Annotated in this window: 43 protein-coding genes and 1 pseudogene (2 of these 44 only partly in view); 25 read left to right on the top strand and 19 right to left on the bottom strand. The window is 66.3% G+C overall.

What is annotated here, in order from left to right; genetic code table 11:
* Both ABIC50_RS14910 and ABIC50_RS14905 read right to left on the bottom strand, forming a co-directional pair.
* A protein-coding gene (locus ABIC50_RS14910; RefSeq protein WP_354164991.1) for a pirin family protein crosses the window boundary here: on the bottom strand, positions 1–360 show its 5' portion. The gene continues 348 nt to the left of window position 1, outside the view; 360 of the gene's 708 nt are visible here — the first part of the coding sequence; it begins with the start codon at positions 358–360; its stop codon lies off the left edge, out of view.
* Positions 361–434: 74 nt separating this feature from the next.
* Positions 435–1,199, bottom strand: coding sequence for an SDR family NAD(P)-dependent oxidoreductase (locus ABIC50_RS14905; protein ID WP_165754070.1), 765 nt, complete (start codon positions 1,197–1,199; stop codon positions 435–437).
* Positions 1,200–1,337: 138 nt separating this feature from the next.
* Here ABIC50_RS14905 and ABIC50_RS14900 point away from each other — a divergent pair, with 138 nt between their 5' ends.
* From ABIC50_RS14900 to ABIC50_RS14880, 5 genes are all read left to right on the top strand, one after another.
* Entirely contained in the window at positions 1,338–2,255 is a 918-nt protein-coding gene (locus tag ABIC50_RS14900) for a LysR family transcriptional regulator (protein WP_354164988.1), read from the top strand.
* A gap of 483 nt (positions 2,256–2,738) precedes the next feature.
* The gene (locus tag ABIC50_RS14895) at positions 2,739–4,529 is read left to right on the top strand and encodes an acyl-CoA dehydrogenase (RefSeq protein ID WP_354164985.1); all 1,791 of its coding nucleotides are present in this window, start codon (positions 2,739–2,741) and stop codon (positions 4,527–4,529) included.
* Positions 4,530–4,608: 79 nt separating this feature from the next.
* Positions 4,609–6,237, top strand: a complete 1,629-nt coding sequence (locus ABIC50_RS14890; protein WP_494178972.1) for a 4Fe-4S dicluster domain-containing protein — start codon at positions 4,609–4,611, stop codon at positions 6,235–6,237.
* A 48-nt stretch (positions 6,238–6,285) separates the two neighbouring features.
* On the top strand, positions 6,286–7,479 hold the full coding sequence (bktB, locus tag ABIC50_RS14885) for a beta-ketothiolase BktB (protein ID WP_175669588.1): 1,194 nt from the start codon (positions 6,286–6,288) through the stop codon (positions 7,477–7,479).
* 38 nt (positions 7,480–7,517) lie between these two features.
* On the top strand, positions 7,518–8,372 hold the full coding sequence (locus ABIC50_RS14880; RefSeq protein WP_354164980.1) for a 3-hydroxybutyryl-CoA dehydrogenase: 855 nt from the start codon (positions 7,518–7,520) through the stop codon (positions 8,370–8,372).
* Between the two features lie 179 nt (positions 8,373–8,551).
* On the opposite strand, the gene ABIC50_RS14875 is transcribed toward ABIC50_RS14880, so the two are convergent.
* The 7 genes from ABIC50_RS14875 to ABIC50_RS14845 form a co-directional block, all read right to left on the bottom strand.
* Positions 8,552–10,699: a class I SAM-dependent methyltransferase gene (locus ABIC50_RS14875; RefSeq protein WP_354164978.1), complete on the bottom strand. Its 2,148-nt coding sequence runs from the start codon at positions 10,697–10,699 to the stop codon at positions 8,552–8,554.
* Positions 10,700–10,710: 11 nt separating this feature from the next.
* Positions 10,711–14,529: an AMP-binding protein gene (locus tag ABIC50_RS14870; RefSeq protein WP_354165274.1), complete on the bottom strand. Its 3,819-nt coding sequence runs from the start codon at positions 14,527–14,529 to the stop codon at positions 10,711–10,713.
* Between the two features lie 89 nt (positions 14,530–14,618).
* Complete coding sequence (locus ABIC50_RS14865) at positions 14,619–15,515, bottom strand: MBL fold metallo-hydrolase (protein ID WP_175730856.1); 897 nt, start codon at positions 15,513–15,515, stop codon at positions 14,619–14,621.
* A 5-nt stretch (positions 15,516–15,520) separates the two neighbouring features.
* Positions 15,521–16,519, bottom strand: a complete 999-nt coding sequence (locus ABIC50_RS14860; protein ID WP_354164976.1) for a ketoacyl-ACP synthase III — start codon at positions 16,517–16,519, stop codon at positions 15,521–15,523.
* Positions 16,516–17,622 (bottom strand): 3-oxoacyl-ACP synthase III family protein, encoded by a 1,107-nt coding sequence (locus ABIC50_RS14855; protein WP_175679641.1) that lies wholly within the window; start codon positions 17,620–17,622, stop codon positions 16,516–16,518. Before ABIC50_RS14855 ends, ABIC50_RS14860 begins: the two co-directional genes overlap by 4 nt.
* Positions 17,622–18,509, bottom strand: coding sequence for a beta-ketoacyl-[acyl-carrier-protein] synthase family protein (locus ABIC50_RS14850; protein WP_354164974.1), 888 nt, complete (start codon positions 18,507–18,509; stop codon positions 17,622–17,624). Before ABIC50_RS14850 ends, ABIC50_RS14855 begins: the two co-directional genes overlap by 1 nt.
* Positions 18,506–20,161, bottom strand: a complete 1,656-nt coding sequence (locus ABIC50_RS14845; RefSeq protein WP_354165271.1) for an AMP-binding protein — start codon at positions 20,159–20,161, stop codon at positions 18,506–18,508. The genes ABIC50_RS14850 and ABIC50_RS14845 overlap by 4 nt, the downstream gene beginning before the upstream one ends.
* Before the next feature lie 694 nt (positions 20,162–20,855).
* On the opposite strand from ABIC50_RS14845, the pseudogene ABIC50_RS14840 reads away from it, so the two are divergent.
* From ABIC50_RS14840 to ABIC50_RS14830, 3 genes and pseudogenes are all read left to right on the top strand, one after another.
* Positions 20,856–21,506: pseudogene (locus tag ABIC50_RS14840) on the top strand (LysR substrate-binding domain-containing protein); the annotation flags it as partial.
* Positions 21,507–21,842: 336 nt separating this feature from the next.
* A complete protein-coding gene (locus ABIC50_RS14835; protein WP_354164969.1) occupies positions 21,843–25,364 on the top strand; it encodes a pyruvate carboxylase in 3,522 nt (1,173 codons plus the stop codon).
* A 146-nt stretch (positions 25,365–25,510) separates the two neighbouring features.
* On the top strand, positions 25,511–26,290 hold the full coding sequence (locus ABIC50_RS14830) for a GNAT family N-acetyltransferase (protein ID WP_354164966.1): 780 nt from the start codon (positions 25,511–25,513) through the stop codon (positions 26,288–26,290).
* Between the two features lie 98 nt (positions 26,291–26,388).
* On the opposite strand, the gene ABIC50_RS14825 is transcribed toward ABIC50_RS14830, so the two are convergent.
* From ABIC50_RS14825 to ABIC50_RS14810, 4 genes are read right to left on the bottom strand one after another with little or no spacing between them, the layout of a single operon-like run.
* Complete coding sequence (locus tag ABIC50_RS14825) at positions 26,389–27,666, bottom strand: MFS transporter (protein WP_354164963.1); 1,278 nt, start codon at positions 27,664–27,666, stop codon at positions 26,389–26,391.
* A 28-nt stretch (positions 27,667–27,694) separates the two neighbouring features.
* A complete protein-coding gene (locus tag ABIC50_RS14820; protein WP_354164960.1) occupies positions 27,695–30,517 on the bottom strand; it encodes a molybdopterin-dependent oxidoreductase in 2,823 nt (940 codons plus the stop codon).
* The gene (locus tag ABIC50_RS14815; protein ID WP_354164957.1) at positions 30,498–31,352 is read right to left on the bottom strand and encodes an FAD binding domain-containing protein; all 855 of its coding nucleotides are present in this window, start codon (positions 31,350–31,352) and stop codon (positions 30,498–30,500) included. Before ABIC50_RS14815 ends, ABIC50_RS14820 begins: the two co-directional genes overlap by 20 nt.
* 57 nt (positions 31,353–31,409) lie before the next feature.
* Positions 31,410–32,087, bottom strand: coding sequence for a TetR/AcrR family transcriptional regulator (locus ABIC50_RS14810; protein ID WP_006751159.1), 678 nt, complete (start codon positions 32,085–32,087; stop codon positions 31,410–31,412).
* A 332-nt stretch (positions 32,088–32,419) separates the two neighbouring features.
* Here ABIC50_RS14810 and ABIC50_RS14805 point away from each other — a divergent pair, with 332 nt between their 5' ends.
* From ABIC50_RS14805 to ABIC50_RS14795, 3 genes are all read left to right on the top strand, one after another.
* On the top strand, positions 32,420–33,832 hold the full coding sequence (locus ABIC50_RS14805; protein ID WP_354164954.1) for a GAF domain-containing sensor histidine kinase: 1,413 nt from the start codon (positions 32,420–32,422) through the stop codon (positions 33,830–33,832).
* A gap of 238 nt (positions 33,833–34,070) precedes the next feature.
* Positions 34,071–34,460, top strand: a complete 390-nt coding sequence (locus ABIC50_RS14800; RefSeq protein WP_011660645.1) for a BON domain-containing protein — start codon at positions 34,071–34,073, stop codon at positions 34,458–34,460.
* A 96-nt stretch (positions 34,461–34,556) separates the two neighbouring features.
* Positions 34,557–34,997 carry a DUF3331 domain-containing protein gene (locus tag ABIC50_RS14795; RefSeq protein WP_124663095.1) on the top strand — a complete coding sequence of 147 codons (441 nt, stop codon included), beginning with the start codon at positions 34,557–34,559 and terminating at the stop codon, positions 34,995–34,997.
* 65 nt (positions 34,998–35,062) lie between these two features.
* Here ABIC50_RS14795 and ABIC50_RS14790 read toward each other — a convergent pair whose 3' ends face one another.
* The gene (locus ABIC50_RS14790; RefSeq protein WP_229083238.1) at positions 35,063–35,494 is read right to left on the bottom strand and encodes a universal stress protein; all 432 of its coding nucleotides are present in this window, start codon (positions 35,492–35,494) and stop codon (positions 35,063–35,065) included.
* Between the two features lie 406 nt (positions 35,495–35,900).
* On the bottom strand, positions 35,901–36,137 hold the full coding sequence (locus tag ABIC50_RS14785) for a DUF4148 domain-containing protein (RefSeq protein ID WP_354164951.1): 237 nt from the start codon (positions 36,135–36,137) through the stop codon (positions 35,901–35,903).
* A 546-nt stretch (positions 36,138–36,683) separates the two neighbouring features.
* On the opposite strand from ABIC50_RS14785, the gene ABIC50_RS14780 reads away from it, so the two are divergent.
* The 7 genes from ABIC50_RS14780 to ABIC50_RS14750 all read left to right on the top strand — a co-directional run bounded on the left by ABIC50_RS14780 (position 36,684) and on the right by ABIC50_RS14750 (position 47,431).
* On the top strand, positions 36,684–41,741 hold the full coding sequence (locus ABIC50_RS14780) for a trifunctional serine/threonine-protein kinase/ATP-binding protein/sensor histidine kinase (protein ID WP_354164948.1): 5,058 nt from the start codon (positions 36,684–36,686) through the stop codon (positions 41,739–41,741).
* Positions 41,742–41,854: 113 nt separating this feature from the next.
* A complete protein-coding gene (locus tag ABIC50_RS14775; protein WP_012372787.1) occupies positions 41,855–42,499 on the top strand; it encodes a response regulator transcription factor in 645 nt (214 codons plus the stop codon).
* A gap of 227 nt (positions 42,500–42,726) precedes the next feature.
* Positions 42,727–43,110: a response regulator transcription factor gene (locus ABIC50_RS14770; RefSeq protein WP_175672982.1), complete on the top strand. Its 384-nt coding sequence runs from the start codon at positions 42,727–42,729 to the stop codon at positions 43,108–43,110.
* Between the two features lie 135 nt (positions 43,111–43,245).
* Positions 43,246–44,376 carry a sensor histidine kinase gene (locus tag ABIC50_RS14765; protein ID WP_354164945.1) on the top strand — a complete coding sequence of 377 codons (1,131 nt, stop codon included), beginning with the start codon at positions 43,246–43,248 and terminating at the stop codon, positions 44,374–44,376.
* Between the two features lie 382 nt (positions 44,377–44,758).
* The gene (locus ABIC50_RS14760; protein ID WP_354165268.1) at positions 44,759–45,607 is read left to right on the top strand and encodes an SDR family NAD(P)-dependent oxidoreductase; all 849 of its coding nucleotides are present in this window, start codon (positions 44,759–44,761) and stop codon (positions 45,605–45,607) included.
* A 22-nt stretch (positions 45,608–45,629) separates the two neighbouring features.
* Entirely contained in the window at positions 45,630–46,052 is a 423-nt protein-coding gene (locus tag ABIC50_RS14755) for a DUF3331 domain-containing protein (protein WP_192719659.1), read from the top strand.
* A 185-nt stretch (positions 46,053–46,237) separates the two neighbouring features.
* Positions 46,238–47,431, top strand: coding sequence for an MFS transporter (locus tag ABIC50_RS14750; protein WP_354164944.1), 1,194 nt, complete (start codon positions 46,238–46,240; stop codon positions 47,429–47,431).
* A 92-nt stretch (positions 47,432–47,523) separates the two neighbouring features.
* Here ABIC50_RS14750 and ABIC50_RS14745 read toward each other — a convergent pair whose 3' ends face one another.
* Positions 47,524–48,777: a phthiocerol/phthiodiolone dimycocerosyl transferase family protein gene (locus tag ABIC50_RS14745; protein ID WP_354164942.1), complete on the bottom strand. Its 1,254-nt coding sequence runs from the start codon at positions 48,775–48,777 to the stop codon at positions 47,524–47,526.
* 92 nt (positions 48,778–48,869) lie between these two features.
* A complete protein-coding gene (locus tag ABIC50_RS14740; protein WP_175679625.1) occupies positions 48,870–49,316 on the bottom strand; it encodes a cupin domain-containing protein in 447 nt (148 codons plus the stop codon).
* 325 nt (positions 49,317–49,641) lie between these two features.
* Here ABIC50_RS14740 and ABIC50_RS14735 point away from each other — a divergent pair, with 325 nt between their 5' ends.
* The 5 genes from ABIC50_RS14735 to ABIC50_RS14715 all read left to right on the top strand — a co-directional run bounded on the left by ABIC50_RS14735 (position 49,642) and on the right by ABIC50_RS14715 (position 52,915).
* Positions 49,642–49,887: a DUF4148 domain-containing protein gene (locus ABIC50_RS14735; protein ID WP_354164939.1), complete on the top strand. Its 246-nt coding sequence runs from the start codon at positions 49,642–49,644 to the stop codon at positions 49,885–49,887.
* Positions 49,888–49,936: 49 nt separating this feature from the next.
* The gene (locus ABIC50_RS14730; protein ID WP_012372778.1) at positions 49,937–50,353 is read left to right on the top strand and encodes an organic hydroperoxide resistance protein; all 417 of its coding nucleotides are present in this window, start codon (positions 49,937–49,939) and stop codon (positions 50,351–50,353) included.
* A gap of 57 nt (positions 50,354–50,410) precedes the next feature.
* Complete coding sequence (locus ABIC50_RS14725; RefSeq protein ID WP_354164936.1) at positions 50,411–51,256, top strand: CPBP family intramembrane glutamic endopeptidase; 846 nt, start codon at positions 50,411–50,413, stop codon at positions 51,254–51,256.
* Positions 51,257–51,458: 202 nt separating this feature from the next.
* A complete protein-coding gene (locus tag ABIC50_RS14720; protein WP_011660629.1) occupies positions 51,459–52,007 on the top strand; it encodes an RNA polymerase sigma factor in 549 nt (182 codons plus the stop codon).
* A complete protein-coding gene (locus ABIC50_RS14715; RefSeq protein ID WP_354164933.1) occupies positions 52,004–52,915 on the top strand; it encodes an anti-sigma factor family protein in 912 nt (303 codons plus the stop codon). Before ABIC50_RS14720 ends, ABIC50_RS14715 begins: the two co-directional genes overlap by 4 nt.
* Before the next feature lie 259 nt (positions 52,916–53,174).
* Here the strand turns inward: ABIC50_RS14715 and ABIC50_RS14710 are convergent, their stop codons facing one another.
* Positions 53,175–54,080, bottom strand: coding sequence for a ketopantoate reductase family protein (locus tag ABIC50_RS14710; protein WP_354164930.1), 906 nt, complete (start codon positions 54,078–54,080; stop codon positions 53,175–53,177).
* Positions 54,081–54,320: 240 nt separating this feature from the next.
* On the opposite strand from ABIC50_RS14710, the gene ABIC50_RS14705 reads away from it, so the two are divergent.
* Both ABIC50_RS14705 and ABIC50_RS14700 read left to right on the top strand, forming a co-directional pair.
* Positions 54,321–55,649, top strand: a complete 1,329-nt coding sequence (locus ABIC50_RS14705; RefSeq protein ID WP_354164927.1) for an MFS transporter — start codon at positions 54,321–54,323, stop codon at positions 55,647–55,649.
* A gap of 178 nt (positions 55,650–55,827) precedes the next feature.
* Positions 55,828–57,000 carry an aldose epimerase family protein gene (locus tag ABIC50_RS14700; RefSeq protein WP_354164924.1) on the top strand — a complete coding sequence of 391 codons (1,173 nt, stop codon included), beginning with the start codon at positions 55,828–55,830 and terminating at the stop codon, positions 56,998–57,000.
* Between the two features lie 30 nt (positions 57,001–57,030).
* Here ABIC50_RS14700 and ABIC50_RS14695 read toward each other — a convergent pair whose 3' ends face one another.
* A protein-coding gene (locus ABIC50_RS14695) for an AraC family transcriptional regulator (RefSeq protein ID WP_354164921.1) crosses the window boundary here: on the bottom strand, positions 57,031–57,671 show its 3' portion. Its footprint extends 331 nt past the window's final position; 641 of the gene's 972 nt are visible here — the last part of the coding sequence; its start codon lies beyond the right edge, outside the window; the stop codon is at positions 57,031–57,033.

Below are 57,671 nucleotides of genomic sequence, written 5' to 3'. Positions count from 1 at the left end.
CGGACGTAGCCGTATCTGGAATTGCCGCGCGGGTACATTTTCGTCGTTGCGCTCTGCGCAATGGAGCGCCGCGCCGGCACTCATCACATGGACGGAATTGGCGACCAGGCGCGCGCGATTGCCCGCGTCGTCTTCGTGCGTGATTGCGCCCGAACGTACCCACGTGACGATCTCGACGTCGCGATGAGCACGCAGGCCGAAGCCCGAGTGCGGCGCGAACTCGACGTCGTTCCACACGAGGAGCGGACCGAGCGGCGCTTCTCCTGCGTGCCCGGATTCGCTCACGCGGAAATGCTGGCGGACGTCGACACCGTCGCGCCGGATCGCGGCAAGCGCAAGAAAAGCGCGTCGTTCAATCATGACGGGACTCGGTACGCGTATGCCGGGCGCGGCGTGCGATCGTCGAAGACGCGTCCGCCGCACCCAAGCCACGCTCAGATCTGTTGCTGGCCGCCATCGACAAACAATTCGATGCCGTTCACGAAGCTCGCGTCGTCCGAGGCCAGGAACAGCGCCGCGCTCGCGATCTCGCCCGGCTCGCCAAGGCGCCCCATCGGGATCTGGGCAGCCAGGTAATCGGCGAGCCCCTGACGCTGAGTCGCATCGTCACCGGCGAGATCGAGCAGGCCGGGCGTGCGCGTCGCGCCCGGGCTGATCGTGTTCACGCGGACATGGCGCTCCTTGAGGTCGAGAATCCAGCTGCGTGCAAAGGCACGCACTGCCGCCTTCGAAGCCGAATACACGCTGAACGCAGCGGTACCCGCGCTGCCCGCGGTCGAGCCGGTCAGAATCACCGACGCGCCATCGGCGAGCAGCGGCAGTGCCTTCTGCACCGTGAACAGCACGGCCTTCACGTTGCGGTCGAAGGTTTCGTCGTAGTGCGCCTCGGTAATGCTGCCAAGCGGCAGCATTGAACCGCCGCCGGCGTTCACGAACAGCACGTCCAGGCGGCCGTGCTCCTTCTTGATTTGCTCATACAGCGCGTCGAGTTCATCGAGCCGGGTGGAATCCGAACGTACGCCGGTCGCCTTTCCGCCGGCTTCGACAATGCCCGTCACGGCGGCATCGAGTTCGGCCGGGCGTCGGCCCGTGAGATAAACGTGCGCCCCTTCGGCCGCGAAACGTTGGGCGGTGGCAAGACCGATGCCGCTGGTTGCGCCGGTGACGAGTGCGATTTTGTTGTCGAGTTTGCGTGCCATGGTATTGCTCCTTTCGTTAGGTCAGTGGGTTCGCGACGCGGTTGCGTGCTGCGATGTGAGGAGAATATCGACGGCTCCATCATTTCGAAATAGAATTAATCGCAATCAAACGTTGCAGATATGCAAAGATGAGGAGCAATGGCGCAACTGCCGGATTTCGAGGGGCTCGCGATGTTCGCGAAGGTGGCCGAGCACGGGTCGTTTGCGGCTGCCGCGCGCGCGACCGGGGTGTCCGTCGCCACCGTTTCGCGCGGTGTGGCCCGTCTGGAGAGCCGGCTGGGCGCGCGGCTTTTCAATCGCACGTCGCGCCAGCTGTCTCTCACGGAGTTCGGTCGGACGATCAGCGAGCAAGCCGGCGAGATCTATCGCCGGGCCGAGGAGGCGGAAAGCTCGGCGCGCGAGATGTCGGTGCAGCCCCGTGGGCTGGTGCGTCTGGCTGTGCCGATGTCGTTCGGGCTGCGCTGGGTCGCGCCGTTGCTGCCGGGCTTCTTTCGCGCCTATCCGGAGGTGTCGATCGACCTGCATTTATCGGATGCGTCGGTCGATCTGATCGCCGAGGGATTCGACGCCGCGTTGCGGATCGCCGCGCTGCCGGATTCGTCGCTGGTCGCGCGGCGGCTGTGCGCCGTCACGCAATTCGTGGTGGCGTCGCCGGACTATTTGCGGCGCGAAGGGCGACCCACGCATCCGCGCGAGCTGGCGGATCGTCCTTGCCTGTCGTACGCGTATCGCGCGCGCAGCGCCGTATGGCGCTTCACGAACGACGTGGGCGACGAGGAGCCGGTCATGCCGACGGGCCCGCTGCGGGTAACGAACGCCGATGCGCTGTTGTCCACGCTGCTCGATGGCCTGGCGATCGCCGAGCTGCCCGAGTTCATCGCGGGCGAATATCTGGCCGACGGCCGTCTCGAGGCGATCCTCACCGACTGGTCGCTGACGAAGGGCGGTCTTTATTTCGTTACGCCGTCGGCGCGGGCGCGGCCCGCGAAGGTGACGGCGCTGTCCGACCACTTCGCCGAGCATCTGAGCGATCCAGTCTGGCGATGGCCGAAGTGATGTTGCGGCAGGTGGTCGAGTCAGACGTTTCACTGCGTTCGTGCAACGATAGCGAAGCCGGCGCAATCGATCGCGTAGCCGATAGTCGACAGCCGGCAGCCGGCTTCCGGTTCGCCGATCAGCTCGACCAGGGAGGTGGGTGTCCATCCGCGCGAGTTCGCGTGTCTCCGGACGGTCGGTACTGAACGGAGCCGGAATCGGCCGGTTCGACCACTCCGACCCCGCCAGCGCGGGCCACGGCGGCACCCAATTGCCCGCCATTTCTCCGAAAACCGACACCCGCCAAGCCGCCCCGGGCCGGCCGTTCCCGGCGTCACCCCACGCATCCCGTGGCCGATTTTGTCACCATGTGGGCCGGATATGACAATGGGAAACCGCCGCCGCGGCAGTACGATGGGGTCACGACGTCGCCTGACGCTGGCCGGTTTTGCCGCAGCCGCCCGGGCCGCGCGCCTCATTCAACGCCTGATTGGAACATCGACCATGAGCTATAACGCCCCTGTCAAGGACATGCTGTTCGTGCTGAAGGAACTCGCGGGCATCGACACCGTTGCGCAGTTGCCGGGCTTCGAGGAAGCCGGCTACGACACCGCGCAGGCCGTGCTCGACGAATCCGCGAAATTCTGCGGCGAGGTGCTGGCGCCGCTGAACGTCGAGGGCGACCGCAATCCGAGCAGCTGGAAGGACGGCGTCGTGACGGCGACGCCCGGCTTCGGCGCGGCGTTCCGCCAGTTCGTCGAGGGCGGCTGGCAGGGCCTGCAGCATCCGACCGAATACGACGGCCAGGGGCTGCCGAAGCTGATCGCGACGCCGTGCATCGAGATGCTGAACGCATCGAACCTGTCGTTCGCGCTGTGCCCGCTGCTCACCGACGGCGCGATCGAGGCGCTGCTGACGGCCGGCACCGACGAACAGAAGCAGCGCTACGTGCCGAAGCTGATCTCGGGCGAATGGACGGGCACGATGAACCTGACCGAACCGCAGGCCGGTTCGGACCTGGCGCTGGTGCGCTCGCGCGCGGAGCCGCAGGGCGACGGCACGTACAAGGTGTTCGGCACCAAGATCTTCATCACGTGGGGCGAGCACAACATGGCGGACAACATCGTCCACCTGGTGCTCGCGCGCACGCCGAACGCGCCGGAAGGCGTGAAGGGCATCTCGCTGTTCATCGTGCCGAAGTTCATGGTCAACGACGACGGTTCGCTGGGCGCACGCAACGACGTGCACTGCGTATCGATCGAGCACAAGCTCGGGATCAAGGCGAGCCCGACGGCGGTGCTGCAATACGGCGACCACGGCGGCGCGATCGGCTATCTGGTCGGCGAGGAGAACCGCGGCCTCGAATACATGTTCATCATGATGAACGCCGCGCGCTTCGGCGTCGGGATGCAGGGGATCGGCGTGGCCGACCGCGCATACCAGAAGGCCGCGGCATTCGCGAAGGAGCGCGTGCAGAGCCGCCCGGTCGACGGCTCGGCGAAGCAGTCGGTGACGATCATCCATCACCCGGACGTGCGCCGGATGCTCGGCACGATGCGCGCGCTGACCGAAGGCGCTCGCGCGCTCGCGTATGTGGCTGCCGCGCACAGCGACATTGCCCACCGCCATTCGGACGAGGCGACGCGTACGCGTCATCAGGCAATCTACGAATATCTGGTGCCGGTCGTGAAGGGCTGGAGCACCGAGATGGTGAACGACGTGGCGAGCCTGGGCGTGCAGGTGCACGGCGGGATGGGCTTCATCGAGGAAACCGGCGCGGCGCAGTACTACCGCGATGCGCGGATCCTGGCGATCTACGAAGGCACGACCGCGATCCAGGCGAACGACCTCGTCGGCCGCAAGACGCTGCGCGACGGCGGCGCGGTCGCGAAGGCGCTGATCGCGGAGATCGGCGACACGGTCGCGGCGCTCGGCAAGCTCGACGGCGCGGCGGCCGCGTCGATGAAGGCGCAACTCGAGAAGGGCGCGCGTGCGCTGTCGTCGGTGGTGGACTACGTGCTCGCGAACGCAAAGCAGGACCCGAACGCGGTGTTCGCCGGCAGCGTGCCGTACCTGAAGCTGGCGGGCGTGGTGCTGTGCGGATGGCAGATGGCACGCGCGCTGCTGGCGGCGCACGCGAACCGCGCGCACGACACGGCGTTCTACGATGCGAAGATCGCGATCGCACAATGCTATGCGGAACACGTGCTCGTGCAGGCCGGCGCGCTCGAAGCGTCGATCGTCGGCGCGAAGGGCAACGAGAGCGTGCTCGCGTTGACGGAAGACCAGTTCTGACCGTCACGGTCGGGGCGCAGGAGGAGACAGGATTTTGACCACACAGGACTTGCTCGCGCAATACGGCCCGCGCGAATCGATGGAATACGACGTCGTGATCGTCGGCGGCGGCCCCGCCGGGCTGTCGGCGGCGATCCGGCTCAAGCAGCTGGCCGCCGAGAAAGGCACCGAGATCGGCGTGTGCGTGCTCGAGAAGGGTTCCGAGATCGGCGCGCACATCCTGTCGGGCGCGGTGATGGACCCGCGCGCGATCACCGAACTGTTCCCCGACTGGAAGGAACGCGGCGCGCCGCTCGACGTCGCGGTGACGGAAGACCGCTTCCTGTTCCTGTCCGAGAACAGCGCGGTCACCACGCCCAACTGGGCGCTGCCCGCCAACTTCCAGAATCACGGCAACTACGTGATCTCGCTGGGCAACGTCACGCGCTGGCTCGGGGCACAGGCGGAAGCGCTGGGCGTCGAGATCTTCCCGGGCTTCCCGGCCGCCGAGATTCTCTACAACGACGACGGCTCGGTGAAGGGCGTCGCCACCGGCAACATGGGCGTGGGCAAGGACGGCGAGCCGACCGAGAACTTCCAGCTCGGCATGGAGCTGCACGCAAAGTACACGCTGTTCGCCGAAGGCTGCCGTGGCCACCTCGGCCGTCAACTGATCTCGAAGTTCAAACTGGACGCGAACGCGGATCCGCAGGCATACGGGATCGGCATCAAGGAGCTGTGGGAGATCGACCCGGCCAAGCACAAGCCCGGCCTCGTGATCCACACGGCCGGATGGCCGCTGAAGTCCGATGCGTACGGCGGCTCGTTCCTGTATCACATGGACAACAACCAGGTGGTGGTCGGCTTCGTGGTGGGCCTGGGCTACACGAACCCGTACCTGTCGCCGTTCGAGGAATTCCAGCGCTACAAGACGCATCCGTCGATCCGCGCGTTCCTCGAAGGCGGCAAGCGCGTGTCGTACGGCGCGCGCGCGATCACGGCTGGCGGCCTGTTGTCGCTGCCGAAGACGGTATTCCCGGGCGGCGCGCTGATCGGCGACGATGCGGGCTTCCTGAACGCGTCGCGGATCAAGGGCAGCCACGCGGCGATCAAGACCGGCATGCTGGCGGCGGACGCCGCATTCGACGCGGTGCAGGCTGGCCGTCAGAGCGACGAGCTCAACGCGTACCCGGATGCGTTCAAGCAATCGTGGCTGTACACGGAGCTGTACCGTGCACGCAACTTCAAGCAGTGGATGGCCAAGGGGCTGTATCTCGGCACGCTGATGGTCGGGCTCGAGCAGAAGGTGATGGGCGGCAACGTGCCGTGGACGCTGCACCACAAGCATGCGGACCACGAGATGCTGAAGCCCGCATCGGAATGCACGCCGATCGAGTATCCGAAGCCGGACGGCAAGCTGACGTTCGACCGGCTGTCGTCGGTGTTCATCTCGAACACGAACCACGAAGAGAACCAGCCGGCGCATCTGACGTTGAAGGATGCGAGCGTGCCGGTGAACGTGAACCTACGCACGTACGCGGGGCCGGAGGCGCGCTTCTGCCCGGCGGCGGTGTACGAGTTCGTGAAGAACGACGACGGTGGCGATCGCCTCGTGATCAATGCGCAGAACTGCGTGCACTGCAAGACCTGCGACATCAAGGACCCGACGCAGAACATCGTGTGGGTCACGCCGGAAGGCGGTGGCGGGCCGAATTACCCGAACATGTAACGCAACGCATCCCCGCGCCCGCGGGCGCGAACGAACCGGAGTGAGACGATGAGCAATGCAGCGAAGGAAGTCGTGGTGGTGAGCGGTGTCCGTACCGCGATCGGCGATTTCGGCGGAAGCCTGAAGGATTTCTCGCCGACCGATCTCGGCGCGAAGGTCGTGAGCGAAGTGCTGTCGCGCGCGAACGTGCCGGGCGATGCGGTCGGGCATGTCGTGTTCGGCCACGTCGTGAACACCGAGCCGAAGGACATGTATCTCGCGCGTGTCGCGGCGATCAACGGCGGCGTCGCGCAGCACACGCCGGCGCTGACCGTGAACCGTCTGTGCGGCTCGGGCCTGCAGGCGATCGTGTCGGCCGCGCAGACGATCATGCTCGGCGATGCCGACATCGCGATCGGCGGCGGCTCGGAGAGCATGAGCCGCGCACCGTACACCGTGCCGGCCGCGCGCTTCGGCCAGCGCATGGGCGACGCGAAGCTCGTCGACATGATGCTCGGCGCGCTGCACGACCCGTTCCAGACGATCCACATGGGCGTGACGGCCGAGAACGTCGCACGCAAGTACGGCATTTCGCGCGATGCGCAGGATGCGCTCGCGCTCGAATCGCATCGTCGCGCGGCGCGCGCGATCGCCGAAGGCCGCTTCAAGGATCAGATCCTGCCGATCTCGATCCGCACGAAGAAGGGCGAGGTCGCGTTCGACACCGACGAGCACGTGCGTCACGATGCGGGCCCGGACGATTTCTCGAAGCTGAAGCCGGTGTTCGCGAAGGAAGACGGCACGGTGACGGCCGGCAACGCGTCGGGGATCAACGATGCGGCCGCCGCGGTGCTGATGATGAGCGCGGATGCCGCGCGTGCGCAGGGCGTGAAGCCGCTCGCGCGTCTGGTCGCGTATGCGCATGCGGGCGTCGATCCGGCGTACATGGGCATCGGCCCCGTGCCGGCCACGCAGAAGGCGCTCGAGCGCGCGGGCCTGAAGATCAGCGATCTCGACGTGATCGAGGCGAACGAGGCGTTCGCGGCCCAGGCGTGCGCGGTCACGCAGGAGCTCGGCCTCGATCCGGCCAAGGTCAATCCGAACGGCTCGGGCATTTCGCTCGGCCACCCGATCGGTGCGACGGGCGCGTTGATCACGGTCAAGGCGCTGTACGAGCTGAAGCGCATCGGCGGGCGTTATGCGCTCGTGACGATGTGTATCGGCGGCGGCCAGGGCATTGCGGCGATCTTCGAGAACATCTGATAATCGAACGCACAGCACCCGAACATACAGGAATCGTCATGGCCATCGAAACCGTCGGCGTCGTGGGCGCCGGAACCATGGGCAACGGCATTGCGCAAACCGCCGCCGTTGCAGGACTCAACGTCGTGATGATCGACGTCAGCGATGCGGCGCTCGACAAGGGCGTCGCCGCGCTGAAGGGCAGCCTCGAGCGGCTCGTGTCGAAGGAGAAGCTCACCACAGGCGCACGCGACGCCGCGCTCGCGCGCATCACGACGTCGACCGATTACGCGAAGCTCGCCGCGGTCGACATCGTGATCGAAGCCGCGACCGAGAACGTCGAGCTGAAGAGCCGCATCCTGAAGCAGATCGAAGCGGTCGCGCGGCCCGATGCGATCATAGCGACCAACACGTCGTCGATTTCGATCACCGCGCTCGCGGCGCTGCTTGCCGATCCGTCGCGCTTCGTCGGCATGCACTTCTTCAATCCGGTGCCGCTGATGCCGCTCGTCGAGATCATCCGCGGGCTGCAGACGAGCGACGCGACCGCGTCGGCGGTGCGCGCGCTCACCGAGCGTTTCGACAAGTCGCCGATCGGCGTGCGCAACGCGCCGGGCTTCGTCGTGAACCGGATCCTCGTGCCGATGATCAACGAAGCGTTCTTCGTGCTGGCCGAAGGCATCGCGTCGGCCGAGGAGATCGACGCGGGGATGAAGCTCGGTGCGAACCATCCGATCGGGCCGCTCGCGCTGGCCGATCTCGTCGGGCTCGACGTGTGCCTCGCGGTGATGGACGTGTTCCTGAAGGACTTCGGCGACACGAAGTATCGTGCGTGCCCGCTGCTGCGCGAGATGGTGTCGGCGGGAAGGCTGGGGCGGAAGACGGGGCGGGGGGTGTACGACTACAGCGCATGATGCGAGCGTCGGGCGCGGGTGGCGTGTACGCTTCCGCGTGAATCCGGCGCCGGCATGAAACCGGCGTGAAGACAGGTTTGGCACCGCACCCCGGAGGCCGAATCTCGATCCGGCCTCCGGGGTGTTTTCTTGGCGCCATTCGCGGCGTAGCCGCACGCTGCGTGGCGCCGAACGGACCGTTAGCCGGAAACGGCGTTGCCGGTATCGGCAACATAGTTTGCGATACTGAAGAATCGATAGTCGCTCAGCAGATCCGGCGCCGGGAACCCCTCCGGATGAATCCGCCCATAAATCGGGCTGTCGGGACGCAGGCCAGCCAGGGTCAACGCGAGTGTGAATTCGTTGAACGGCGCCATGAATTGGCGCGACACGAAATGCATGCCCCAGTTGAACACCGACGGAAGCTGCTCGGTGCGCAACCACGTGTCAGGCCCACCCGGCCCGCCCGGCGCACGCGCGCAAAGATTCTCCGCCCACGGGCTATGCCCCTCCACGATGAGAAAGCCATGCTTCGCGTGGCGCTTCCAGCGGGTCAGGAAATCGATGAGATCAGCCGCCGCCACGTAACCGGGAACAAGGCCTTCCGCATCGCTATACGCCACCTTGAACGCAAGCTTGATCTGGTCGAGCGCGATCGGCAACTCGGCCTGATCAGATACCGTCAGGACGCCCGCATAGTGCTGATCGATAACCGCACGCAGGCGCGCTCGATCGACGGTGCGGAGGTGGCGCTCGAGGATCGCTTCGGCGGCGTCCTTGCGACGAATGCTCAGCCGGCGGTTGTGGACGAGGAACATGAAGGTATGCAACAAGTCGCTCAGTCGCGCCGAGCGCACGCTGCCGTCCGGCTGCCTGACGGTCAGGCCGCTTTCGGCCACGGCTTCGTCGTAGCGGTCGGGCTGGGAAATGTCGGCGGCAATCACGCGTACCTGCACGCCGGAGATGTCCGTCAGCGCAGACAGCGTGGCGGCTGCGCGGCCGCGCGCGGATTCGTTGTAGTCCGCGCCGATCACGAGCAGCGGATAGGCCGCGAGGTGCCGGCCGCGCCGCGTCGACGTAATGACGTATTCCGCCAGGCGCTTCAGCGCGCTGCCGTCGCCGCAGCCCATGTCCGCGATGCCGGCCGGCTGGCGATCCAGCGGCGTGTCGTCGAACAACTTGCGCAGGATTTTTGTCGTGATTTCCTGCGACGCCGGCCCGGACCCGGCGCCGCTCGACGCATACACGTTCATCACGCGATCGATGTGGCCGTCGCTATCGATATCGAGCGGATCGGGGTTGCGGAACAGGAGTTCGTCGAGCAACGCATACGAACGCAGATAGGACGCGGGCAACCCCGCGTAAGGGGCGGCAATCGGACGGTGAATCCGGCCCGCCTCGGTGAGGCGCACCTTCTCCCGATCGATTTCCGCCATGCCGAACTTGCACATCAGCGCCCATGCCGCGTGCAGCACGACAGGATCAGCCTGCGTCCAGGCGCCGACCGCGACCCCTTCGGGCTGCTGGTCTAGCTTGCCGAGGATTCCGGGCGCCGATTGCGTGTACTGGCCATCCGGCTGCCTGTCGAACACCGGCATATCGAGCGCGACCCAGGTCGGGCCGAGCAACAGGCCGTCCATCGCCGTGCGCAGCTGTCCATTCACCTGGCGCTCCAGATCGGTGGCCGGAATCGGAAGCTCCGGCCAACCCGCTACGCAGATCCGCGCGAGCTGTGCATACAGCGCGCTGTCGTCGGCCGCGATGCGCGTTCGGTGACACAGGGCGTGCAGATGCTGGAGCACCGACGTGGCATTCGCCAATTGCTCGAACAGCGGACGGGTGTGCTCGACGCACGCGACGACATATTCACCGGCCGGGGTGAGCGCATATTCGGCGTCTTCGTCGCCGCGATCGAGGGTCAGCCAGCCGGCCAGGCTCAACAGGTTGAGGGCGCCCCACAGAACCCCCAGGTTACGGGTCGGGTCGGGCTGGCGGGACTTTGCGAACGCGCGCATCGCGCGGGGCGCTCCGGCCCGCAGGCCGCGGAACGCGCCGGCAAGCACCAGGCGCGCCAGCGTCGGCACCAGCACGATACCGTTCGCCCAGTTGCAACTGCGCGTATAGGCCATTACGCGCTGAGCGTCGTGTCGGCCGATGCGCAGCGTGGCTGCATGCGTGTGTTGCTCGAGCTTGACCGGCAGCTCCATGTCGAGCACCTCGACGCCGATCGTGGTGCCGGCCGACAGGCCGAGCAATATGCGTGTTTCGTCGGGATAGGCGTCGAGATAGTGTTCGAGCTGCCGGGCCAGTGCGGTGGTGGAATCACCAAGGTCGAATCGGGCGTGCATGTTGGACGGTCTCACAGGGTCGAAGGTTGGGCTGCAATGGATGAAGATGCATCCGAATCGGCGTGCGCTACGGCAACTGCCGGCGCGGCGCCGTGAGTCCGGGGTGCAAGATGGGCGGCCAGCGCGCGAATGGACGGGTAGTCCCAGACCGCGGACGGATCGACGGTCACGCTGAACGTCTCGCTGAAAACGATCGTCATTTCGACGGCGAGGATCGAATCGAAGCCGATTTCGGCGAACGTCGACTCGCGCGTCAATCGAAGCTTGCGGTGCTTGAGGCGCTCGCCCAGCCACGCGATGAGCCATTGTTCGACGGCATGAATCTGTTGGCGATCGAGCAGGCTTGCCGGCTCACTCACGATCGGGGTTGCGGCCGAACCGGTGTCTTCGCCGGCTGGCGCGTCGGGCGCGCGGGAGACCGAACGCGCGTCGGCATTGGCGTCCAGCAACGGATCGACGAGTTGGCTTGCGCCCGGGATCGTTTGCTCGATCGAGCCGATCTCGAACCCGATGCGCGCTGCCCACTCGTTCAATTCCACTGTCGTGGACAACGCAGATCGCAAGCCGACCTGCCGTTGCGCCGCCTCGATCGCGAGTTCGTACTGGCTCTGCGCCCAGCGCAGCGTGCCGTCGCCGATGCGCTGCTGCGCAGCCGCGCGTTCGGCCACCGCCAGCAGTAATCCCCATTGCGCGATCGTGCCGAGCCAATAATTGACCCACACGGCAGCGTGCGCGGTGCCGCCGAGTTTCGACGCATTGGCGAGCCCGTCTTGCGTCAGCTGTGCGCCCAGTTCGCGCAGCTCCCTGGCCAGCGCACCGGCGCTCAGCGCACTCTCCAGATAGCGCAGCAAATCGTCGCTCCCGTGGAGCAGACGACTGCCCAGGTGAACCAGCAGCGTTTCGGTCGGCCCCTCGAAGATGCGGGTCAGGCGCGCGTCCCGGAAGATCTGCGGTGCCAGGTTGGTCTCGATATAACCGCGGCCACCCAGGAACTGCATCATCTCGTCAGCGGATTGCGACAGCAGCTCGGAGCCGAGAATCTTCGAAATCAGGAGACAGTCTTCAGGCACCGCGACGCCGAGGTCCAGTTCGGTGGCCAGGCGCTCGACCAGCGCATCGAGCCCGTCGATGCGGTCACGCAGCTCGCCCAGGCGCAGGCGGCTCAGCGGGTTGTCCAGCAGGAGGCCGGTGCCGACCTGGCGCCGCGCTCCGTAGCGATGCATCAGCTGCGCACAGCGTCTCATTGCGCCCACGCAGACGGCAGCGATGCCAAGGCGCGCAATGTTCATCGCGTGCTGCGCCACGAGCATCCCCTGGCCGATGTCGCCGAGCCGGTATGCGTCGCTGATTCGTGCCCGATCCAGATGGAGCGAATTCTGGATCATGCCGCGCACGCCCATCGTCAGCTCCTCGGCACCGATCCGCACGCCTGGCGTGCCGGGGCGCACCGCCAACCCGACCATTCCGGTGCCGTCGGCCTGCCTCGCGAACACGTTGATGATTCCCGCCCAGGCGGATGAGCCGCTCCAGCGCTTGTTCCCCGTGACCAGCCAGTCGCCGGACTCGGTGCGCTGTGCGCGGGAGGCAATCGCGCGCACATGCGAGCCCGCGGCCCGCTCCGTGATCGCGAATGCGGCGAGCATCCGACCGCTCGCGAGGCTCGGCAGCAATTCCTCGCGCAATGGTGGCTGCGCATGCTGCATGATCGGCAGGATCCCGAGCGTGTTGTTCAGGGCGACAAAGAAAGCCAGCGTCGAATCGATCGCGGCCAGCTGCGCGAACACGCGCAACATGTCGCGCTGGCCGAGGCCGAGGCCGCCATGCGAACGGTCGATCGGCATGCCGAGCAGGCCCCGATTCCCGAAATCGAGCACGACGTGCGGCGGAATGGTGCGACGCTCGTCCATGGTTCGCGAATCGATCCGCGTGCGCGCGTAGTGCCTGAGCCAGTCGTTCAGTTCGTCGACGGTGGCGCTTTCATCACGCCGGCGATCGTTGGCCGCCGGCTGGTCGGCAACAGCTGTCGGGCGTGCGGGCTGTCGGCGATCGGGCGCGGGCGTATGGATACCGCCCTCGACGTCCCACTGCGCGAGGATCGTCAGCGCGCCGTCGTGCAGCTGTGTGCGGCACGTGCTGCGGCGCACCTTGCCGCTCGACGTTTTCGGCACGCTGCCGGGCGACACCAGCACGATCGCGCTCGGGCCGATGTCGAGGCGGTTCCAGATAGCCTGGCGAATCGCGTCGATGAAGCTGTCGAGATTGCCCTTGCGTTGCGTGCGCTCGACTTCCGCCACGACGATCAGGCGCTCCGCGTCGACCTGGTCGTCCATGAAGGCCGCGCAACCGTTCGGCACGAGTTCCGGCACGCCGACGATCAGCGCGTACTCGATGTCTTCCGAGTAGTAGTTGCGGCCGGCCAGGATCACCATGTCCTTGAGCCGGCCGGTGACGTAAAGCTCGTCGCCCAGAATGAAGCCGAGATCGCCGGTGCGCATGAACACCTGATCCCGATGGCCCGCCAGACTGTGCTGGAAGGTCGAATGCGTCTGCTCGTCCAGATGCCAGTAGCCGGCGGCGACGCTCGGGCCGGCCACGCAGATTTCGCCGATGGTCCAATCGGCGCAACGCTCGTTCGTCTCCAGGTCGCGCACGATCACGTGTTGTTCGCCGTCGGTGCGACCCACGCTGACCAGGACCCGTTCGCCCGGACGATCCAGCGGCTGCGGCGACACGCCCAGGAATTCGCCTCGCACCACCACGGATTGCCGCTGGAGCGCAGCCTGGTCGACGCATAGCGTCCGGATCGGATGCTGCTTCGCGCGACCGGCCACGTACAGCGTTCCCTCCGCCAGCCCGTAGCACGGCAGAAAGCCGTCGGCAGCGAAGCCTGCGGCGGCGAAGCGCTGCGCAAAATCAGTCAAGGTGCTGGCGCGCACCGACTCGGCGCCGTTATAGGCGACCCGCAGGCACGACAGGTCGAGCGTCGCCAGCTGTTCGTCGGAGATCCGCCGGCAGCACATCCGGTATGCGAAATCCGGCGCGCCCGTCAGATCCGCACGGTACTGGCTGATCGCACGCAACCACAGGTACGGATGCTGGATGAAGCGTTCCGGGGCCATCAGCACGCTCCGGAAGCCGCCGTAGAGCGACGTCAGGATCACGCCGATCAAGCCCATGTCGTGGTATGGCGGCAGCCAGCTGACGATCGTGCTCTGCTCGTCGTAACCGAGCCATTCGCGCATCAGCCCCAGGTTATGCATCAGGTTGCCGTGCGACACCATCACGCCCTTGGGGCTACCGGTGGTTCCCGACGTGTATTGCAGAAAGGCGATCCGGGATGGCTGCACGCTGGCGGGCGAAGGCACGGGATCCAGCACCTGCGCGCCCCCGACGTCGAGCAGCGTGCTGCCGGATGCGTCGGTATCGGCGAGCCAGGTCGCGCAGCGCGCATGGTCCTCGGCCGAACACAGAATCGTGTTCGCGCCTGCGTTCTCGACGATGCCGGCGATCCGCACCATATGCTGCCTGTTGCGCGGCGGGTAGACGGGAACTGCGATGGCACCGGCATACAGGCACCCCATGAAGGCGCTGACATAGTCGAGCCCCGGCCGGCACAGCAGCAGCACCCGGTCGCCGATGTCGATCGCGTTCTGCTGCAGCAGCGCGGCGACCCGGCGAGCGCGTGCGTCGAGTTCCGCGAAGGTCATCGATTCGGCCTGTTCCTGTTCGGGCGGGCCGCTCAGGAACACGTAGGCGGTTTTGTCGCCGAGTGTGGCGGCCCGGTTCTGAAGCAATTCGCTAAGCGTGGTCGGCAAGGTCGCAGTGGTCATGATGTCGTCGGAAGAGGAATGAAAACAGCGAGCAGCGGCCTGACGCCGGCCGGCGCCCATGCGTTGCTGCGGCGGGAATCCGTAGGAGGCTATTCGGCGCGATGGAACAGATCGATCATGTGCATCATGCTTTTGAGATGCAGGAAATGCGGCACCACCCGTTCGCTCCGTGCCGCATAACGCGCAGTCCAGTGGTGGGCCAGTTCGTGCGTGGCGGTGGCGTTGCCGCGAACCGCGCGTGCGTCGGCCTCGCGCGCATCGAGGCACGCACGTGCATGCCGCACGGCCGATCGGGCAAGCTCGCCGGTGAGGATGCCGTGATGCCCCAATGCGAGCCGCGGCGCCTGCAGTTGCTCGATGACGTCCAGCGTGTGCCGATACGCAAACAGGTCCTGAAAGACCAGCGGCAGCCAACTGGTGGCGCCGTGAAATTCGCCGAGCGCATCCGACACGAAACCGATGTCCAGCTGCGGGCAGTAGTAGCCGAACTGGCAACGGCTGTGGCCCGGCAGCGCGATCGTGCGAATCTGCATCCCGTCGCCGATGTCGAGCTGCGTGTCCGGATTGACCGGGTAGAACGGCAGGTCGGATAACTCGGTGAAATCGACGCCGACGGCGGGATCCCACGACCGTGACGCTTGCGCGTCGAGCTGACGGATGGTTCGGCAGGCCGACGGGCTCTGGAACGCATCGAACGCGTCGGGAGAACCGGATACATGGAGCCACGGCATGCGCGACTTGAGCGTCATCAGCAGGCTGCAATGGTCATAGTGCGAATGGGTGATCAGCCAGTAGCGCAAATGCCGGATGCCGCCAAAGTCCCGCAGCAGGTCATGAAGCTGCTGCCACACGAGCTCCGTCATGCCGCTCAGGCCACCCTCGATCAGCGTCGCGGCCTCGTCGTTGACGATCACGTACAGCGGCACGTCGGCCGTGCCGACGAGGGCCAGCCGCCGATCGATCCACCCCGGGGAAGCGTTCAGCATGTCGTTCAGCTCCGATAGAGCGCACAGGCCCATGTCGCGCCCGCGCCGTAGGTCACGAAGAGGTTGAGCTGCCCGGCCGGCATGCGGCCCAGCTCGCGTGCGATGGCGAGCGCGACCGGAAACGCCGCGCTCGCCATGTTGCCCAGCTGATCGACGGAAATCATGCACCGCTCGCGGGGCAGCCCGAGTTGCCCGATGACCGCGTCGAGGATGCGCAGGTTCGGCTGGTGCGGCACGACCAGGCCGATATCCGACATCGTCAGCCGGTGCTTGTCGAGCATCTGCCGGCACGCGTCGACGATGCGCCGCGTGGCGTCTTCGAACATCGGCTTGCCTTTCATCCGGAAATGGTGCCGGCCGGCCGCGATGTCGTCTGCGTCGATGAAGCGTGGACGTCGCGCGCCGGGCGCTTCCGTGCTGAGCAGGTCGAACTGGGTGCCGTCGGCGCCGAGCGTCAGGTCGATCAGCCCGTGCGCCGGGTGGTCCGTCGCTTGCAGCAGCAGCGCGGCGGCGCCGTCGCTCAGCAGGATCGACAGATTGCGGCCGGCATTGCTGGAGTCGATCCGCCGCGACAGGGCTTCGGCGCAGATCAGCAGCACGTTGCGATACAGGCCGCTCGAGAGGAAGTGACGCGCGATCTCGATCCCGTAGAGCCCGCCGCTGCACTGCGCGCGGATATCGAAGCACGGAATCTCCCGCAATCCGAGCCGGGGCTGGATGTAGCATGCTTGCGACGGATCGTGGTGATCCGGCGACAGCGTATTGACGATCAGCAGATCGACGTCGCGCGCCGTCACGCCGGCGTCGGCCATCGCCCGTTCCGCGGCCGGGCAAGCGAGATCCGCCAGATGCTGATCGGGAGCGAGATAGCGTCGCGCCACGACGCCGGTTCGTTCGCGAATGAACGCGTCGCTGGTGTCGATCATGCCGGCGACTTCGTCGTTGCTGACGATCCGGTCCGGCAGTGCGTGGCCCATCCCGGCGATGACGAGTCTGGCGGTCATGTCCGCACCTCCTGCTCCGTCACGGCGGCGACGGCATCGCCCGCATCGGTCACGACGGTTTCGCCCCAGCGCCACAATTGCGCGCCGAAGCCCCAGCCGGCGCCTGCGCCGGCAATCACGACCAACGATCCTGGCCGGATCACGCCTTCCCGGATCGACTCGTACAGCGCAAACGGCACGGCGGCCGACACGAGGCACGCACAATCGGCCACGCGAATCACGTATTGGTCGGGCTTGAGCCCGAGCCGTTGCGCCCATGCGCGCACGAGCAGCGCCGACGGCTGATGGAACACCATCGCGTCGATGTCGGCGATGCCCGTTCCGCTCCGGTGCAACAGCCGCTCGACGATATCGGGAATGGCCAACGGCATGAAACGCGAGATCGCCTCCTGCGCTTCGGGCTTGAGCGTGAAATACACGCCGAACGGGTTGTCGGCGTCGGTTGCCGCGTCGTCTGCCGCCGCCCGCGCATTGCGCCACTGCATCGTCACGAGGTCGTAGCGGGTTGCATCGCTGTGATACGCGGCATCCAGCCAATCGGCGCCATCGGGATCGGCCGGCTCGGCGACGAGCACGGCCGCGGCCGCGCCATCGCCGAAGTTCGTCGACGATTTACTGGTGTAGTCGACCACGGCCGACATGCGCTCCGACGAGCACACCAGGGCCCGCTTCACCCGTCCCTGCTTGATGAGGTTGGTGGCGATCTGTAGTTGCAGCACGAAACTCGCGCATTCCATCTCGACATCGGCATCGAGCGCGCGAGTGGCGCCGAGCCTGTCGCGCAGCGCACGCGCCAGCCGCGGCGCGAAACGGCGCCGGCCGTCGGCGAGCGAGACGAACGGCGACGTCATGTTGAACAGCACCAGATCGAGTTCGGCGGCCTCCACGCCGGCACGGGCGAGTGCGTCGCGGGCCGTGCGCTCGGCCAGCGCAAGCTCGGATTCGCCGGCATCGGGATCGATCATGTAGCGCGATTCGATGCCCCAGAATTGCCACCATTCCGACGGAATGGGCTCGACGCCCGCGAAGACGGGATCGTCGTTGGGTACCTGGCGTGCCGGCAGGCGGCACGCAAGACTTGCGATTCGGACGTTGTGCACCATCAGATCTCCATCGTGCTGCAGGCGATGCGCGGCCTGAACGGATCCAGCGTCATGGCGACCACCGTATGTTCATCGTCACGCAACGACCTCGAATGTGCGACGCGGGACGCGAGCCACGCGGGCAACTGGAATGGGTTCGGGATGTCCGTCGAACCGGCGACGACATCGACGTGGAAATCGCGACCCACGCCGGTGACGATTGATGGCCATCCGCTCAACCACGATTCGCAAAACAGCGTGGCGACGCGCCGGTCGATGCGGCTCTGCACCGCGTCGACCATCGCGCGCAGCGCGGTGGCCGCATTGGCCGGTTCGGCGTCGAATCGACCGGTTGCGTGATCGAACCGGCTCTCGAAGCGGGCCAGTGACAGGATGCCGTTCACGCGCCGGGCGGGAAGCGCGTCGAGCGTCGCGAACGGGGGCGACTCGAGGTCCGCGTAGCGGCTGGCATAAACTCGGTCATGGCCGGCAGGCGTCAGGACGATCGCCCCCGCGCCGTCGGCGAAGCCGCTCGTGGCCACCTGTTCGACGTCCGCGAGCGCCTCCGCGCGAACGACGAGCGCGCGTCGATAGCCGAGCTGTTTGCAATGGCTTTGCGCGAGATCGAGTGCGAGCGTCCAGTCCGCGTCGAGCAGATCGAACACGGCCGCATGTCGCGCACGCAGATCGCGCTGCACCGGGTGCGCCAGCCGCGGCCCGGCGATCGTCGGGGCGTCCGCCATCCGGCTGGGAGAAATCGACAGGCTGACGATCAGATCCAGTTCCGACGGCAGGCAACCGGCTTGCAGCAGCGCCTGCCTGGCTGCCTTGATCGCGTAATCGTTGGCGCAGGATTGCGCCGTGGCCGCTGGGTCCGGAATGGCTACCGCGGCTCCGAGAATTTTCATAGGGTATGTTCGTTCTGGACTGCTTGATTCAGGGGACGCGTCACGCCATGACCTGCCTGCCGGAGCACGGCGCGACGCAATTTGCCCGATTCGTTGCGCGGCAAACTGCAGGCGTGGTAGGCAATACGATGCGGACATTTGTACGGCGCAATCACGCTCTTGACGTGCTGCTGCAGTTGCATCGTCAACGCTTCCGAGCCGTCGACGCCAGGTCGCAGCACCACGTGCGCGCAGATGAGCGTGCCGCCCCGTTCGTCGATCTGGCCGACGACGCCGCATTCCGCGATATCGGGATGGCGCAGCAGCGCTTGCTCCACTTCGCCGGGAGACACCGTGTAGCCGGAGCTGATGATCATGTCGTCCGCGCGGGCCTGATAGAACAGATAGCCGTCCTCGTCCAGGTAGGCGCTGTCGCCCGTCAGGTTCCAGCCTTGCTTGACGTAGTCGCGTTGCCGCGTGTCATTCAGGTAGCGGCACCCGGTCGGCCCCTGCACGGCCAGATAGCCGATTTCGTAGGGCGGCAGGCATTGGCCGTGCTCGTCCACGACGGCAAGGCGGTAACCGGGCACCGCCTTGCCGATCGCGCCGTTCTTCGCGCCGGTGTCGCCTGTCGACGCGAAGATATGCAGCATCTCGGTCGACCCGATTCCGTCGATCAGGTGCAGGCCGGTGCGCTCCTGCCATGCGTCGCGCGTCCACGACGAGAGCGCCTCACCCGCCGACACGCATTTGCGCAGGGACGACACGTCATGCCTGTCGAGATGGTCGAGCATGGACCGATAGGCCGCCGGTGCCGTAAACAGGATGCTGACCCGGTGCCGGTCGACGGCGGCCAGCAGCCGTTCCGGGCTCGCCTTCGGCAACAGCACGACGCTCGCGCCGACACTGATCGGAAACAGCAGCAGCGCGCCGAGCCCGAACGTGAACGCGAGCGGCGGCGACCCGCAGAACACGTCGTCGGCCGTGGGCCGGAGCACGTGCTCCGGAAAGCAGTGGCAGGCTGCCATCACGTCGCGATGAAAATGGACGGTTGCCTTCGGTTCCCCGGTCGTCCCCGATGTGAACGCGATGAGGCAAGGATCGTCCGCGCGCGTGTCGGCGGCCGCGAATTCCGCTGAATAGCCATCGAGCCAGCGCGCGTGCGGATGCGTGTCGTCCGTCTCGTAGCGTCGAACTTCGCCGCGCCACTGCACGCTCGCCATCGCCCCGTCGAGCTCGGTCGACAGCTCGGCTTCGCAGATGACGTGCGTGACCCGGGCTCGCGCGATGATGGTCGACAGCTCTCCCGCGCGCAGCTTCGGCATCGTCGCGACGGCCACGCCACCGGCCTTGACCACGCCGAACCATGCGGCGGCAAGCATCGGGTGATTGGTGCCGTGTAACAGCACTCGATTGCCGGCCACCAGGCCCGCATCGCTGACCAGCATGTTGGCGATCCGGTTGCCGGCATCGCGCAATTCGCGATACGACCACGCGATGCCCGACTCGGTCTTGATCGCAATGCGATCGCCCCAGCCTCGTTCTTCGACTGCGGTATCCAGCAGCGCGGCGGCGCAATTGAGAAACGGCGGAAACTGCAGCCCCGGCAACTCAAAGACAAACGTCGGCCAAAGTTCGGCAGGGGGCAAGTTCGCGCGGCAAAAGTCATCCATCGTCAGCGCTCGCAAGAGTGTGAGTTTGAAGTTCGAGATAGTGGTGCGGCGCGGGCCGGGCCAGATGCTCGGGCCCGGCCCGCCCAACCTGAATCGCGATGCCAAAGAGACGGCGTCGGGGCGGCAGGCACATGTCGACGACCGACGCACGGAGAGCCCGGTCAATCACATGATGGCTTGCCGGTGTTTATGGATTGATTTCGTCTCATTTGATTTTAAAAATAAACAATAATCGAGCTATTTAGTGCGGATTGCTTGAGGTTGGAAATGCGTCGATCGATTTGGTGGGTTTAGAAAGTGTGCCGTAAGCTTAGCGGAAGTAAACTTGGAAAGTAAATGGTCATATGAGGGGGTGATTGGAATTATTTGTTGAAATCGATTCCATTAAGCGTCGACGTTTTATTGAATTAATCGATTTCGGTTAACCATCTTGCGATTTGTTGACTTCGGTGGAGCTGGTTGTCGGAGCACTGAATAAAGCGTCGGGAAGTTCACCAAGGCGAAACGAGCATCGCGTCACGAAGTGGATTGCCCCGCGCGAAAGGCGAAAGACCCGCGCTCTCAGGAGCAGCGGGGCTTGAATCGATCTGGATGGAAAATCAGGGATTCGGGCGCCGGGGTCTCGGATTGCGCCCATATGGATTTGCGTAATTGTATTAACGAATATTTTATTTTAAGTGAGAAATCGGAATGTCTCGGTTCGCGGATACGAGCCACATCCTGGCTGTTTCCGGATATCCGGCTGAACCTGATCGTCACCGAGCACTTCATGGAGCTCGACGGGCTCATCGAGCCCGACGTGATCATCACGAAGAACCCGCCGCGCGAGCCCGAGTTCGACGTCGAGCCGCTGTTTCACGACATCGTGTATCCGGTATGCAGCCCCGCGTTTCACGAACGTCACTTTCATGGCCGGTCGCTGAAGCCGCTCGACCTGCTGTCGCGTCCGACCCTGAACCTGTCGATGCTCGGCCGCGCGCAGGTGTGCGAGCACGTCGACTGGCGCGTGTGGCGCAACTGGTTCCAGCAGGGCGACGGCACTGACACGCTGACCGAGAACAAGTATCTGGAAAGCAACGACTACCGGCTGCTCGTCGCGCAGGCCGAGGCCGGCGAGGGCACGCTGCTGGGCTGGCATCACCTCGTGCACCGGCAGATCGACCAGGGCATCCTGATGCGGCCGGTGCAGGACGTGCTGGTGTTTCGCGATCGCCATCACTATCTGATCACGCACCGGAATGCGCAGCCGCGCCCCGAATATCAGCAGTTCCGGCAGTGGCTGAACGACGAGGTCGGCGTGATGATGCGCGGCTGGCTCGATGCCGGCGTCGAGATCGAGCAATGACCGACCGGTCCGTCGGGTATTCGATGGGGCGTGCCGTTTGCATCGATGAGCGACAGCCTCCATCGATGTCTATTAGTTGACCGGCCTTTCCGAGTGAAATGAACCGGCCGGTCGAGCGGCCCGTGAGCCGGTCCCTTATTTCCTGCTGGTCGGCTGGATGCTATTCGCCGTCGCGATGTCGATAGCGGCTGTCGCGCGATATGGCGAACATGTTGGCTGGCGAAAGCCGGGACGATGCCGCCGCGAACGACCGATGCGAAGCTCCGCATGCCGACCGGTAACGCGTGCACGTGGCGGACGGCACATCGGCGCGTTCAATTCAACCCTTCACTACCCATGGCTGCCGTGATGCTTACCCCCATCCAGTCCATCCTGATCGCGAACCGCTCGGAAATCTCGATCCGCGTGATGCGTGCCGCCGCCGAGCTGAACATCCGCACGGTCGCGATCTATTCGAAGGAAGACCGCCTGGCGCTGCATCGCTTCAAGGCGGACGAGAGCTACCTGATCGGCGAGGGCAAGAAGCCGCTCGCCGCGTATCTCGACATCGACGACATCCTGCGCGTCGCACGGCAGGCGAAGGTGGACGCGATCCATCCCGGCTATGGCTTCCTGTCCGAGAACCCCGATTTCGCACAGGCCGTGATCGATGCCGGCATCCGCTGGATCGGCCCGTCGCCCGACGTGATGCGCACGCTCGGCAACAAGGTGGCCGCGCGTAATGCGGCAATTGCCGCCGGCGTGCCCGTGATGCCCGCGACCGCGCCGCTGCCGGACGATCTCGACGCGTGCCGGGCGCTGGCCGCGGAAGTCGGCTATCCGCTGATGCTGAAGGCGAGCTGGGGCGGGGGCGGACGCGGGATGCGCGTGCTGGAAAATGATCAGGATCTCGAAACGCTGCTGCCCGTCGCGCGCCGCGAGGCATTGGCCGCGTTCGGCAACGACGAGGTGTATGTCGAGAAGCTCGTGCGCAATGCGCGGCACGTGGAGGTGCAGGTGCTCGGCGATCTGCACGGCACGGTCGTGCATCTGTACGAGCGCGACTGCACGGTGCAGCGGCGCAACCAGAAGGTCGTCGAACGCGCGCCGGCGCCGTATCTCGATCGCGAAAGCCGGCACGCGTTGTGCGAATCCGCGCTGCGCCTGATGCGTGCGGTGGGCTATACGCACGCGGGCACCGTCGAATTCCTGATGGACGCCGACACCGGCCAGTTCTACTTCATCGAGGTGAATCCGCGCATCCAGGTCGAGCACACGGTAACGGAGATGGTCACCGGAATCGACATCGTGAAGGCGCAGATCCGCATCACCGAAGGCGGCCGGATCGGCTTGGCGGAGGATGCGACGGACGCCGACGGCGCGCTCGTCGCGCGCGCGGCCGGCGTGCCGGAGCAACAGGCGATTCCGCTGAACGGCAACGCACTGCAATGCCGGATCACGACCGAGGATCCGGAGAACGACTTCCTGCCCGATTACGGGCGGCTCACCGCGTACCGCAGCGCGGCCGGCTTCGGCGTGCGGCTCGATGCCGGCACGGCCTATGGCGGCGCGGTGATCACGCCGTACTACGACTCGCTGCTCGTGAAGGTGACGACCTGGGCGCCGACGGCGGCCGAATCGATTCACCGGATGGATCGCGCGCTGCGCGAGTTCCGGATTCGCGGCGTCACGTCGAACCTGCAGTTCCTCGAGAACGTGATCAATCATCCGGCCTTCATCGCGGGCGAAGTGACGACGCGCTTCATCGACAAGACGCCGGAGCTGCTCGCATTCGCGAAGCGCGGCGATCGCGCGACGAAGCTGCTGCGCTATCTCGGCGAGCTGAACGTGAACGGCAACGCGGAGATGAACGGTCGCGCGCTGCCGGCGCTGCCGTTGCCGAAGCCGGTGCTGCCGAAGATCGATACGGCCGTGGCGATTCCGGCCGGCACGCGCGATCGGCTGCGCGAGCTCGGCCCCGAGAAATTTGCGCGGTGGATGCTCGATCAGAAGCAGGTACTGCTGGCCGACACGACGATGCGCGACGCGCACCAGTCGCTGTTCGCGACGCGCATGCGCACGGCCGACATGCTGCCGATCGCGCCGTTCTACGCGCGCGAGCTGTCGCAACTGTTCTCGCTCGAATGCTGGGGCGGCGCGACGTTCGACGTCGCGCTGCGCTTCCTGAAGGAAGACCCGTGGGAGCGCCTCGCGCTGCTGCGCGAGCGCGTGCCGAACATCCTGTTCCAGATGCTGCTGCGCGGCTCGAACGCGGTCGGCTACACGAACTACGCGGACAACGTCGTGCGCTTCTTCGTGCAGCAGGCCGCAAGCGCCGGCGTCGACGTGTTCCGCGTATTCGACTCGCTGAACTGGGTGCGCAACATGCGCGTGGCGATCGATGCGGTCGGCGAAAGCGGGATGCTGTGCGAAGGCGCGATCTGCTACACCGGCGACCTGTTCGACACGTCGCGTTCGAAATACGACCTCAAGTATTACGTCGGCATCGCGCGCGAGTTGCAGCAGGCCGGCGTGCATGTGCTCGGCATCAAGGACATGGCCGGCATCTGCCGCCCGAAGGCGGTCGCGACGCTCGTGAAGGCGCTGAAGGAGGAAACCGGGCTGCCCGTGCATTTCCATACGCACGACACGAGCGGGATCGCCGCAGCATCCGTGCTCGCGGCGGTCGAAGCAGGCTGCGACGCGGTGGACGGCGCGCTCGACGCGATGAGCGGCCTCACGTCGCAGCCGAACCTGTCGAGCATCGCGGCCGCGCTGGCCGGCGGCGAGCGCGATCCGGGGCTTGACGCGGACCGCCTGCACGAAGCGTCGATGTACTGGGAAGGCGTGCGCCGCTACTACGCGCCGTTCGAATCGGAGATCCGCGCGGGCACGGCCGACGTCTATCGGCACGAGATGCCCGGCGGCCAGTACACGAACCTGCGCGAGCAGGCACGCTCGCTCGGCATCGATCATCGCTGGACCGAGGTGTCGCGCGCGTATGCGGACGTGAACCGCCTGTTCGGCGACATCGTCAAGGTCACGCCGACGTCGAAGGTGGTCGGCGACATGGCGCTGATGATGGTCGCGAACGACCTGAGCGTGGACGACGTGCGCAACCCGGACAAGGACCTCGCGTTCCCCGAGTCGGTCGTGTCGCTGTTCAAGGGCGAGCTGGGCTTCCCGCCGGACGGCTTCCCGGCGGAGCTGTCGCGCAAGGTGCTCAAGAGCGAGCCGCCGGCGCCGTATCGTCCCGGCGACCAGATTCCGCCGGTCGATCTCGACGCGGTACGCACGCAGGCCGAGGCCGCCTGCGAGCAGCCGCTCGACGATCGGCAGCTCGCTTCCTATCTGATGTATCCGAAGCAGACGGTCGACTACTACGCGCACGTTCGCGCGTACAGCGACACGTCGGTCGTGCCGACGCCGGCGTTCCTGTACGGGCTGCAGCCGCAGGAGGAAGCGGCGATCGACATCGAACCGGGCAAGACGCTGCTCGTGTCGCTGCAGGGTCAGCACGCCGATGCGCAGGACGGCATCGTGAAGGTGCTGTTCGAGCTGAACGGCCAGTCGCGTTCCGCGCTCGTCGAGCAGAAGACGGTCGTGCAGGCGGGCAAGGAGCGTCATGGCTTGCAGCGTGCGGATCCGGCGAATCCGCTGCATGTCGCCGCGCCGATGCCGGGCTCGGTGGTGACGGTCGTCGTGCAGCCGGGACAGCGCGTGACGGCCGGCACGACGCTGCTCGCGCTAGAGGCGATGAAGATGGAAACGCACATCGCGGCAGAGCGCGATTGCGAGATCGCGGCCGTGCATGTGAAGCCGGGTGACCGGGTCGCGGCGAAGGATCTGCTGATCGAGTTGAAAGACCCGACGCAGTGAGGGTTGTCGTGATGCTGAGCGTGCCGGGAATCGCAACGCGCCGGGCTCGCGGCAGGTCTCACACATGGCATCCGCGTGCCGGCTCGGAATGAATCGGTTTGCTCGAGTGTTGTCGATGGATATCAGCCACCGACTTCAGGACCGAAATGACTTCTCCGACCGAACTGCTGGATGCTTCCGTGGCCGCGTGGCACGCGTCGATCGACGCGTTTTGCCGCTTGCAGGATGTGGGTTTCGTCGAACGCGGCGCGCATGGAACGAAGGCGATCTACAGTGGCGCGCCCGTGTCCGTGCTGAACGCGGTCATCAGCATGACGCGTCAGCCTGATGTCGACGAAATCCGGCTGCTTTCCGACGCGTTCAGCACGTGCGCAGTGCCGTGGAGCATTCAGACCCGTGATGCGAGCACGCACGCCGACGAGATCGCGCGGATCGCGGATGATCATGGCCTGTCGCAACGCGTCGCGTTGCCGTTCATGACGAAGCGGCTCGCGCGCGCCGCCGTGCCGGCGAACAGCGACGGGCACGTGGTCGTGCGGCGCGTCACGGCAGCGGACAGCGAACGGTACAACGGCGCGCTTGCCGCGGGCTATGAGGCGCCGGAAGGCGTATTTCGAAGACTGAGCGCGCCGGCCGTCCTGGAAGCCGACGGCATGATGGGCTTTTGGGTGGAGGTCGACGGGATGCCGGTCGCGACTTCGTTCGGCGTCGTGCGCAATGCTCAGGTCGGCGTATTCAATGTGTCGACGCTACCGGCCTATCGGCGACGAGGCTACGCGCGGGCTGCGACGCAGGCGGTGCTGGATGCCGCGTTCGAGACCGGCGCGCATACCGCGTTTCTGCATTGCACGCCGGCAGGGCGCCACGTGTACGAGTCGATGGGCTTTACCAGCGGCGAGGAGTGGCAGGTGTACGTCGGTGGCTGAGTGACGCGGGCGGGCGCAGGCGGGAATCGCTCGCGTCGTCCGGGCAGCGCCCGGCGAATTCGCCGGGCGTCGAACGACGCTCATTCCATCGCCAACCATCAAAGCGATCGCGCTTTCGTCTCCGGCAACAGGAGCACCGCCAACAGCACCACGCCATAGGCCGCGCCCGAAAAGATCGCGATGGCCAGCGCCAGACCGAGCGAATGGCTCAGCATCCCGACGAGGCTCGGGAACAGCGCGCCGATGCCGCGGCCGAAGTTGTACGTGAAGCTTTGCGCATTCGCGCGAAAGTTCGACGGATACAGTTCCGTCAGGTAGGCGCCGACCCCGCTGAAGATCCCGCATGAAGAAAAACCCAGCGGAAAGCCGAGCCACAGCATCTGCGCATTCGACAGCGGCAATGTGAGGTACAGGCACACCGACACGAGGGACAGCGCGGAGAACAGCATGAAGTTGCGCCGGCGTCCCCAGAAGTCGGAAAGGTACGCGCCGACGACATATCCGCAGAACGACCCCACGATAATTACGAACAGGTAAGCGCTGGTGTCGAGCACGGACAGGTGTCGCTCGATCTTGAGGAACGCCGGCAGCCAGGTCGACATCGCATAGAAGCCGCCCTGGATGCCCGTGCACAGCAGCGCGGCGAGGACGGTGCGTCGCACCTGCGAACGCGAGAAGATCGCCCACACCGACGGCTGGCTCGCGCCTTGTTTCCGGGCTGCGTCCGCCTGCACGAACACGTCGGGCTCCGGCACGTGCTTGCGGATGTAGAGCACGAGCAGGGCGGGCACGATGCCCACCCAGAACAGGCTGCGCCACGCCAGCGACTCGGGCAGCACGGAAAACGCAATGCTGTAGAGAATCGCCGCGCAACCCCAACCGATCGCCCAGCCGCTTTGTACCAGCCCGACCGCCTTGCCGCGATGTGCGGGCGCAACGATCTCGCCGATCAGCACGGCGCCCACCGCCCATTCGCCGCCGAACCCGAGCCCTTGCAGCGCGCGAAGCACGAAGATCTGCTCGAAGTTCTGCGCGAAGCCGATCGCCAGCGTGCAGACCGAGAACCACAGGATCGTGCCTTGCAGTACCTTGACCCGTCCGTAGCGATCCGCGAGGATGCCGGCAATCCAGCCGCCCACCGACGAGAAAAGCAGTGTCACGGTGCTCAGCAGGCCGGCCTTGCCACGATCGAGGCCCCACAGGTCGATCAGTGAAGCCAGCACGAAGCTGAACACCATGAAGTCGAACGCATCGGTGGCCCAGCCGGCGAACGACGCCTTGAACGCGCGCTTGCCGGCGGGATCGAGTTCCGCGTACCAGGACGAGCCGGATCCGGCCCGCAGTGAGACTTCCTCGGCATTTCTTGTTGGCGTCATCGTGTTGTTCGCTGGGTGGGGAACGGCGCTATCGGCGCGCGGATGGCGAGCGGTGGGCCGCGAGCGCGACACGCACGACATCCGGCGTGGCCGGGGCCTGGCGGATGCGTACGCCGGTTGCGTGATGGATCGCATTCAGGATGGCCGCAGCCGTGGGGACCAGCGCCGGCTCGCCGATACCTTTTGCCCCATACGGGCCGACGGCCGTCGGCGCCTCGATGAAAATCGATTGCACGTCGGGCATGTCATGCACCGTCGGAATCAGATAGTCGTGCAGATTGTTGTATCGCCCGGGGTGGTACTTCTCCATCAGCGCCATGCCGATACCTTGCGCCACCGCACCTTCGATCTGTCCTTCGAGCAGCGTCGGATTGACCATTTTGCCGACGTCGTGCGCGGCCACGACCTTGAGTACGCGGACGCGGCCGCTGTCGCAGTCCACCGCGACTTCGGCCATCTGCGCGCCGAACGCGTAGGTGGCGTAAGGCGAGCCTTGCCCCGACGCATCGAGCGACGTCGTTGGCGGATCGAAGCTCTCTTCGGCCGCGATGACGTAGCCGTGTGCATCGACCGGCAGCGCCCGGAGATCCAGTACCTTTCCATCGACGGCAACACCGCGCGCATCGGCCGAAATCCGCGCGTCGGATGACGCACCGGCGAAGGCGAGCAGCCGGTGGCGCAGCGTCGTGCCGGCGAGGAAGGCCGCTCGACCGGTAATGAATGTCTGACGCGAAGCGGACGTGCGACCGCAATCCGGCGTGACCGACGTGTCCGGGCCGACGAAGTGCAGCCGATCGACCGGTACGCCCAGCGCATCGGCCGCGATTTGCGGGATCACGGTGTTCGCGCCCTGGCCGGCGTCCACCGCGCCCTGGTGCAGCACGATCGTGCCGTCGGGCCGGATGCCGAAGCGGACGGTCGACGGGTTCGGCAACGCGGTGTTGCCACAGCCGTAGAAGAACGCCGCCATCCCGACGCCATGACGCAGATGGCCCGGCGCCGCCGCATTCAGCGTGGCGACGCGCGCATGTGCGTCACGCCATGCCGGCCGCAGTGCATCGAGGCAGGCGACCAGCCCCACGCTGTCGTCCAGCACCTGCCCGGTCGGCAGGGTGTCGCCCGGCCGCAGCGCGTTCATCGCGCGGAATTCGAGCGGATCGATGCCGGTCGTGAACGCCAGCTCGTCGATGAGCTGTTCCTGGGACATCGTCGTTTGCGGCACGCCAAAGCCCCGGAACGCGCCCGCGGCCGTCACGTGCGTATGAATTGCACGGGCCCGCGCCGCATAGTGGGGAATGACGTACGGGCCGCCGGCATGCACCGGTACGCGGTTGGCGACGGCCGTGCCCCACGACGCGAACGCGCCGGTATTGAAGTCGGCGTCGAACGTCACCGCATGGAGCCGGCCATCGGCATCGGCGGCCATGCTGGACGTCATGCGGCCGGGATGGCGCTTGGTCGACGTGGCCATCGATTCCTCGCGCGACAGCACCATCGCGACGGGCCTGTCGAGATGCCAGGCCGCGATCGCGAGCAGTGGCTGGACCGTCATGTCGAGCTTGCCGCCGAAACCGCCGCCGACCGCGGTCGCCACGACGCGCACCTGCTCCGGCGCGACCGCGAGAATGCGGGCGAGATCGGCGCGATGCGGATGCGGCGCCTGCGTGGACGAATGGATTTCGATCGTGTCGCCCACGCGTCGCGCCCAGCCGGCCTCGGGCTCCAGGTACGCGTGCTCGACGAAACTGGATTCGAACGTTGCACTCACGACGTGACGCGCGCGTTGCATCGCGCGTTCCGGGTCGCCGCGGCGCACGTGCCCCTCGATCAGCACGTTGCCGGGACGATCGGCGTGCAGCAGCGGACTGTCGTCGAGCACCGCATCGGCGATCGCGAGCACTGGCGTCAGCGGTTCCCAGTTCACCGGAAAGCAGTCGAGGTCGAGCGCCGCGATGGCGGCGCGCTCGCCGACCACCAGCGCCACCGCCTCGAGATGGTGGCGCGCTTCCGTCTCGGGAAGGACGGGCTGATCCATGTACGGGGTCGCGACACCGTGCAGATTCATGCCGGGCACATCGGCGTGGGTGAGGACGCGGTGCACGCCCGGATGGGCGCGCACGAATGCGTCGAGGTCGCCGAACGCAAAACGCGCGCGATGATGCGGACTGCGAACCGCGCGCAGGAACAGGCTGTCGGCCGGATAGCCGTCGGCGCCGAAACGCTGGCTTCCGTCGACCTTTTCCGGGCCGTCGAGGCGCGTGAGCGGTACGCCGACGGACGGCCCTTCGGACGGAGGAGGCGTCACGCATCGCGCGGCGGCGCCGCAGCCCGCCTCGGTCACCGCGTCGACGATCTTCTGGTAGCCGGTGCAGCGGCACAGCACGCCGTCGATGGCGGCCCGCGCACTGGCGCGGTCGCTCACCTCGCCGGCATCGATCGCCGCCGCCGCGGCCGTCAGCATGCCGGGCGTGCAGAAGCCGCATTGCACCGCCTGATGCGCGAGAAACGCGTGCTGCAGGCGGCCGCCGCAGCGGGTGCCTTCGGCGAGGCCTTCGACGGTGACGACACGGCGCCCCGCGACCTGGCCGACCGGAATCAGGCACGCGTAGCGCGCGTCGCCGTCGACGATCACCGTGCAGCTGCCGCAATCGCCCTGGCGGCAACCTTCCTTGGTGCCGAACTGGCGCAGGTCCGCGCGCAGATGCTCGATGAGCCGCTGTGAGTGGTCGGCCGGCAGGCTTCGCCGCGTGCCGTTGAGCTCGAACCAGTCCGGTTCCGGCGAAACCGGCGTGCTGCCGCCCGCGATGGTTTCGCGAACGTCGGCCAGCTGATCAGGCAGTGGATGCGCCACGTGCGTTCTCCTCGATGCAGCATGTGAAAGCGCGCGTGACCGCCAGCCGCGCGAGATGAATGCGATGCGACGCGGTCGCCCGGCAGTCGTCGACCGGAGACAGCTCGGCAAGCGGTGCCGCCGCGATCGCGCCGGCCAGTTCGTCGGGCCGCCGGCCCGTGAGTGCCGCCTCGAGCGCCGGCATCCGGCGCGCCACGTCGGATGCGCCGCCGATCGCGACGGCGACCGCGTCGGCCGTGCCGTCCGCGCTCACGCGTAATTGCGCGGCGGCCGAAACGACGGCGATCGCCGAGCCGTCGCGATTCGTGCATTTGATGAACGACGTCAGGTCGTGCGGGTGCGGTGGTGCAAGCTGCACGGCGACCAGCAGTTCGTCCGCGTGCAGCGCGGTCCGGCCGTTGCCGAGCAGGAATTCCGCCAACGGCAGGCGGCGCACGCCGCGCAGGCTCGCCAGCTCGACGCGCGCGTCGAGCGCCAGCAGCGCCGGGATGCCGTCCGCCACCGGCGACGCATGGCACACGTTGCCGCCGATCGTGCCCTGGACGCGAATCTGCCGGGGGCCGACGCAAGCGGCGGCCGCCGTCAGCGCCACGGGCAGCCAGGTCGTACGCGCGATGGCGTCCCACGTGCTGGCCGCGCCGATGCGGATCATGCCGTCGTGCTGCTCGATGGCGCGCAACGCGTCGACGCGGCTGATATCCACCCATGCCGAGCGGGCGGGCACGAGGCCGATATCGGCGAAGGCATCGGTGGCCCCGCACACGATGCGCGGCCGCGGCTGGGCCGCCAGCCGGCCGAGCACTTCGTCGATGGTGTGGGCGCGAAGATAGTTCATCGCAACAGGGCCTGCATCTTGATGGTCACGAGGGTCGACAGCGGCGCCGGCACACGCTCAAGCATCGATCGACGCGTCCTTGCGGACCACCCGCAGCACGCTGTCGATCACGAACGTCTCCCAATGGCGCACGGCATCCGGCGCGTTCAGCTCCTCTCCGAGGAACGCGGACAACGTATACAGGTTCGACGTATAAAAATACGCGGTCGAGATGATCAGCAGGAAAACGTCGCGCGCCCGGAGGCCCGTGCGAAACAGGCCTTGTTCGACGCCGTTCTCGAGAATCTTCGCGATGATCTCTACCGCATGCGACGAGTACTCGCCCCGGCGCTCGAGCTTGGACAAGTGCTTGCCCTTGTGCAGGTTCTCCGTGTTGAGCAGCGTGATGAAATCCGGATTGCGCCAATAATAGTCCAGCTTGAAGCGAATCACGGACTTGAGCGCTTCCACGGGGTTCGAAGCATCGGGCGCCATTTTGAGCTCGGCCTCGTCCATCCGTCGGTAGATGCCTTCGAGCACCGCAACGAACAGCCCCTCCTTGCTCCCGTAGTAGTAATAGATCATCCGGTCATACGACTTCGCCAGCCGCGAAATCCTTTCGACGCTGCCGCCTTCGTAACCGTAGCGCGCGAAGACCTTGGTCGCCGCGTGCAGGATCTTGTCGCGGGTTTCCTGCGCCGCCGCCTCCCGGACGCCGGTTCCACGCACAGTCTTGCCTTTTGCTGCTTGAGCCATACCGTTCCTATGGCGGCCGCCAACCGGGCCATGCCGCCTGAAAAAACTTGCACGGGCGGCGTTCCCGCAAACTTTCGTACAGGGAACGCTACATGAACTTCGAATTCTACGGAACTCTTCTCGTATCCGCAACCTGACATAAATTCCGTGTAGATTCAATGGCTTGTATCCGCGCTACACAGCCGATCCCGCGCCGCCGCGAACGAATTCCGCTATCTTCATATTTTTATTTCGAGAAACTGCTGCTAACATTCGTTTGTGGAGTACTCACTACATGAAACGTTAATTTCAGGTTGGCAGAGGCCGCAACCCGGTACGCAGGAGATAGACGAATGAACAACGAACTCGACGATTCCTGCAGCGCTTTCGCTGCGCGGACTACCTGGAAATCGCTCTCCGGCCCGAGCGGCCCTGAAATGACCCCGGTCATCGAGGAACTCATGTCTCAATCGCTTCTCGCACTGGACGTGCAGGTGTTGCGCCAGCTTTCCCACACGATGGCGGACGAGGTCGCGCCCGCGACGCGCGTCGGGACATTGCTCGAGGCCGCGATACAGGGCACGGCGGCGACGTGGGGCGTGATTGCGGTCATGCGCGACGGCGCCTGGGAGGCAGCCGCCAGCGCGACGGCGGCGCCTCCGTCGCACGTCGAGCGGCTGCCGGCCGACCGGTTGCCGGTGCCGATCATTGCCGCCGCCGTGCATCTGCGCGACGGGCTCGTGCTGCGCGACGCCTGCGCCGCCGACCATTGGCGGACCGACGACTATGTGCGCCGTCGCAAGCCGCGCTCGGTGATGTGCGTGCCGATCCGCTGCAATGGCGCATTGCTGGGTGCGCTGTATCTGGAACACGGGGATTTGCCGGGCGTTTTCACACCGGCGAACGCCGCGTTGGTCGAGATCCTTGCGCTGCATGCCGGTTTCGTCCTGGAGAACCTGCGTCTGCACGACGAGCTTGCCGCCCGGCAGGCCCGCGCGGACAGCATCGCGGCAAGGATCGGCGATACGCCTTCCGACGCGGATTGTGCGGATCGGCTGAAGGCGTACGGCGAGCTGGCGGCTTCGATCGTGCATGAAGTCGCGCAACCGATCACGGCCATCGATACGTCCGCGCGCGCGGGGCTGAAGTGGCTCGATCGCGCCGCGCCGAACCTCGACGCCGCGCGCGAGATGTTCGCCCACATCTGCGCGTGCGCCGAACGTGCGCGCACCATCATCCGCGCGCTGCGCGCCAACGCAAGGCACGAAGCGCCCGCCTTTGCGACGTTCGATCTCGCCGACGCGCTGTCCGAGGCGGCCGAGATCATGGCAAGCACGCTGGACGCGATGAAGGTGCGCTTGCGCGTCGACGGGCTCGCTTCTCCGATGCCGATGCGCGGCGAACGCATTCAGTTGCAGCAGGCCGTCATCGGCCTGCTGATGAACGGCGCGGAATCGATGCTGTGCATCCCGGAGGAGCGCCGCGTACTCGTGCTGGCGTGCGAGGCCGCTCAGGATGGCTTGCGTATCCGGATCGACGACAGCGGCGACGGCATCGATCCGCGGGTGGCGCAACGCATCTTCGAACCGCTGTTCACCACGAAGCCGCGCGGGATGGGCATGGGCCTTTCCATCTGCAAGTCGATCGTGGACGCGCACGATGGTCAACTGGTACTGACGCCGCGCGCGGAAGGCGGCACGCGCGCAATGGTGACGCTCCCGCGTTTTTCGATTGACGGTGCAGTGGCCGCGCCTCGGGCGGCGTGATGCGCGGCGACGCGTGCAGCCATGTCCGCAGCCTATACGAACGTATGCGGCCATCTATCCTGACGGGTTGTGCAGCTAGCTTCAGATGCTATGGATGCCGTCGACGCAGCGCCTTATTCTGGTTCCACCGGTACACGAATCGCATCGGTGACGACTCGGGCGACAGGTGATCGAGTCGGCTTCGCGATGCGGCCGGAACCTGCGTGCCATTCGATACCAGCAACCCGAGGAACCCATCATGAAAATTCGACAAGTCATCCTGAATGGCGGCCTCGCGGCCGTCCTGCTCGCTGGCCTGCAACTGCAGGCATTTGCCGACGAAAGTGCCAATGCGGCGGGCACGGATGCCGCGGTGACGTCCACCCCGACAGCCGCCCAGACGAAGAAGGCCACGCGTGCGGCCAATCGCACGTTCTCGCGGTCGATTCAGAGGACGCTGTCGCGAACGAAGGGGCTGCAAGGGCAAGCAATCACGGTTTTCGCCAATGCGGCGACCGGGCAGGTGACGCTGGCCGGCCAGGTACAAACCGAAGACGAAGATCATCTCGCGGTCGAATCGGCCCGGAAGATCCGCGGCGTCAAGTCGGTGAAAAGCGAGCTGATGCTGCGTGAGAAAGGGGGCGCCTGAGCGAGGGCGCGCGCATCGCGGGGCCGAATGACGGGGTGTCGGTGATTCGTGCGTCCGCTTTCACATGATCGATCCGATTGATTGGGAGAAGAGGTGATGGGGATGCTGCATGAAGCGGACATCGTGGCTCGCACGTTGATCAATGTCCTGGATCCTTCGCAGGAACAGCGCAGCGTGTGCTTGCGAGCGCAGCGCACGCGATACAAGGCGCGACGCGTCGGGCTGCGTCAATGGAACGAGGACGACGCGCGTGCGCGCAGCGAGCCGCCTACCAGGATAGCCGTGATGGAGCGCTTGTCGTTGTCCATGATCACTGTTTCGTGGAGCGACTCCTGTTCAGGGCGGTATGCGGAGCAAATCTGGTGCAGGAGCCGCGCGCGCGTGCCGTCGATCTGCGCGCTGACGGGGCGCGCGATCCAACGCGGCGATCCGGTGTTTCGTCCGCGCGGGAGCGATGTCTGTCTGCCCGGCAACCGCCAGCGGATGATTCTTGCCGCGACCGTTCAGCCATGCATCGATGCGGTCGACGCGAATTAAGTCGGCCGGAGAACGGCGGACGAACGCGATCGCGCGTCGTCCGCGCGTATCGATGCGCTGCGGCGCTAGGTCGACGCGACCGTGACGACGACAAGCGCTGCACCCGGCACGCGTTCGGCCAGATCGAAGTGAACGGGAGGCTCGCGCCACCAGCGCGCGAACCCGGTGGGCGCACGATAACCGACGACGATCATGTCCACGCAGGCTGTCGACGCATGTGCGGCGATGGCATCGGCCGCGCGTCCGAAGCGGACATAGCCGCGCGCGGTGATGCCGTGGTCCGTCAGGTCGTCGATCGCTCGTTGAAGATCGCGATGCGCGGATTCCGCCAGCCGCTGATGGGCGAGCTCGCTGAGCAGTCCGGCCGACCGCGCGTTCGCGGTGACATTGTCGACGATGGCGACGACGTCGACCGTGGCCGACAATGCGCGGGAAAGCGACGCACATCGTGCGAGCGCGGCGTTGGCTTCGTGGGATCCGTCATAGACGAGCAGCATTCTGGACAGCGATGACATCTTCGATATTGGCGGCGGGGGAATGAGATCGCCCGTGACGGGCACCGGTTGCGGGTACGTGCGCGGAAGCGGGCGCGACTGCTAACACTGAACACGCGATGGCGATCGTTTATTCCGATGCGATCGCCATGGCCGGCGATCGTGTCGCGGTTGGTTCACATCGGCAGGCGCGCGACGTCGCGCGTCGACGTCAGCTCTGCGCGTCGATGCGATATCCCGTCTTGTGGTGCACGTCATGCGACGCGTAGGTCACACATGCCGTGCGGAGGAATCCCGGCATCTTCGTGGCTTCGCCCGCACGCGGATGCGAGGCCGGCCGATGAAGCGCGCGCGCGAGCCGGCGAGCATTGCGCCTGCCCGTGCCGGACCTCCGGACAACGTCGGTGCTTCAATGGCCGGAATAGAGTTTCCTGAGCGCGTCGAGCTCGCCGCTCTGGCGCGCACGAGCGAGCTCCTGACGCACTTCGGAACGGGTCTTTCCCGTCGGCATCGCGATGGCCGGTGTCCATTGGGTCGTGGCGACGGCATCTTGATTCGCCGTCATCGAATCGACGGGGGCCGCTGCATGGGCGCAGGCTGCGGTAGCAAACGCGACGAGCGCGAAGGTGATCCTTGAGGTCTTCATGTCGGAATCCGGAAGGTGAGTCGATCGAATGGTATGCACGGTATCTGGCGAACGCGGGAGCCGGATGCGCCGGCCGCCCCGCGAATGTCGTCAGAATCCGTCGCATCTGTATTGAGCGCCGCGAAGGTATCCCGCATGTGTCCGCGGCGCGGTGTTTTGCAATGTCATGTATCGATGCGGACACGCGATACATCCGGATACGAAAGCGCCGATCACGGCGCGACGCGAGTGCGCTTCGGCAACGCGCAGGCATTCGCCGGCGCGCGTTGTTGCATTGACGATATCGGGCTGGAATAATCGGCGGGTTCGCGTGTTATCACGGGTACCTGGAAGAAGGCGAGGCGGCCGGTGAGGTGCGACACCGCACGAGCGACATCGAGTGCGCCCCGCGGCCTGCGTCACGACCGCGGGTTCGAACGAACGGATACAACCCGGCATCCCGCCGCAACACGTGGCCGGTGGCACGGGTGTCGCATGCCGTGCTCCACGCCGCCGTGCCAGCGGCGTTCGAGCTGATGAACGCCACCGTTTCCTTACTGCATTCGCATGATCGAACTTTCGACACGCCGCTTTATCGAATTGAGCCCCGGCCCGCCACGGCTGCACCGCGCAATCGACGACCATGCGCCGCCGGTGCTCGTCGCCGGGCGCGGCGCGGCGGCGCCGTCCGCGGTCGCGGCGCTGCAACGCGAATATGTATTGCGCTCGGCACTGCACGAACGCTGGTCCGCCGTGCCGCAAGCCATCGTGTCGCACGGTGGCGGCGCGGTGCTCGTCCTGGCCGATCCGGGCGGGATGCCGCTCTCCGTTGAAGCTATCCCGCAGCAGCGTTTGTCCGCGTTTCTGCGGCGCGCGATTTCGCTCGCCGCCGCGCTGGGCGAGATGCATGCGGCCGGTATCGTGCATCGCGCGCTTGCGCCGCATCGCTTCCTCGTGGATGACGACGATCGTGCGTTCCTGACGGGCTTCGGCCATGCGATCGGCCCCGATGCGGCTGACCCGTTGCGCGACACCGCTCTCGAGGGGGACGACACGGATTTCGTCTATACGGCGCCCGAGCTCGGCACGCGCATGAACCTGCGTGTCGACGCGCGGGCCGATCTTTATTCGCTCGGCTGCATTCTCTACGAGCAGTTGACCGGCGTGCCGCCGTTCGATGCGACCGATGCGGCCGGGCTCGTGCACGCGCACGCCACGCATTCGGCGCGCGCCCCTCACGAACTCGTCCCGCACGTACCCGAGCAGATTTCGCGGATCGTCGTGAAGTTGCTCGAAAAGGCGCCGGAGCAGCGTTACCGCACAGCGGCGGGGCTCGTCGCCGACCTGCAGCGATGCGAGCAGTGCCTGCGCCGCGACGGTCGCATTCCGATGTTCGCGCTCGATGTTCACGCCGCGCTGCAGCGTCTTCAGCACGCCGATCACGTGGTGGGCCGCGAACCGGAGATCGACGCGTTGCGCGCGCAGTACCGTGCCGTCGCCGACGGTGGCGAGATGCGCGTCGCATGGGTTTCCGGCTACTCGGGCATCGGCAAGTCGACGCTGCTGCTGGAGGCCGTCGCGCGCATCAGGCACGACGGCGCGCTGCTCGTGGCCACCAGCAAGGGCGAGGAAGGGCGTCGCGGCACGCCGTACGCGATGCTTGCCGAGGCGCTGGCGCCGCTGCTGCAGTTCGTGCTGGGTTGCGCGGACGACGAATTCGACAGGTGGCGCGCGCGAATCGGAACGGCGGTGGCGCCCGTCGGACGCACGCTCGCGCGATTCCTGCCGGCGCTGTCGGCGGTGCTGGGCCCGCAAGCGGGGCCGCCGGAGCAATCCGAACTGGCGCCCGGGCTGGAGCGCGAGCGCGTGCTGCAAGCGATCGCCCGGTTGATCGCGTGTTTCGCGGCGCCGGAGCGTCCGCTCGCGCTGCTGCTCGACGATCTGCAATGGGCCGATGCGGGCACGATCCAGGTGCTTGAGCGGCTGGTGCAGCAACACCGCGACACGCCGTTGCTGCTCGTCGGCGCCTATCGCGGCAACGAGATCGATGCGGGTCACCCGTTGCGGGCCGGCCCGCTGGCCGACGTTCCCGATGCATTGACGGTGGAACTCGGGCCGCTGAACGAGCGCGCGACGACCGAGCTGATCGCCCACGCGCTGCATCAGGACACCGATGCGCTTCGCCCGTTGTCCGACCTGATCGGGCAGAGAACCGGCCGCAATCCGTTCTTCGTGCATCATCTGCTGCGCCTGCTGGCCGACGAAGGCATGCTCGATTACGATGCGGGCGCCGGCCTGTGGCGCTGGAACATGGCGCGCATCGCCGCGCATCGCGGCGGCGACGACGTCGCGATGATGCTGGCGCGGCAGTTCGAGCTGCTGCCGGACGCCGCACGATTCATGTTGCGCCTGCTGGCCTGCATCGGCCAGCGAGCGTCGACGCGCCTGCTGGCCACGGCGGCCGGCTTGAGCGAGCCCGATGCGATCGAGGGGCTGCAGGCGGCGCTCGATGCCGGCAGTGTCCAGCGCGACGGCGACGACTGGACGTTCTGGCACGATCGCATTCGCGAGGCCGCGTATGCGTCGATCCCGGAGGACGAGCGCGCGCCGCTGCATCATGCAATCGCGTGCCGTTTGCTGGCGGCCGGCGAGGCCTGCGCCGACACCTTCGTGCTGGCCGCGCAGGCGAACCTCGCTGGCACGATGGTCGCGACACCCGCGCAGCGCCGCGCGTTCGCGCGCGTGAACCTGGAGGCCGGGCAGCAAGCCCGGGCCGCCACCGCGCATCATTCCGCGCTCGGCTTCTTTCGCGCGGCCGTCGATTTCCTCGGCGAGCGGGACACCAGCGACGACGGGCTCGACGCGCGCATGCTGTGCGGCGAGGCCGAGTTCATGACCGGTGCGCTCGAAGCGGCCGAAGCGCGCCTCGCCGAGCTGGAGCGGGTAGCCGGCGACGGCACGTTCGGCGCGGATCTCACGCGCCTGCGTGCGGCGTTGTACACGGCGCTGGGCCGCTTCGATCTCGCGCTCGGTGTCGGCCTGGCGTTCCTGAAGCGCGCCGGCATCGATATTCCGCCCCATCCGGACAGCGCGGACGTTCATCGCGAATACCTGCGCCTGCGCGGCTGGCTGGATCGCAACGGGATCGACGCGCTGCGCGACCTGCCGATCATCGCCGATCCGCTGCAGCGCGCGATCGTCGACATCTTTGCCGACCTGATCCCGCCGGCACTCTATTCCGACCAGGATCTGGTCGACATGATTCTGCTGCGCGCTGTGAATCTGGCGATCGAGCACGGCCATTCCGACGCATCGGCCGACGTCTACGTCTGCATGAACCAGATCTTCGGCGTACGTTACGGCGATTACGCCGCGTCGCTGGCATTTGGCGAGCTCGCGCTGCATCTGGTCGACGAGCGCGGGCTCGATCGGTATCGCGGCCGCGTCTACATGGCGCACGGCACGATCGTGGTGCCGTGGGTGTTGCCGGCGCGCTCGGCGCGCGCGTATATCTCGCGGGCATTCGAGATCACGGTCGAGTGCTGCGACCATACGTTCGCGCTCTATTGCAAGCGCAACGAGGCGACCGGCATGCTGTTCGCCGGCGAATTTCTCGGCGACGTGCGCGATACGGTGACGCACGGGCTTGCGATCGCGCGCGATGCGAATTTCCAGCTCGTGATCGATGCGCTGCTCGCGCAGCAGATGCTGCTGAAGCAATTACAGGAAGGCGAGCGCGACGATCGCGACCTGTTGGCGCCGCCGGAGGGCCGGCCGCCGACCCTGGTCGATCTCGCGTATTGGGTCTACCGGCTGCAGGCCGCACTGTTGTTCGGCGATCTTCCGGACGCGCTCGACGCGCGTCGGCACGCGGAAGCTTGCGAGCATGCGGCGCGTTCGTTTGCCGAGCGGGCCGATCTGCCGTTCTACGGCGCGCTCGCGCTGCTTGCGCTGCCCTGCCGCGATGCGTCCGACGAGGCTGCGCTGCAGCGCCATGTCGAGCAGCTCGACGTCTGGGCGCGCGCATGCCCGGAGAACTTCGTCGCGCGACGCGAGCTGGTGCGCGCGGAGCACGCGCGCGTGAACGGGCAGCCGCTGGATGCCGCGGAAGCCTATGCGCGCGCCGTGGTGCACGCGGGCAGGCATGGCTTCACGCAGGTCGAGGCGCTGGCGGCCGAGTATGCGGCGCGCTTCCATGCCGGTCGCGACACGATTGCCGCGCACGCGTATTTGCGCCACGCGCTGAGCGCATGGCAGCGTTGGGGGGCGCTCGCGAAGGTGCGCGAGTTGCAGGCCGCGCATCCCGATGTATTCGATGCCGGCGCCGGCAATCCGGTCGGGAGCCGGATGCACGCACTGGACGTGAACGCGGTGCTGCGCGTGTCGAACGCGCTGGCGAGCGACATCGTGCCGGCGCGTCTCGTGGAAACGCTGTTGCGCACGACGCTCGAAAGCGCGGGCGCCGAGCATGGCGCGCTCGCGGTGCTGCGCGAGGGCGTCTGGCATGTACCGGCGCGCGCGGACGTGATCGACGGCACGATCGTCGTGACGCAGGAGGCCGTGTCGTTGACGGCGAGCGTGCTGCCCGTCTCGGTCCTGCAGGCGGTCGCGCGAACGCAGGAAGGCGTGGTGATCGACGATGCATCGGAGTCGCCGGTTCATGGTCAGGATGCCTACGTTCGCCGTCGGCGCCCGCGTTCGGTGATGTGCGTGCCGCTGATGCGTTATGCGACGCTCGTCGGCGTGCTGTATATGGAAAACAATCTGGCGGCGCGGATGTTTACCGCGGCCAAGGCGGCGCTGGTGGAGGTGATCGCATCGCAGGCCGCTTTCGCGCTCGAGAACGCGCGGCTCTACGAGGAGCTGCTCGAGCAGAACCGTCAGCGCGCGCATGCCGAGGAACAGTTGCGTGCCGCACTGGCCGGCCTCGAGCGCGCCAGCCGGCTGACCGCGATGGGCGAACTCGTCGCGTCAATCGTCCACGAGATCGGACAGCCGATTGCCGCCGTCGACACGTCGGCGAGCGCCGGGTTGCGCTGGCTGAACCGGGAACCGCCCGACCTCGGCGAAGCGCGGGCAATGCTCGAGCACATCAACCGGAGCGCGGCGCGGGCCAAGAGCATCATCCAGGCGCTGCGCGCGAAGGCCCGCAAGGCCGCGCCGCAGTTTGCGACGGTCGATCTCGCCGAGGCCGTGCGCGAGGCCGCGGCGCTCGTCGCGCGGCAGCTCGACACGCTGGACGTGGTGCTGGAGCTGCGCAGTCACGAGGGCCCCGTCTACGTATACGGCGACCGGATCCAGCTCCAGCAGGTCGTGATCAACCTGCTGACGAACGGCGCCGAATCAATGGCCGAACTCGAGACGGCGCGTCGTCTTTCGCTTGCGTGCGAAGCGCACGGCGTTGACAGTGTGTGCGTGAGCGTGGAGGATTCGGGCAGCGGCATTGCACCCGATATCGCGGACCGGCTGCTCGAACCGCTTTTCACGACCAAGGAGAACGGGATGGGCATGGGCCTCGCCATTTCGCATTCGATCGTGGACGCGCACGGCGGCACGTTGACGCTGTCGCCGCGAGAAGGTGCCGGTACGCGCGCAACCGTGATGCTGCCGCGCGTCGATCCATGATGTGTCGTCCGTCGGCGCGCAGCCGGCGGACAGGTGCTTCGCGTTGTTGTGTTTGAGCCGCTGAGCGGTGACTCCTGAAAATTCATCAGCGAATATCGATGCCGGAAACCAGAATGCCCCACGCGACACCTGATCGGAACAGCCGCACCGTCTACGTCGTCGATGACGACGAATTCGTGCGTGCCGCGCTGATCAGCCTGCTGCGATCGATCGACCTGGAGGTTCGCGCCTTTGCGTCGACGGAAGAGTTTCTCGCGGCACCGAAGGGCGCGGGACCGTCGTGCCTCGTGCTGGACGTGAGGCTGCGCGGGCAGAGTGGCATCGCGTTTCAGACGTCGCTGGCGGAGAGCGGCGGTCCGCAGATGCCGATCATCTTCATCACCGCGCACGGCGATATCGCGATGACGGTGAAGGCGATGAAAGCCGGCGCGATGGATTTCCTCACGAAACCGTTCCGCGACCAGGACATGATCGACGCGGTGATCGCGGCGCTCGAGCGCGATGCGAAACGGCTGCAGGACGATCACTCGCTGCTCGACCTGCGCGCGTGTTGGGAATCGCTCACACCGCGCGAATGCGAGGTGCTGCAACACGTCGCGACGGGCCTGATGAACAAGCAGGTCGCGGGCAACATGGGCATCGCCGAGATCACGGCCAAGATTCATCGCAGCCAGGCGATGCGAAAAATGAAGTGCCGCTCGGTGGCCGAACTCGTGCGCAAGATGACCGCACTCGGCATCAACGTGCCGTCGCGCTAGCGGCGGCACGGGCGCGAAACGTGTCGGCGCGGTGCTCCGCGCGCCCGGCTTGGGAAAGCCCGAGCGTCACTCGTTTACCCGGAGCCTTCATCGACCGGCCCAAGCACCCGCGCCGGGCCTACCCATACGTAGGTATGATGGCGATGCCGCGGTGTGACGGTATGCTGGCAACTTGGGTAACAGTGCTCGGGACGGGCCCGGTCCGTCCCCCTCGTCATTAAGCAGGGATGCCTTTTTCACTCTCAGCCTCCGATCTCGTGTCCATTGTCGACGACGATCCCTTCGTGCGCGCCGCCGCGGGAAGTTTCGTGCGTTCGCTGGGAGGAGAGGCGCGCGAATTCGCGTCGGGGCCGGCATTCCTGGCGTCCGACGCGGTGTCGCGCACGCGGTGCCTGATCTGCGACCTCCAGATGCCCGACATGGATGGCCTCGAAGTGCTGGCCCGGATGGAAGCACGCGGGCTGCGCATTCCTACGGTGCTCGTCACGGCGTTCGTCAGCGCTCGCACGTCCGAGCGCGCGCGGGCCAGCACCGCGCTGTGTCTCCTCGAGAAACCGATCGACGCACAGGAGCTCGAAGGCTGGCTCGCCCGTGCGCTCGGATACGGCTGATCGCCTGCCCGCGCCGCAACGGCAACCTAAACCTTCGTAGGGGGTAGATGGCCGCTTGTTTGATGGTGCGAACCCCCGCACGCATGTTTTCATGTTCCCTGTACCGTCCGTCGCGACGGCGACAGGAGAACGTAGATGGCCAACATTCCTACCTTATCGTCCGGAGCCTGGTTTGACGCTCGGCTCACGCGCTCCATACGCAACTTCAGCCGCACTTGCCGCGAGCATGCACGCGGTTTCGTCGCGTGTCCGGCCCGGCTGTTCGTCGTCGCTGGCGTGCTGTTCGTCGCGGCAGCGCTGTACGACGCTCGCGATTTGCTCGCGCATGCATTGCTTCCCGCCGTCGACCGCGATCTTCTGATGGCGAGCGCGACGTGCGCGCTGCTCGCGCTGGTGGCGGCGGTGCTGTGGCTGCGTGCGCTGCGGCTGGACGCGGCAATCCGGCAACTCGCCGCGGCACTCGAGGATCATGGGCTGGAAGAGCTGCCCCGTTCACTGGTCGAGCGCGGCACGCCGTCGATTGCGCGACTGGCCGCCGCGATCAACGGCGCGCATCACCAGCATGCCGATCGCGTAACGGAACTGCTGCATGTGCTCGCCGCCTATGCGCATGATCTGCGCACGCCGCTGACGCGCGTGATGCTGCGTAGCGGCATGCTGGAAGATCGCACGTTGCGCGATGCGATGGAGCGCGACCTTGCCGAGATGGGCGAGCTGATCAACGCGAGCCTTGCCTGCGCACGGCTTCAGTGCAGCGTGGCGGAGCCGCCGCGCAGCGTCGACGTGAATGAGTTGCTCGGCTCGCTCGTCGACAACTACCGCGACGCGGGGCTTGCCGTCGCGCTTGACGGGCGGCTGGACTGTCCGCTCGTGACGTTTCCGCACGCACTGCGGCGCGTGCTCGTCAACCTGATCGACAACGCACTGCGTTACGGGCGCGATGTCCGCCTGTGCGTTCGCGTCGATGCGCGGCGCGTGATGCTTGCGGTGCTGGATTCGGGGCCGGGTATCGTGCCGGCGGAGATGGAAGCGGTGTTCACGCCGTGGTACCGGGCGCCGCAGACAGCGGCGCGTGCGCCGGGATCCGGTTTGGGACTTGCGATCGCACGGCGGTTGACGCAAGCGATGCAGGGCGAGCTGCAGCTGAACAATCGCAGCACCGGTGGCCTCGAAGCGCGCGTGACGTTGCCGCTTGCTGCTACTGGTGGACACGATGTCGCGTGCGAGCCGGCACGCGCCTGTCGTTGCGGACGCTATCTGTCCTGACGCACGCAGCGGTCGCCCGCTCGCCGCGAATCTCGACACATGCGCGATGAACGGCCCATGCTCTGCCGGCGTCCGATTTCATATAGCCATTCAACAACGCGCACGAAATCGTGTAGTTATCCAGATGATTAATTAATTTGTGAAGGCCGTGCATCGACTGCGCGACGTTCTTCGTGGAAATTGCGCGATCACCGCGTCGTACTCACGGTACCGCCAGATACATTCCGATACGCCGCGGACATACACGAGATACATGGTGGGCTCCCAATGGTGCATGACGTCGGGTTCGGCGAGTCCGCGATCCCGCGGACGCACGGCGAACACCCGTTTCCACGACGTGTGCAAGACCGGACGTCGATCGCAATTGACCGGGAGTACGACAATGCATGACAGCAAAGTTTGGTTCATCACGGGCTGCTCCGGCGGCCTGGGTCTTCAGCTTGCCGAGGCGGTACTTTCCGCCGGCCACACACTGGCGGCAACGGCGCGGGACGTGACGCGTCTCGCCAGCCTGACGGACGCATATGGCGACCGGATTCTGGCGATCCCGCTGGACATCACCGACCCGGACGCGGCGCGCGGCGCCGTCAGTCTGGCGGTCGAGCAATTCGGCCGTCTCGACGTGCTGGTGAACAACGCGGGCTACGCCGATCTGGCGTCGATCGAAGACATCACCGACCAGGCGCTGCACGAGCAGATCGAGGTCAACTTCTTCGGCGTGTGCAACGTCACGCGTGCGGCGCTGCCGTTCATGCGTCGGCAACGGGCCGGCCACATCATTCAGATCTCGTCGGTGGGCGGACGAGTCGGCGGCCCCGGGCTCGCCGCCTATCAGGCAGCCAAGTGGGCAGTGGGCGGGTTCTCCGAAGTGCTGGCGAAGGAAGTGCGCGATTTCGGCATCCAGGTCACGATCGTCGAGCCGGGATCGATGCGGACCCGCTGGGCCGGTTCGTCGATGACCATTCCGCCGATCAGCGATGCGTACAAGCCGATCATCGAACCGGTAGCGGCACGCTTGCGCAGCATCGACGGTGCGCAACCCGGCGATCCCGCGCGGATTGCCCGCGCGCTGCTCGGCATCGCCGGATCGCCGACCGCGCCTTTGCGATTGCTGATGGGCAGCGACGCGGTTGCGGTAGCCGGCGCGGCCGCAAGGTTCCGTGCGGAAGAGGACGCGCAATGGCGCGAATTGAGCGAATCGGTTTCGTTTCCGCCGGTGCAGACCGAATGAAGCCGGCTGCCGGAGACTGCAGATGATCACGCTGTCCGAAGACAACATCGTCGCGCGAGTGCTGCTGAATGTGCTCGATCCGTCCGCCGAGCAGCTCCACGCGTGCACGAAGAAGTGGGCCGTCGGCCACCGGCCGCGCCGTGCAAGCACGGGTTCGCGCACGGCGCGGCGGCCCGTCAACGTCGTGATCGTCAGGCGGATCTCGGCCAGCGCGATCAGCGTTTCGTGGAGCGACGCGTGTCTGGGCAAGTCTACCGAGCAGATCTGGAGCAGAGGGTTCGCCGACGGCGCGGCGGTCTGTGCACTGACCGGGCGTTGCATCGGCCGCGGCGACCCGGTGTTTCGCCCTCACGCCGGCGAGGCGCGCGTTCCGGTCAGTCGGGAGCTCACGATCCTCGCAGCCACCGTCGCGCAGCGTCCCGATCTGTCGCTCGCCGATACCTGAGCGCGTCGCACGCGTGTGCGGGACGGTGGGCGGTCGTCGGCGCCTATACGAACGTATGCGGCGCATCATCGGAACAGTTCATTTCTTCGATTGCGGATTGTGCGGATCATGTTGCGATGGCCCGGGGGCGGCGAGCTTGTCGCGCCGCCGCCCGAATCGACCGGAATCTTGAAACAAGGGGAAGCATGATGGCCGATCCACGCACGATGTCGCCGCGCGTCGCCGCGTTCGTGCTGCTCGGCGCGCTGCTGACGGCATGCGGCTACGGCGCGACATTTCTGCTGTCGATGCATTTCCGCGTGGCGGGCGGAAGCGACATCGACACGGGGGCCGCACTGGCCGAAGCGATGATCGGTGCGCTGCTCGGCCTGCCGCTGGTCGCGTGGTGCGCGCACCGGATCGGCGCCGCGCGGGCGACCGCGCTGGCGGCGCTGGTCGTCGGCGCGGGCGTCGTCGGCTTCGCGCTGATCGCGCGCACCGGCTCGCTGAGCGTCGTGCCCGGCTTGCTGGTCGGCATTGGTTGGGGCGGCTTCTGCCTCGCGGCGCCGATGATGATCGCGGAGCGCACGGCGGATATCGAACGTGAGCGCTGGTTCCTGCGGTTCGGGTCGTTCCAGATGGCCGGCGTCGGCGGCGGTCCGGCCGTTGCGGCACTCGCGATTCGCAATTGGCACTGGACGACGGGCGCGGTGTTCTGCACGGTCGGCGCGCTGTGCGCGACGGCCGCGGTGATGCTGGAATGTTTCGGTCGCCTGTCGCCGGCGTCGCACGCCGTCGCGCTGCCGGTGCGCGATCGATGGGTTCGCGAGATGGGCGCGATCTTTCGCACGCCTGCGATCTATCCGATCGCGATCATCGCGCTCGGCTCGAGCGTCTTCTCGGGGCTGATGACGTTCCAGATGTCGATGGCGCAGGGCCCCGGCGTGAAGGCCGGAACGTTTTTCGGTCTGTATTCCGCCACGGTGGTCGTCATCCGCGGGCTGCTCGGCGCGGTCGTGATTCAGATCCGCGTCAGCGCGACGACGCAGATCCTGCTCGGTTTCATGATCCTGAGCGTCGCCGTGACGTTCGCCGTGCCGCACAACGCACTGCTTCATTCGGCCAGCGCCGTGCTGCTCGGCACCGGGTATGGCCTCGTCTATCCGATCGTGCAGGCGCAGGCCGTCAACAGCGCCGACGCGCGGCATCGGCACGCGGTGTTGACGTGGTTCGTGGCGTCGTATTTCGTCGGCGCATTCGGATTCCCCGCGCTCGGCAGCATGGTGCTGGTGAGCATGGGCAAGACGATGCTGTTGATACTGATCGCCGCATGCGGCCTCGCGGCGCTGCTTCTGTCGATCGTCGAGCACCGCAAGCGGGTATTGCCGGTGGCCTGCTGAACGCACGCGCCGGCGTTCCGGAATCCGTCTGCCGCCGCGACGCGCGACGATGGTCGACGTCGCGCGCATACGAGGCGAGCAGCCTCCGACGGTCAGCTCACGGCTTCCTCGAGAATCGCGCGGACTTCCTCGAGCAGTCCGCGTATCGCGCCATGGCTCGTATGCGTGAGACGTAGCACGCCATCGATCGTGCATGCGCCGATGATCTGGTCGTCGGCGAAGCCCGACGTCACGATGGGGCCCCACAGCGCGTTGAGCGACACGCCTTCGTACTGGGAAGCAATCGGCTGATTGCCCAGATTCGACACCATGACGTCGAAGGCGAGCACGGCCGACAGAAACCCGGCCGCATGCTCGACGCTCGGCCGCGCGGACATCACGGCATCCAGTGCCTTCAGTTCGGCCGCCACGCTTTCGCGCGCTTGTGACGGTGCAAGATCCTGTTTGATCTTGCGGGCGGCGGTCCATAGATCCGTACCGCGCGGGTGATCGTCGATCGTGATGGTCTGCGTGATGTAGACGCCGGCGGCGACACACGCGTCGTCGGAGAGACCGCGCAGGTCGATCGGCGTGACGGTCCTCAACGCGCGTTCGGTCCACGCGCGGGACAGACGCCGGCCGGCTTCGTGAACGGCCGCGGCAATCGCGCCGTGCACGGTGGTTTGCTCGGCACGGGCGCGGACCACGAGCCGGCGGGTGACGTCGGCGGAAAGCGCAAGGGCGTCGACATGCGGCGCTTGCGCGGCGTCCGGACGAAATGGCTTGGGCGCGGGCGCCGGCAACGGGGGCGGCAAGACGGCCGCGTGGCTCAGATCGGTATCGAGCACGGTCTGCAGCGACGGCACCAGCGGCAACCGTGCCAGTCGCTCGCCCGACAGGACGCTCAACAGATCCTCGATCAGCGATGCACTGCCCATGCCGTCGATCACGGAATGATGTGCGACCAGGATCAGCGTCGAGCTGCATTCGCCTTGCAGCAAGGTCGCGCGCAGCAGCGGCGCCGCGGACCCGACGAAGCGCGTGGCGATTTCGCGGGCCGCTTCCGCCTGCCACGCAGTCGGGTCCTGCTCGAGCACGCGCAACGGCACCGCGGCGTCAGTCACGCGATAGAAGCCTGAATGCTGTTGCGCGTCGATGGCGATGCAGGTCGATAGCAGCGGATGCCTGTGCTGCAGCGCCTGAAACGCCGCGTGCCATGCGTCCGTCGCAAAGCGCCGGTCGATCTCCGCGACCATCGCGAAATGCGTCGGCCGATTCTGATCGAGCAGCCAGAACAGGTGTTCCGTGCTCCCGAGCGCCCGCACGAGCCGCTGATTGTCGTCGATTTCCTGCGATTGATTCCGCACCCTATGACTCCCGAAGTGATGGTCTGCCTCAACAGAACAATCGAAGTGGGTGCGCTATTCCGCCATGGCCGATTCGCTCGACATGCGCCGGACTATTTTTTCCTGTCGTCGGGGTTGTAGGTCACATAGAGCTTCGTATAGCCCGGCGTGTCGAAATGTCCGGTCCATCCCTTCGGAAGCGTGACGGCCTCGCCGGTCTTCACGAGCATCACCGAACCGTCCGATGACGTGAGCTTCACGCTGCCCGAAAGAAAGTACAGGAACTCGTTGTACGGCAGCCCGTGCGGCCCCTTGATTTCTTCATGCGAAGGCCCCGATCGATATACACCGGTCTGGTAAGCGTTGTCGGTCGACGTGAACGTCGCGACGTCCGCGTTCGTTTCGCCGCCTTCGTCTTTTTTCACGGCGTCGGCGCGATTGAATATCGCACCGGCAAGGTCGGACCTCGACGCCTTGATCGGCTTGATCGTTTCGGCGTGCGCGTCGACCGCAGTCATGACGCTGAACGACAGCAGCGCTGCGAGGGCGTATCTGGACATCGGCTATCTCTCCTTTGGTTTTTGCGTGGCAGCGACGTTAAGCGTGAACGCGCTTGCGTGGCGCCATTTTGTCGGAAAAACCTGCCTTCGTTTGGCGATCGATCGAAAACGAGACGGCAGTTTTGTTTCTCAATGTGTATGAAACCGGTCTGGATACATGGCCTTGCAAAAGCCATTTGTCGAGACACACGTCAGATACGTCGTCTGGATTTAATGCATCTCATCGATCGAATCCGATCGGGGCGCGCGACACGGCTTCGCGAGATCAGCGACCGCCGAGCGCTCCGACAGATTCGCGACAGCCGAATTTATCCAGGAGAACGACATGAAAGTAAAGACGATCGCTTTGGTTTTCGCGGCGTGCGCCGCCGTTGCAGCCACCACTTCCGCTTTTGCAAGCAGCGCCGCCGACACGAGCATCAACGACCAGACCGTCGGGCAAGCGAGCCAATGGGCGACGGGCAGCAAGGCGCCGAAAGGCAAGACGCGCGCCCAGGTTCGCGCTGAACTGGTGCAGGCGGAGAAGGACGGCCAGCTCGCGGCGCTCGAACAGCTTTACCGCGGCAGTTGATCGCGGGCCTCGCCATTCACCCACCCCGTTCTTCAACACGACACCGACCATGAACCACGAAACGAAAATTCTGTACACCGGCGAAGTTCGCACCACCGGCGGACGCGACGGCGCCGCGCACAGCGCGGACGGCCGCCTGGATGTGAAGCTCTCCGCACCCGGCTCGGCCGCGCCCGGCACGAATCCCGAGCAGCTGCTGGCCGCGGGCTGGTCGGCGTGCTTCATCGGCGCGATGGGCCTGGCCGCGCAGAAGCTGAAGGTTTCGCTGCCGCGCGACACGCATGTCGATGCGCAGATCGATCTGGCCACGAACGACGGCGCGTACTTCCTCCAGGCACGGCTGAACGTCAGCGTGCCGGGCGTCGACGCCGACGTCGCGCAGGCGCTGGTCGATGCGGCGCACCAGACGTGTCCGTATTCGAAGGCGACGCGCGGCAACATCGACGTGGTCGTCACGGTGGCCTGATACGCGTGCGGCGCTCGACGCGATCGATGCGCTATTGGCAACTCTCCGGAAGGTGCAATGACCGCATTGACGTGGTGTGCGATTTTTCTTGCCGCACTGACGGCGATCTCGAGGCTGCCGCGCGGGCTGACGCTGAGCCTGCTCGCGATCGGCTATGCGATCGCGTTCGCGTCGCGGCAGTTGCATCCGATCGCACTGGTGCCGATCGCGCTGCTGGTCGGCACCGGCGTGCTGTTGCAGCGGAATCTGCCGTTCGCCGGCAAGGTCGTGTGCAACGTCGTGTTCTGCGTCATTGCGGTCGGACTGTTTCAACACTGGCTGCCGGGTTTCGACAATCTCAGGGTGATTCATGCGGCACGGCTGACGCCGGCTGCGGCGCCCTACACGATGTATCTGAACTTCGACAAGCCGCTGATCGCGTTCTGGCTGGTGCTGGCCTACCCGTGGGTGCTGCCGGAGAAGCCGCTGTCGACACGGGTGATCGCGGCGATCGTCGCGTGCGCGGTGACATCGGCGGTCTGCTTCTCGATCGCGTGGTGGGCCGGGTTGATTGCGTGGGCGCCGAAGTGGCCGCATTTCGCGTGGCTGTGGATGCTCGACAACCTGCTGCTGGTCGCGTTCGCGGAAGAAGCGTTTTTCCGCGGCTATGTCCAGGCGGGCGCGACGCGGTTGATGCGCGCGCAACCGAATGCCGGCTGGCTGGCGCTTGTCGCGGGCGCCGCGCTGTTCGGCCTTGCTCATTACCAGGGCGGCGTGCTGCTGGTTCTGTTGGCCGGCCTGTCCGGCATCGGTTACGGGCTCGCCGCTCGCGCCGGCGGCTTGCAATCGGCCGTGCTCGCGCACTTCGGCGTCAATCTGGTGCAGTTCGGGTTGCTGACCTATCCATTCATCGCCCGGGCCTGAGCGAACGCGCGCTCTGGCACGTGGACCTGTGATCCGGCAGTTCGGGTAATACGCGACGGCGGATGGAATATCTGCGCCGTCCAGCTGTTTACGTGCACTGCAGGGGTGTTGCCCGCTTAATTTCGCCTAAACCCATGGATACACGTCAGATACTGCAGTTCGTCAACGTCGGCTTGGTAGCCCCGCGGGAGGATCGACGTAGATGACCGCAGCCGAACTGTCAGCCATGCTCCCCGCGATGCTGCCGCGTCTCTGGAGCTTCGCGCTGCGAATCTCCGGCGACCGGCACGACGCCGAGGATCTCGTGCAGGGCGCGTGCGTCCGTGCGCTCGAACGCGCGCATCAGCTACGACCAGGAACCGCGCCGCTCAGCTGGATGTTCTCGATCGTGCAATCCACGTGGCTCAACGAACTCCGCGCACGCAGCGTGCGTCGGCGCTCGGGCATGGACTGGGACGACGACCTGCTCGAAACCATCGCCGATCCCACCGCGCCGACCCTGGAACAGCAGGCGCTCGATGCGCAGATCGTCAGGGCGGTGCAGCGGCTGCCCGAAGCGCAGCGCGTGGTCATGCTGCTGGTCGCGGTGGAAGGGCTCAGCTATGGCGAAGCGGCCGAGGCGCTCGGCGTACCCATCGGGACGATCATGAGCCGGCTTTCGCGTGCCCGTCAGACGATCGGCGCCCTGTTCAGCGATGGAAAGGAACGACCCATGAAGGGCGCAGCGAAGAGTGAGGATCAGGGGGCATGAAAATGGACGACATCCTGCTCATGGCATACGTGGATGGCGAACTCACGTCGCACGAGCGAGAGGAAGTCGACAGGGCGATCGACACGTCGGCCGATATCGCCAGGCGGGTTGCCCTGTTCGAAGCATCGGTGTTGCCTTATCAGTATGCGTTCCAGCGCCAGGAATGGCCGCCGCTGCCGCAGAGCCTGGTCAGCAAGGTCGCTGAAATCGCGCGGGCGTATACCGGGCCTTCGGCGCCGTCCGCGGCCGGCGGCGTGCGTCGAAAGGATGCGCCGGCGTCGCGGCCCAACGCGCACGCGCTGTCTTCCGCACCGGTTCGCTCGCGCATTCGCGCGATGGTGCCGTGGCTCGCTGCCGCGTTCGTCGCGGGCGCGTTCTGCTGCGGCGCCGTCCTGCACTTCGTGCCGCAGGATGCGCTGATGACCGCGCGGACGCAGATATCCCCGTGGATCATGGCGGCCGTGAACTATCAGCGGCTCTATACGCGCGACACCGTTGCTTTCGATTCGTCGAATCTTGCGGCCGCCGCGCATATGGTTGAAAACATTCGCCGCGACGACGGGCTGCGGATCCGCATTCCGGACCTGCGCTCGGTCGGGCTGACCTTCAAGCGCATACAGCGGCTGAATTTCAATCACAAGCCGCTGGTGCAGATCGTCTATCTGCCCGAAAAAGGCTTGCCCGTGGCGCTGTGCGTAATGAAGGACGAACGGCCCGACACGGCGCTCGCGCGACAACAGGTCGGCAGCATGGAGGTCGTGACCTGGCGCCGTGCCAGCGTCACCTATGCGCTGATCGCCGCGCCCGGCGACACCGATCTCGGCGCGATCGGCAAGCGGATCGCCGACAACGGCATCGAAGAAGTGCTCGGTGAGCTGCAGCAGGCCGGCCCGGCGATCGCGAGCTGAGCGTTCGCGACGGCGACACCGTGAGCGCGTCGCGGCCGGCATGCCGGTGCGTCACGGGCACCGCGGTGACGCCGATAGGTGGCTTCTGTGGCTATCGGGCGCCGGCGTCGCCGCCGCCACCACGGGCGGATTCGGCGACGCGGCTGCGCTGTTGGCGAAGGCGACGGTGTATCCGATCTCGCGCGATAGGCTGAATGTGTTCGTCCGTCTCGGTCGACCTGGCTGCCTGCCCCGGTCGACCGCGCGCGATCGTCGCCCGTCACGAGCGCGCCGCGGCCTTGGCTTCCAGCATCTTCACGAGCAGATGGAGTGTCCGATTGACCGGCGTGCCGATGCGTGCGGCCATACCGCGCCGAACGACCGCGCCGTTCAGATGGTCGATTTCGCCGGGCTTGCCGCGCGCCAGATCCTGCGCTGTCGACGAATACTGGCCCGGAGGAATCGTCGCTTCGATGTGCGCGACGATATCGGCCGGCTCGTCGTCGACATGCACGCCTTCGGCCGCGGCGACGGCGATGCATTCGGCGACGATCGCGCACATCGTTTCGCGCAACGCATCGCGATGCGGCATCTCGCCCAGCGGCAGGTGCACGATCGCGGAAATCGCGTTGTATGCGCAGTTGAGCATGAACTTGCGCCAGAGTACCGCGCGCACGTCGTCGGCGATCCGGGTGGGAATGTCCGCTGCGCGCAGCACCTGTGCCAGCCGTTCGCTGGACGGCGACGCTTCGATCGCGAGATCGCCGCGGCCATGATGGAGCAGATGCCCGGGGCCGGCCATCTCGCTCGCCACGTAGACGGCCGCGCAAATGACCGGCTGCGCGATCTCCGCACGCAACAGCGCCGCGTTGTCGACGCCATTTTGCAGGCTGACCACGATGGCGTCCGGCGCCAGCACATGACGCAACCCGCGCGCGGCCTCGGCGGTATCGCCCGCTTTCACGCAGATGAAGACCACATCGGCCGAACCGGCCGCGGCGATGTCGGTCGACGCATCGGCGGACACGCGCGTATCGAACGTGCGCGTCTGAATGCGCAAGCCGTGGTCGCGGATCGCGTCGACATGCAGCGGACGGCCAATGAACATGACCTCGTGGCCGTGCAGCGCCAGCATGCCGCCGAAGTAGCAGCCGACCGCGCCGGCGCCGAGGACTGCAAACCGCATGTTGTCTCCGAGGGAATCAATGAACATGGCATGCGCGAACAAGCCGCATGGGTGAAACAGGCACGTCGGCCCGTCCATGCACGTCAAACACGCGAGACCGCCGGTTTATTCCCGGCACCGCCGTGACGCCGATAAATCGATGCGCGACGGAATGACGCGAACACGTCGCGTGTTCTCGTGAGGTGGCACGTCATCGGCACGGGATCGGCATGCCGATCCGAAACCCAACCTCTTCCAGGAATGAATTCATTGAACGCGTCTCAGATTCCGCTTGCGCCGCCCCGTCCGCTGACAGGCAGCGACCACCGAACGCTGGTGCTCGCCGCGCTGGGCGGCGCACTAGAGTTTTACGACTTCGTGATTTACGTGTTTTTCGCGACGGTCATCGGTCAATTGTTCTTCCCGCAGTCGATTCCCGACTGGCTGCGCCAGGTGCAGACGTTCGGGGTGTTCGCGGCCGGCTATCTCGCGCGCCCCCTCGGCGGCGTGATCATGGCGCATTTCGGCGATCTCGTCGGCCGCAAGCGCATGTTCACGATGAGCGTGATGCTGATGGCACTGCCGACGTTGATGATGGGGTTGCTGCCGACTTACGCATCGATCGGCGTCGCCGCGCCCGTGCTGCTCCTGCTGTGCCGCGTGTTGCAAGGCGCGGCCGTAGGCGGCGAGGTGCCCGGCGCGTGGGTGTTCGTGTCCGAGCACGTGCCGCCGCGCCATGTCGGCTATGCGTGCGGCCTGCTGACGGGCGGCCTCACGCTCGGCATCCTGCTCGGCTCGCTGATCGCGGCGGGGATCAACCAGCACTACTCGCATGCCGCCATCGGCGCGTATGCATGGCGGATTCCGTTCGTGATCGGCGGATTGTTCGGGATCCTATCTGCATTTCTGCGACGCTGGCTCCATGAAACGCCCGTGTTCGTCGACATGAAGCGCAGCCGGGCGCTGACCCGCGAAGTGCCGTTGAAGGCGGTGCTGCGCGATCACGGCAGGGCCGTGCTGGTGTCGATGATGCTCACATGGACGCTGACCGCCGCGATCGTCGTCGTGATCCTGATGACGCCGACGCTCGTCGCGAAGCGTTTTCATATCGAGCCGGCGCTTGCGCTGCAGGCCAATTCGGTCGCGACGCTCTGCCTGATCATCGGATGTATCGTCGCCGGTACGGTGGCCGGACGCATCGGCACCGCCCGCACGATCTTCTGCGGCTGCCTGCTGCTCGGCGCATCGTATTTTTTCATGCTCCGGCAGCTCGCCGTCGATCCGTCATTGCTGCTGCCGCTCTACGCGGTATCCGGCTTCTTCGTCGGCGCGGTGGCGGCAATCCCGGTCGCCATGGTCAATGCATTTCCGCCGGTCGTGCGTTTTTCGGGGATCTCGTTCTCGTATAACGTCGCGTATGCGCTGTTCGGCGGCCTGACGCCGGTGTTCGTGTCCGTGATGCTGAAATCGAACCCGCAGGCGCCGGAAATTTATGTGGGCGCGCTGTGCATCGTCGGCGCGCTGGCAGGCTTCGCGTTGCGCCCCGCACGGTCGTCATCTGGGATCGAGGCGGCCATTTCGAAGCAGTGACCGGCCCGCACGACGATCGGGACCTGCGTTGACGTGAACCGGCGCGGGTCGACCGTCGTCCAATGTGTTCATGCGCGATGGCCGGCGGCATTCCCCGAGCGCGCTGGTCGGCCTATCTCCGGGCGCCGCACGGGCATACAATTTGCCCCACGCGAAAAACCCGCTTCGGAGGCATTCCATGAAACCACTTTGGCCGCTCCACCCGCTTCACTCGCTGCTCGCGATCTGTGCGCTCGCAACGTTCGGGCCATACGCAACCGCCGCATCGACGGCGCCTGACGTGACCCTCGGCCGCGCGGACTACGGCACGACCGCCGCGGGGCAGGCGGTGAGCCAGTACACGCTGGCCAACGCGCGCGGCGTGACGCTGAAGCTCATCACGTACGGCGGCATCGTGACCACGCTCGAGGTGCCCGACCGCACCGGCAAGATCGCCGACATCGTGCTCGGCTTCGGTTCGCTGCGCGACTACGAAGCGCACAACGGCAACATCCATTTCGGCGCGTTGATCGGCCGTTATGCGAACCGCATTGCACGCGGGCGCTTCACGCTCGGCGGCAAGACGTGGACGCTGCCGGTCAACGACCCGCCCAACACGCTGCATGGCGGCCCCGACAGTTTCGACGCGAAGGTATGGACGGTGACCGGCACGCACAGCGACGGGAACGGCGCGAGCGTGACGCTGCGTTACGTGAGCGCCGACGGCGAAAACGGCTTCCCCGGTACGTTGACGACGGACGTGACCTACACGCTGACGCGCGACAACCTGGTCCGCATCGACTATCGCGCGACGACGGACCAGACCACGGTCGTCAACCTGACCAACCACAGCTATTTCAACCTGGCCGGGCAGGATGGCGGCAGCGTCGAGCGGCAGTTGATCGAGATCGCCGCATCGCGTTTCACGCCCACCGACGCCACGTCGATCCCCACCGGCCAACTCGCGAGCGTGGCGGGCACGCCGATGGACCTGCGCCAGTTGACGCCGATCGGCGCGCACCTGCGTGACAACGATGCGCAGCTCGTCGTCGCGCATGGCTATGACCAGAACTGGGTGCTCGACCAGGGCGGCCAGTCGGCGCCGGCGTTTGCCGCGCGCGCGTACGATCCGGCGTCCGGGCGGTTTCTCGAGGTGTACACGACGCAACCGGGGCTGCAGTTCTATACGGCCAACGGGTTGAACGGCAGCGTCGCGGGCAAGGGCGGGCGAGCTTACCGGCAGACCGACGCGTTCGCGTTGGAAGCCGAGCACTTCCCCGATTCGCCGAACCATCCGTCATTCCCGACGACCGTGCTCAAGCCGGGGCAGACGCTGCACGAGGTGACGGTGTGGAAGGTGGGCGCGCGATGATCGCGTTGACGCGCGGCGGGATGCGGTACGTCAATGCGACGACACATACACCGCATCGTCGAACGCCGCCGGAATCGCGAACTGCGCGCGCATGCGCTTCGTCTCCTGCGCGGGCGTGAGCCCGAACAGCCGCTTGAATTCCCGGCTGAACTGCGACGGGCTCGTATAGCCGACCGCATAACCGGCCGCCTCCGCGGTCAGGTCCTGGCGCACCATCAGCAGGCGTGCCTGATGCAGTCGCGTCGACTTCAGGTACTGCATCGGCGACACCTGCGTGATCGCCTTGAAGTGGCTGTGGAAGCTCGGCACGCTCATCCCGGCCTCACCGGCCAGGCGCGACACGTCGAGCGCCTGCGCGTAGTCGGCGTGGATCACGCGCAGCGCGCGGCCGATTCGGCCGAACTGGCCGCGCATCGCCAGCGCGTTTCTCATCGCGCTGCCCTGCGCGCCGGTGAGCACGCGGAAATACAGCTCGCGCAGCAGCCCCGGGCCGAGCACCGCCGCTTCGAGCGGCCGATGCATCGCCTCGACGAAACGCAGCACGCTCGCCTGCATCGCTTCGTCCATCGGCGTCGACATCATGCTCCGCGGCGCCTGCACGGGCTCCGCGAGTCCTGCACGATCGATCTGCGCGGCCAGTTCGGCGGCCATCGGGAAATCGAGGTGCAGAT

The organism is Burkholderia sp. 567, from assembly GCF_040545115.1.
In the GTDB taxonomy this organism is placed as follows: domain Bacteria; phylum Pseudomonadota; class Gammaproteobacteria; order Burkholderiales; family Burkholderiaceae; genus Burkholderia; species Burkholderia ambifaria.
This window is presented reverse-complemented; position numbering and strand designations above follow the sequence as displayed.

Excerpts from the sequence above, each read along its gene's own strand:
- ABIC50_RS14755 (WP_192719659.1), top strand. The coding sequence starts at position 45,630 with ATGATCACGCTGTCCGAAGACAACATCGTCGCGCGAGTGCTGCTGAAT.
- ABIC50_RS14705 (WP_354164927.1), top strand. The coding sequence starts at position 54,321 with ATGAATTCATTGAACGCGTCTCAGATTCCGCTTGCGCCGCCCCGTCCG.
- ABIC50_RS14715 (WP_354164933.1), top strand. The coding sequence starts at position 52,004 with ATGAAAATGGACGACATCCTGCTCATGGCATACGTGGATGGCGAACTC.
- ABIC50_RS14725 (WP_354164936.1), top strand. The coding sequence starts at position 50,411 with ATGACCGCATTGACGTGGTGTGCGATTTTTCTTGCCGCACTGACGGCG.
- bktB (WP_175669588.1), top strand. The coding sequence starts at position 6,286 with ATGAGCAATGCAGCGAAGGAAGTCGTGGTGGTGAGCGGTGTCCGTACC.
- ABIC50_RS14700 (WP_354164924.1), top strand. The coding sequence starts at position 55,828 with ATGAAACCACTTTGGCCGCTCCACCCGCTTCACTCGCTGCTCGCGATC.
- ABIC50_RS14780 (WP_354164948.1), top strand. The coding sequence starts at position 36,684 with ATGATCGAACTTTCGACACGCCGCTTTATCGAATTGAGCCCCGGCCCG.
- ABIC50_RS14710 (WP_354164930.1), bottom strand. The coding sequence starts at position 54,080 with ATGCGGTTTGCAGTCCTCGGCGCCGGCGCGGTCGGCTGCTACTTCGGC.
- ABIC50_RS14815 (WP_354164957.1), bottom strand. The coding sequence starts at position 31,352 with ATGAACTATCTTCGCGCCCACACCATCGACGAAGTGCTCGGCCGGCTG.
- ABIC50_RS14905 (WP_165754070.1), bottom strand. The coding sequence starts at position 1,199 with ATGGCACGCAAACTCGACAACAAAATCGCACTCGTCACCGGCGCAACC.
- ABIC50_RS14880 (WP_354164980.1), top strand. The coding sequence starts at position 7,518 with ATGGCCATCGAAACCGTCGGCGTCGTGGGCGCCGGAACCATGGGCAAC.
- ABIC50_RS14775 (WP_012372787.1), top strand. The coding sequence starts at position 41,855 with ATGCCCCACGCGACACCTGATCGGAACAGCCGCACCGTCTACGTCGTC.
- ABIC50_RS14730 (WP_012372778.1), top strand. The coding sequence starts at position 49,937 with ATGAACCACGAAACGAAAATTCTGTACACCGGCGAAGTTCGCACCACC.
- ABIC50_RS14810 (WP_006751159.1), bottom strand. The coding sequence starts at position 32,087 with ATGGCTCAAGCAGCAAAAGGCAAGACTGTGCGTGGAACCGGCGTCCGG.
- ABIC50_RS14740 (WP_175679625.1), bottom strand. The coding sequence starts at position 49,316 with ATGTCCAGATACGCCCTCGCAGCGCTGCTGTCGTTCAGCGTCATGACT.
- ABIC50_RS14855 (WP_175679641.1), bottom strand. The coding sequence starts at position 17,622 with ATGGTGCACAACGTCCGAATCGCAAGTCTTGCGTGCCGCCTGCCGGCA.
- ABIC50_RS14790 (WP_229083238.1), bottom strand. The coding sequence starts at position 35,494 with ATGCTGCTCGTCTATGACGGATCCCACGAAGCCAACGCCGCGCTCGCA.
- ABIC50_RS14900 (WP_354164988.1), top strand. The coding sequence starts at position 1,338 with ATGGCGCAACTGCCGGATTTCGAGGGGCTCGCGATGTTCGCGAAGGTG.
- ABIC50_RS14760 (WP_354165268.1), top strand. The coding sequence starts at position 44,759 with ATGCATGACAGCAAAGTTTGGTTCATCACGGGCTGCTCCGGCGGCCTG.
- ABIC50_RS14795 (WP_124663095.1), top strand. The coding sequence starts at position 34,557 with ATGGGGATGCTGCATGAAGCGGACATCGTGGCTCGCACGTTGATCAAT.
- ABIC50_RS14825 (WP_354164963.1), bottom strand. The coding sequence starts at position 27,666 with ATGACGCCAACAAGAAATGCCGAGGAAGTCTCACTGCGGGCCGGATCC.
- ABIC50_RS14735 (WP_354164939.1), top strand. The coding sequence starts at position 49,642 with ATGAAAGTAAAGACGATCGCTTTGGTTTTCGCGGCGTGCGCCGCCGTT.
- ABIC50_RS14800 (WP_011660645.1), top strand. The coding sequence starts at position 34,071 with ATGAAAATTCGACAAGTCATCCTGAATGGCGGCCTCGCGGCCGTCCTG.
- ABIC50_RS14875 (WP_354164978.1), bottom strand. The coding sequence starts at position 10,699 with ATGCACGCCCGATTCGACCTTGGTGATTCCACCACCGCACTGGCCCGG.
- ABIC50_RS14890 (WP_494178972.1), top strand. The coding sequence starts at position 4,609 with ATGGAATACGACGTCGTGATCGTCGGCGGCGGCCCCGCCGGGCTGTCG.
- ABIC50_RS14895 (WP_354164985.1), top strand. The coding sequence starts at position 2,739 with ATGAGCTATAACGCCCCTGTCAAGGACATGCTGTTCGTGCTGAAGGAA.
- ABIC50_RS14765 (WP_354164945.1), top strand. The coding sequence starts at position 43,246 with ATGGCCAACATTCCTACCTTATCGTCCGGAGCCTGGTTTGACGCTCGG.
- ABIC50_RS14845 (WP_354165271.1), bottom strand. The coding sequence starts at position 20,161 with ATGGATGACTTTTGCCGCGCGAACTTGCCCCCTGCCGAACTTTGGCCG.
- ABIC50_RS14830 (WP_354164966.1), top strand. The coding sequence starts at position 25,511 with ATGACTTCTCCGACCGAACTGCTGGATGCTTCCGTGGCCGCGTGGCAC.
- ABIC50_RS14750 (WP_354164944.1), top strand. The coding sequence starts at position 46,238 with ATGATGGCCGATCCACGCACGATGTCGCCGCGCGTCGCCGCGTTCGTG.
- ABIC50_RS14785 (WP_354164951.1), bottom strand. The coding sequence starts at position 36,137 with ATGAAGACCTCAAGGATCACCTTCGCGCTCGTCGCGTTTGCTACCGCA.
- ABIC50_RS14860 (WP_354164976.1), bottom strand. The coding sequence starts at position 16,519 with ATGACCGCCAGACTCGTCATCGCCGGGATGGGCCACGCACTGCCGGAC.
- ABIC50_RS14850 (WP_354164974.1), bottom strand. The coding sequence starts at position 18,509 with ATGAAAATTCTCGGAGCCGCGGTAGCCATTCCGGACCCAGCGGCCACG.
- ABIC50_RS14870 (WP_354165274.1), bottom strand. The coding sequence starts at position 14,529 with ATGACCACTGCGACCTTGCCGACCACGCTTAGCGAATTGCTTCAGAAC.
- ABIC50_RS14835 (WP_354164969.1), top strand. The coding sequence starts at position 21,843 with ATGGCTGCCGTGATGCTTACCCCCATCCAGTCCATCCTGATCGCGAAC.
- ABIC50_RS14720 (WP_011660629.1), top strand. The coding sequence starts at position 51,459 with ATGACCGCAGCCGAACTGTCAGCCATGCTCCCCGCGATGCTGCCGCGT.
- ABIC50_RS14865 (WP_175730856.1), bottom strand. The coding sequence starts at position 15,515 with ATGCTGAACGCTTCCCCGGGGTGGATCGATCGGCGGCTGGCCCTCGTC.
- ABIC50_RS14805 (WP_354164954.1), top strand. The coding sequence starts at position 32,420 with ATGAACAACGAACTCGACGATTCCTGCAGCGCTTTCGCTGCGCGGACT.
- ABIC50_RS14770 (WP_175672982.1), top strand. The coding sequence starts at position 42,727 with ATGCCTTTTTCACTCTCAGCCTCCGATCTCGTGTCCATTGTCGACGAC.